This window comes from Mesorhizobium sp. WSM4841, from assembly GCF_055811515.1.
The window spans coordinates 229,877-286,505 of record NZ_JBVVQC010000006.1; the positions used below are offsets into that span (position 1 = coordinate 229,877).

54 protein-coding genes (2 of these 54 cut by a window edge) are annotated in these 56,629 nt (G+C 62.7%); 31 read left to right on the plus strand and 23 right to left on the minus strand.

The genetic code is table 11. From position 1 onward, the window contains the following. On the plus strand, positions 1-300 hold the end of the coding sequence (locus AC0L14_RS10025) for a phosphomannomutase/phosphoglucomutase (RefSeq protein WP_473488782.1). Its footprint begins 1,221 nt before the window's first position; only the last 300 of its 1,521 coding nucleotides appear in the window; the start codon falls outside the window, past its left edge; it ends in the stop codon at positions 298-300. A gap of 111 nt (positions 301-411) precedes the next feature. Here AC0L14_RS10025 and AC0L14_RS10030 read toward each other — a convergent pair whose 3' ends face one another. Further along, a complete protein-coding gene (locus AC0L14_RS10030) occupies positions 412-1,302 on the minus strand; it encodes an NmrA/HSCARG family protein (RefSeq protein WP_473749345.1) in 891 nt (296 codons plus the stop codon). A gap of 100 nt (positions 1,303-1,402) precedes the next feature. Here AC0L14_RS10030 and AC0L14_RS10035 point away from each other — a divergent pair, with 100 nt between their 5' ends. After that, positions 1,403-2,314 (plus strand): LysR family transcriptional regulator, encoded by a 912-nt coding sequence (locus tag AC0L14_RS10035; protein WP_473488815.1) that lies wholly within the window; start codon positions 1,403-1,405, stop codon positions 2,312-2,314. Positions 2,315-2,323: 9 nt separating this feature from the next. Here the strand turns inward: AC0L14_RS10035 and betB are convergent, their stop codons facing one another. The 5 genes from betB to betI form a co-directional block, all read right to left on the minus strand. Next, the gene (betB, locus tag AC0L14_RS10040; RefSeq protein WP_473749346.1) at positions 2,324-3,787 is read right to left on the minus strand and encodes a betaine-aldehyde dehydrogenase; all 1,464 of its coding nucleotides are present in this window, start codon (positions 3,785-3,787) and stop codon (positions 2,324-2,326) included. Positions 3,788-3,850: 63 nt separating this feature from the next. Continuing rightward, the gene (gene betA, locus AC0L14_RS10045) at positions 3,851-5,503 is read right to left on the minus strand and encodes a choline dehydrogenase (protein ID WP_473749347.1); all 1,653 of its coding nucleotides are present in this window, start codon (positions 5,501-5,503) and stop codon (positions 3,851-3,853) included. Beyond that, positions 5,496-6,497: a threonine/serine dehydratase gene (locus AC0L14_RS10050; protein WP_473749348.1), complete on the minus strand. Its 1,002-nt coding sequence runs from the start codon at positions 6,495-6,497 to the stop codon at positions 5,496-5,498. The genes betA and AC0L14_RS10050 overlap by 8 nt, the downstream gene beginning before the upstream one ends. After that, positions 6,494-8,023, minus strand: coding sequence for a choline-sulfatase (gene betC, locus AC0L14_RS10055; RefSeq protein ID WP_473749349.1), 1,530 nt, complete (start codon positions 8,021-8,023; stop codon positions 6,494-6,496). Before betC ends, AC0L14_RS10050 begins: the two co-directional genes overlap by 4 nt. Further along, the gene (gene betI / locus AC0L14_RS10060) at positions 8,020-8,610 is read right to left on the minus strand and encodes a choline-binding transcriptional repressor BetI (RefSeq protein WP_473529381.1); all 591 of its coding nucleotides are present in this window, start codon (positions 8,608-8,610) and stop codon (positions 8,020-8,022) included. The genes betC and betI overlap by 4 nt, the downstream gene beginning before the upstream one ends. 223 nt (positions 8,611-8,833) lie before the next feature. Between betI and AC0L14_RS10065 the strand changes: the two genes are divergently transcribed. Both AC0L14_RS10065 and AC0L14_RS10070 read left to right on the plus strand, forming a co-directional pair. Continuing rightward, the gene (locus AC0L14_RS10065) at positions 8,834-10,000 is read left to right on the plus strand and encodes an acetyl-CoA acetyltransferase (protein WP_473529380.1); all 1,167 of its coding nucleotides are present in this window, start codon (positions 8,834-8,836) and stop codon (positions 9,998-10,000) included. A gap of 106 nt (positions 10,001-10,106) precedes the next feature. Next, positions 10,107-11,129, plus strand: a complete 1,023-nt coding sequence (locus AC0L14_RS10070; RefSeq protein WP_473749351.1) for an asparaginase — start codon at positions 10,107-10,109, stop codon at positions 11,127-11,129. Here AC0L14_RS10070 and AC0L14_RS10075 read toward each other — a convergent pair. Further along, a complete protein-coding gene (locus tag AC0L14_RS10075) occupies positions 11,117-12,493 on the minus strand; it encodes a TIGR03808 family TAT-translocated repetitive protein (protein ID WP_473749352.1) in 1,377 nt (458 codons plus the stop codon). The genes AC0L14_RS10070 and AC0L14_RS10075 overlap by 13 nt on opposite strands. Positions 12,494-12,611: 118 nt before the next feature. Here AC0L14_RS10075 and greA point away from each other — a divergent pair, with 118 nt between their 5' ends. After that, the gene (greA, locus tag AC0L14_RS10080; protein WP_258118353.1) at positions 12,612-13,085 is read left to right on the plus strand and encodes a transcription elongation factor GreA; all 474 of its coding nucleotides are present in this window, start codon (positions 12,612-12,614) and stop codon (positions 13,083-13,085) included. Here greA and AC0L14_RS10085 read toward each other — a convergent pair. From AC0L14_RS10085 to AC0L14_RS10100, 4 genes are all read right to left on the minus strand, one after another. Next, positions 13,082-13,471 (minus strand): type II toxin-antitoxin system death-on-curing family toxin, encoded by a 390-nt coding sequence (locus tag AC0L14_RS10085; protein ID WP_473529377.1) that lies wholly within the window; start codon positions 13,469-13,471, stop codon positions 13,082-13,084. The genes greA and AC0L14_RS10085 overlap by 4 nt on opposite strands. Beyond that, positions 13,468-13,689, minus strand: coding sequence for an AbrB/MazE/SpoVT family DNA-binding domain-containing protein (locus tag AC0L14_RS10090; protein ID WP_095496758.1), 222 nt, complete (start codon positions 13,687-13,689; stop codon positions 13,468-13,470). The genes AC0L14_RS10085 and AC0L14_RS10090 overlap by 4 nt, the downstream gene beginning before the upstream one ends. A 70-nt stretch (positions 13,690-13,759) precedes the next feature. After that, the gene (scpA, locus tag AC0L14_RS10095) at positions 13,760-15,883 is read right to left on the minus strand and encodes a methylmalonyl-CoA mutase (RefSeq protein ID WP_473749353.1); all 2,124 of its coding nucleotides are present in this window, start codon (positions 15,881-15,883) and stop codon (positions 13,760-13,762) included. Next, positions 15,880-17,322: a methylmalonyl-CoA mutase subunit beta gene (locus AC0L14_RS10100; protein ID WP_473749354.1), complete on the minus strand. Its 1,443-nt coding sequence runs from the start codon at positions 17,320-17,322 to the stop codon at positions 15,880-15,882. The genes scpA and AC0L14_RS10100 overlap by 4 nt, the downstream gene beginning before the upstream one ends. Positions 17,323-17,581: 259 nt before the next feature. Between AC0L14_RS10100 and AC0L14_RS10105 the strand changes: the two genes are divergently transcribed. After that, a complete protein-coding gene (locus tag AC0L14_RS10105; protein ID WP_473749355.1) occupies positions 17,582-19,129 on the plus strand; it encodes a helicase HerA-like C-terminal domain-containing protein in 1,548 nt (515 codons plus the stop codon). Positions 19,130-19,249: 120 nt separating this feature from the next. On the opposite strand, the gene AC0L14_RS10110 is transcribed toward AC0L14_RS10105, so the two are convergent. Next, on the minus strand, positions 19,250-20,074 hold the full coding sequence (locus AC0L14_RS10110) for a L,D-transpeptidase (protein WP_473529372.1): 825 nt from the start codon (positions 20,072-20,074) through the stop codon (positions 19,250-19,252). 266 nt (positions 20,075-20,340) lie between these two features. Continuing rightward, entirely contained in the window at positions 20,341-21,003 is a 663-nt protein-coding gene (locus tag AC0L14_RS10115; RefSeq protein ID WP_473529394.1) for a haloacid dehalogenase type II, read from the minus strand. 154 nt (positions 21,004-21,157) lie between these two features. Here AC0L14_RS10115 and AC0L14_RS10120 point away from each other — a divergent pair, with 154 nt between their 5' ends. The 4 genes from AC0L14_RS10120 to AC0L14_RS10135 all read left to right on the plus strand — a co-directional run bounded on the left by AC0L14_RS10120 (position 21,158) and on the right by AC0L14_RS10135 (position 24,344). Next, complete coding sequence (locus AC0L14_RS10120) at positions 21,158-22,036, plus strand: branched-chain amino acid aminotransferase (RefSeq protein WP_473529371.1); 879 nt, start codon at positions 21,158-21,160, stop codon at positions 22,034-22,036. 105 nt (positions 22,037-22,141) lie between these two features. Continuing rightward, positions 22,142-22,738: a superoxide dismutase gene (locus tag AC0L14_RS10125; RefSeq protein WP_029354634.1), complete on the plus strand. Its 597-nt coding sequence runs from the start codon at positions 22,142-22,144 to the stop codon at positions 22,736-22,738. Between the two features lie 205 nt (positions 22,739-22,943). Beyond that, positions 22,944-23,384 (plus strand): c-type cytochrome, encoded by a 441-nt coding sequence (locus AC0L14_RS10130; protein ID WP_473529370.1) that lies wholly within the window; start codon positions 22,944-22,946, stop codon positions 23,382-23,384. 9 nt (positions 23,385-23,393) lie between these two features. Further along, positions 23,394-24,344: a cytochrome c gene (locus AC0L14_RS10135; protein WP_473529369.1), complete on the plus strand. Its 951-nt coding sequence runs from the start codon at positions 23,394-23,396 to the stop codon at positions 24,342-24,344. Positions 24,345-24,372: 28 nt separating this feature from the next. On the opposite strand, the gene AC0L14_RS10140 is transcribed toward AC0L14_RS10135, so the two are convergent. Continuing rightward, positions 24,373-24,756, minus strand: coding sequence for an SET domain-containing protein (locus AC0L14_RS10140; protein ID WP_473529368.1), 384 nt, complete (start codon positions 24,754-24,756; stop codon positions 24,373-24,375). Between the two features lie 180 nt (positions 24,757-24,936). Continuing rightward, the gene (locus AC0L14_RS10145) at positions 24,937-27,069 is read right to left on the minus strand and encodes a S9 family peptidase (protein ID WP_473749356.1); all 2,133 of its coding nucleotides are present in this window, start codon (positions 27,067-27,069) and stop codon (positions 24,937-24,939) included. A gap of 118 nt (positions 27,070-27,187) precedes the next feature. On the opposite strand from AC0L14_RS10145, the gene AC0L14_RS10150 reads away from it, so the two are divergent. Both AC0L14_RS10150 and AC0L14_RS10155 read left to right on the plus strand, forming a co-directional pair. After that, positions 27,188-27,484, plus strand: a complete 297-nt coding sequence (locus tag AC0L14_RS10150) for a hypothetical protein (protein WP_473749357.1) — start codon at positions 27,188-27,190, stop codon at positions 27,482-27,484. A 601-nt stretch (positions 27,485-28,085) separates the two neighbouring features. After that, on the plus strand, positions 28,086-28,511 hold the full coding sequence (locus AC0L14_RS10155; RefSeq protein WP_023800837.1) for a Ros/MucR family transcriptional regulator: 426 nt from the start codon (positions 28,086-28,088) through the stop codon (positions 28,509-28,511). 139 nt (positions 28,512-28,650) lie between these two features. Here the strand turns inward: AC0L14_RS10155 and AC0L14_RS10160 are convergent, their stop codons facing one another. Continuing rightward, positions 28,651-29,079, minus strand: a complete 429-nt coding sequence (locus AC0L14_RS10160; RefSeq protein ID WP_473749382.1) for a SufE family protein — start codon at positions 29,077-29,079, stop codon at positions 28,651-28,653. Positions 29,080-29,192: 113 nt separating this feature from the next. Beyond that, the gene (locus AC0L14_RS10165) at positions 29,193-29,561 is read right to left on the minus strand and encodes a DUF5330 domain-containing protein (RefSeq protein ID WP_473637357.1); all 369 of its coding nucleotides are present in this window, start codon (positions 29,559-29,561) and stop codon (positions 29,193-29,195) included. Positions 29,562-30,094: 533 nt separating this feature from the next. On the opposite strand from AC0L14_RS10165, the gene AC0L14_RS10170 reads away from it, so the two are divergent. The 3 genes from AC0L14_RS10170 to AC0L14_RS10180 all read left to right on the plus strand — a co-directional run bounded on the left by AC0L14_RS10170 (position 30,095) and on the right by AC0L14_RS10180 (position 33,000). Next, a complete protein-coding gene (locus AC0L14_RS10170; protein WP_473749358.1) occupies positions 30,095-31,831 on the plus strand; it encodes a PAS domain-containing sensor histidine kinase in 1,737 nt (578 codons plus the stop codon). Then, entirely contained in the window at positions 31,806-32,573 is a 768-nt protein-coding gene (locus tag AC0L14_RS10175; RefSeq protein WP_473749359.1) for a peptidoglycan-binding domain-containing protein, read from the plus strand. The genes AC0L14_RS10170 and AC0L14_RS10175 overlap by 26 nt, the downstream gene beginning before the upstream one ends. A 79-nt stretch (positions 32,574-32,652) precedes the next feature. Beyond that, positions 32,653-33,000 (plus strand): DUF1491 family protein, encoded by a 348-nt coding sequence (locus AC0L14_RS10180; protein ID WP_123149214.1) that lies wholly within the window; start codon positions 32,653-32,655, stop codon positions 32,998-33,000. Positions 33,001-33,149: 149 nt separating this feature from the next. Here AC0L14_RS10180 and AC0L14_RS10185 read toward each other — a convergent pair whose 3' ends face one another. From AC0L14_RS10185 to AC0L14_RS10205, 5 genes are all read right to left on the minus strand, one after another. Then, positions 33,150-34,169, minus strand: coding sequence for a hypothetical protein (locus tag AC0L14_RS10185; protein WP_473529362.1), 1,020 nt, complete (start codon positions 34,167-34,169; stop codon positions 33,150-33,152). A gap of 549 nt (positions 34,170-34,718) precedes the next feature. Beyond that, complete coding sequence (locus AC0L14_RS10190) at positions 34,719-35,267, minus strand: DUF1254 domain-containing protein (RefSeq protein ID WP_473529361.1); 549 nt, start codon at positions 35,265-35,267, stop codon at positions 34,719-34,721. Next, on the minus strand, positions 35,260-35,844 hold the full coding sequence (locus AC0L14_RS10195; protein ID WP_473529360.1) for a DUF1214 domain-containing protein: 585 nt from the start codon (positions 35,842-35,844) through the stop codon (positions 35,260-35,262). The genes AC0L14_RS10190 and AC0L14_RS10195 overlap by 8 nt, the downstream gene beginning before the upstream one ends. Positions 35,845-35,962: 118 nt before the next feature. Then, on the minus strand, positions 35,963-38,122 hold the full coding sequence (locus AC0L14_RS10200; RefSeq protein ID WP_473749360.1) for a transglycosylase domain-containing protein: 2,160 nt from the start codon (positions 38,120-38,122) through the stop codon (positions 35,963-35,965). 198 nt (positions 38,123-38,320) lie between these two features. Continuing rightward, positions 38,321-38,959: a TetR/AcrR family transcriptional regulator gene (locus tag AC0L14_RS10205; protein WP_473749362.1), complete on the minus strand. Its 639-nt coding sequence runs from the start codon at positions 38,957-38,959 to the stop codon at positions 38,321-38,323. A 185-nt stretch (positions 38,960-39,144) separates the two neighbouring features. Between AC0L14_RS10205 and AC0L14_RS10210 the strand changes: the two genes are divergently transcribed. Beyond that, positions 39,145-40,701 (plus strand): trimethylamine methyltransferase family protein, encoded by a 1,557-nt coding sequence (locus tag AC0L14_RS10210; RefSeq protein ID WP_473749363.1) that lies wholly within the window; start codon positions 39,145-39,147, stop codon positions 40,699-40,701. Between the two features lie 143 nt (positions 40,702-40,844). Here the strand turns inward: AC0L14_RS10210 and AC0L14_RS10215 are convergent, their stop codons facing one another. Beyond that, a complete protein-coding gene (locus tag AC0L14_RS10215; protein ID WP_473546109.1) occupies positions 40,845-41,171 on the minus strand; it encodes a cupin domain-containing protein in 327 nt (108 codons plus the stop codon). A gap of 361 nt (positions 41,172-41,532) precedes the next feature. Between AC0L14_RS10215 and AC0L14_RS10220 the strand changes: the two genes are divergently transcribed. From AC0L14_RS10220 to AC0L14_RS10290, 15 genes are all read left to right on the plus strand, one after another. Continuing rightward, the gene (locus tag AC0L14_RS10220; RefSeq protein ID WP_473529354.1) at positions 41,533-41,781 is read left to right on the plus strand and encodes a hypothetical protein; all 249 of its coding nucleotides are present in this window, start codon (positions 41,533-41,535) and stop codon (positions 41,779-41,781) included. Positions 41,782-41,794: 13 nt separating this feature from the next. Next, complete coding sequence (locus AC0L14_RS10225) at positions 41,795-42,061, plus strand: DUF1488 family protein (protein ID WP_473529353.1); 267 nt, start codon at positions 41,795-41,797, stop codon at positions 42,059-42,061. Positions 42,062-42,196: 135 nt separating this feature from the next. Next, positions 42,197-42,607, plus strand: a complete 411-nt coding sequence (locus tag AC0L14_RS10230) for a DUF3168 domain-containing protein (RefSeq protein ID WP_192364211.1) — start codon at positions 42,197-42,199, stop codon at positions 42,605-42,607. 176 nt (positions 42,608-42,783) lie between these two features. Next, positions 42,784-43,083, plus strand: coding sequence for a hypothetical protein (locus AC0L14_RS10235; protein ID WP_473637349.1), 300 nt, complete (start codon positions 42,784-42,786; stop codon positions 43,081-43,083). A 120-nt stretch (positions 43,084-43,203) separates the two neighbouring features. Continuing rightward, positions 43,204-43,869 (plus strand): response regulator transcription factor, encoded by a 666-nt coding sequence (locus AC0L14_RS10240; protein WP_473637348.1) that lies wholly within the window; start codon positions 43,204-43,206, stop codon positions 43,867-43,869. Beyond that, on the plus strand, positions 43,853-45,304 hold the full coding sequence (locus AC0L14_RS10245) for an ATP-binding protein (RefSeq protein WP_473637347.1): 1,452 nt from the start codon (positions 43,853-43,855) through the stop codon (positions 45,302-45,304). Before AC0L14_RS10240 ends, AC0L14_RS10245 begins: the two co-directional genes overlap by 17 nt. Positions 45,305-45,461: 157 nt before the next feature. Continuing rightward, positions 45,462-45,902 carry a hypothetical protein gene (locus AC0L14_RS10250; RefSeq protein WP_473489716.1) on the plus strand — a complete coding sequence of 147 codons (441 nt, stop codon included), beginning with the start codon at positions 45,462-45,464 and terminating at the stop codon, positions 45,900-45,902. Positions 45,903-46,122: 220 nt separating this feature from the next. Next, complete coding sequence (ccmI, locus tag AC0L14_RS10255) at positions 46,123-47,256, plus strand: c-type cytochrome biogenesis protein CcmI (protein WP_473489717.1); 1,134 nt, start codon at positions 46,123-46,125, stop codon at positions 47,254-47,256. Between the two features lie 3 nt (positions 47,257-47,259). Then, complete coding sequence (gene ccmE / locus AC0L14_RS10260; RefSeq protein WP_473489718.1) at positions 47,260-47,703, plus strand: cytochrome c maturation protein CcmE; 444 nt, start codon at positions 47,260-47,262, stop codon at positions 47,701-47,703. 5 nt (positions 47,704-47,708) lie between these two features. Further along, positions 47,709-49,700, plus strand: coding sequence for a heme lyase CcmF/NrfE family subunit (locus tag AC0L14_RS10265; protein WP_473489719.1), 1,992 nt, complete (start codon positions 47,709-47,711; stop codon positions 49,698-49,700). Beyond that, a complete protein-coding gene (locus tag AC0L14_RS10270) occupies positions 49,697-50,164 on the plus strand; it encodes a cytochrome c-type biogenesis protein (protein WP_473489720.1) in 468 nt (155 codons plus the stop codon). Before AC0L14_RS10265 ends, AC0L14_RS10270 begins: the two co-directional genes overlap by 4 nt. A gap of 130 nt (positions 50,165-50,294) precedes the next feature. Further along, positions 50,295-51,824: a Do family serine endopeptidase gene (locus tag AC0L14_RS10275; RefSeq protein WP_473749366.1), complete on the plus strand. Its 1,530-nt coding sequence runs from the start codon at positions 50,295-50,297 to the stop codon at positions 51,822-51,824. A gap of 372 nt (positions 51,825-52,196) precedes the next feature. Next, complete coding sequence (locus AC0L14_RS10280) at positions 52,197-52,871, plus strand: response regulator transcription factor (protein ID WP_123149880.1); 675 nt, start codon at positions 52,197-52,199, stop codon at positions 52,869-52,871. Between the two features lies 1 nt (position 52,872). Continuing rightward, entirely contained in the window at positions 52,873-54,342 is a 1,470-nt protein-coding gene (locus AC0L14_RS10285) for a sensor histidine kinase (protein ID WP_473489722.1), read from the plus strand. Then, positions 54,342-56,629, plus strand: partial view of a bifunctional [glutamine synthetase] adenylyltransferase/[glutamine synthetase]-adenylyl-L-tyrosine phosphorylase gene (locus AC0L14_RS10290; protein ID WP_473637345.1) — the 5' portion only. The gene runs 673 nt beyond the window's last position; only the first 2,288 of its 2,961 coding nucleotides appear in the window; its start codon is at positions 54,342-54,344; its stop codon lies off the right edge, out of view. The genes AC0L14_RS10285 and AC0L14_RS10290 overlap by 1 nt, the downstream gene beginning before the upstream one ends.

A 56,629-nucleotide genomic window follows, 5' to 3' on the forward strand; every position in this document is an offset into this window, starting at 1 on the left:
TGCGCCGACGAGCTGAAATACGGCGTGGTCGAGCGGGTCGTTTCCGATTTTCAGGCAATGAAGCAGGACGGCACGGTCTTCGCCGGCCAGAAGATCGCCGATCTGATAACCGTCAATGGCGTGCGCGTCGTGGCCGAGGACGGCACCTGGGGCCTGGTGCGGGCGTCGTCGAACAAGCCGGAACTTGTCGTCGTGGTGGAGAGCCCGGTGTCATCCGAGCGGCGCCGGCAGATGTTCGAAGCCGTCGATGCGGTGCTGCGCCGCAGCCCTGAAGTCGGCGCCTATAACCAGACTTTTTAGGTTTTCTCATTTCATCGCGGCGTGAGAAGGCCACGGTGGGGGAGCGGACCAAATTTTCCCAACAGCTGGTCCGCTCCCCAGTTTTCATCGGCCGATCATGTCTACAGGAACTCAGGCAGCGGAATAAGCCCGCTCAGGGGCACGCCAGTCGAACTCCCGCGCCCAGTCGGCAAAACTGTGCCAGCGGACCTCCGGGAAATCTCGGTGTAAAGCCGCGATATCGACGTCATAGCCGACGCGGTCGAACCACTCGAACATCAGCGCCGTATCTTCGCTTTGTTGGCGGGCCACCGCGATTGGAATTGCCTGATAGTTGATCGGGCGGCCGATGGACTGCGAAAGGATCTTGGCCTGGTCTTCGCCGGACAACTCGTCTCCCGCAATATCGAAGCGCTTGCCGAACACGCGCTCGCGTCGCTCGACCAGGGCGGCAACGAAGGCGCCGATGTCGGCAAGTGCGACCAGCTGGAGGACACGTTTGGCGGGCATTGCAAAGGCATGCGTGCCCTGGCTGAGCGCGCCGATCGACCACGGCGCGACGAAATTCTCCATGAAGGCAACCGGGGCGCTGATCGTATAGGGAATGCCGAGCCGTTCGACATGCTGCTCGACGAGATATTTGCTTTCGAAATGCGGGATGCCGGTTTTCTTGTTGGCATCGGCAACGGACGAATAGATCAGATGCCCGACGCCTGCAGCCTTGGCTGCATCGGCGGCTAGAATCCCCTGGCGGGTCTCCTCTTCCATCCCGGCTTCGTAGCTGTTGCCCATCAAGAACATGGTGTCGACGTCTTTGACTGCCTTCACAACGGAGGCCGTGTCGCCGAGATCGCCGGCCACGATCTCGGCGCCTACCGACGCCAGCTGCCGTGCGCCATCGCTGTCCGGCTTGCGGGTCAGTGCCTTGACGCGATGTCCACCACTCGACAGCAAAGCACGCGCAACTGCGCCGCCTTGCTGGCCTGTGGCGCCGGTCACCAGAACGTTTCGTTTGGTGGTCATCTTGTTCGCTCCTTTTCCGTTCGCTGGAGCAAAATTAGGACCTATCGCATTGATGCATAACCACCTATAATTGGAAAACTTTGTCCCAACAATGGATACAATGCTCGACCTCAACGACATCGTGGTGTTCGCTCGCGTCGTCGAAGCTGGCAGCTTCACCGCCGCCGCGCGCCTGCTCGCCATGCCCAAGACGACGGTCAGCCGCCGCATTGCCGCGCTCGAGCGCGAGGTCGGGGTCCGCCTGTTGCAGCGCACGACACGCAGCCTCAATATGACGGACGCTGGACGCCTCTATTACGAGCAGAGCAGCCAGGCGCTGCGGACGATTGAGGAAGCAAATTTGCGCCTCGCGGAAGCAAGAGCGGAGCCATCGGGCACGATCCGCGTTTCGGCTCCTGTCGGCTTCGGCGGCTATTTCCTCACCCAGGCGGTGGTCGACTTTCTTGCGATGTATCCAAAAACCAAGGTCGAGCTCCGCCTGACCGACGACAAGCTCAACCTGGTTGAGGATGGTATAGATCTCGCCTTCCGAACCGGCATCCTTCAGGATTCGACGCTGATTGCCCGCAAACTCGGTTCCACGCACAGGCTGCTCTGCGCCAGCCCGGACTATCTCGCAAGGCACGGGATGCCGGAACGCCTGGCGGATCTCGCGCACCACCAGTGCGTCATCGCAGGCCCTTCGACCTCGGGCACCCATTGGGTGCTGGACGGGCCACACGGTCAGGAAACGGTCACGGTGGCCGGGCGCTTCGCCGCGAATGAAATGCAGGCGGTCGTTGCGGCCACGCTCGCAGGCTTCGGCATCGCCCAATTGCCGCACAGCATCGCCGAGCCCCTCATCAATGGGGGGCGGCTGAGCCGCGTTCTCCGGGACTACACGACTCCGGTCGGCGGGCTGCATGTCCTATATCCGAGCAGCCGGCATCTTTCGCCCCTCGTCAAGGAATTCATCGAGCTCGCATCCGACCGGATTTCCAGTCGGGCAAATACAGCGGCTGACCAGCAGTAGCCGCGAGCCTCAATAGGGGCTCGCCACATCCCCGGTCTCGACATAGACCGACTTCAGCTGCGAATAGAGCGCCAGCGCCGCCAGCGAATTTTCGCGGCCGATACCGGACTGCTTGAAGCCGCCGAACGGAATTTCGACCGGCGTCAGATTATAGGCGTTGATCCAGCAGGTGCCGGCCTGCAGCTCGGCGATGACGCGGTGGGCGCGCGGCAGGTCGCGCGTGAACACGCCGGCCGCAAGGCCGAATTCGGTGTCGTTGGCGCGGTCGATCACCTCGTCCTCATCGTCGAATTTCAGCACGCTCATCACCGGTCCGAAAATCTCCTCGCGCGCGATGCGCATCGTGTCGGTGACGCCGGTGAAGACCGTCGGCTCGACGAAGAAGCCGCCTTGGAAACCCTGCAGCGAGGGCACGTTGCCGCCGCAGGCGAGCACGGCGCCATCCTGCTTGCCGGCTTCGATATAGCCGATAACTTTCTCGTGCTGGGCCTTGGAGACAAGCGGCCCCATCTGCGTTTCCTGGTCGAGCGGATCGCCGATACGGATCTTCTTGGTCCGCTCGGTCAGACGTTCGACGAAACGGTCGTGGATGCCCTTCTGCACGAACACCCGTGTGCCGTTGGAGCAGATCTGGCCGGTCGAATAGAAATTGCCGAGCATGGCGCCGCCGATGGCGTTTTCGAGATCGGCATCGTCGAAGACGATCAGCGGCGACTTGCCGCCGAGCTCCATGGTGGCATGCTTCATCTTCGAGCCGGCGAGCGACAGCACCTTGCGCCCGGTCGGCACCGACCCGGTCACCGAGACCTTGGCGACGACATCGTGCCCGACAAGGCCGGCGCCGACATCGCCATAGCCTTGCACGACGTTGAACAGCCCGTCGGGAAGGCCGGCTTCTGTATAGATTTCGGCGAGCGCCAGCGCCGACAGCGGCGTGTCCTCCGACGGCTTGAACACCATGGCGTTGCCCATGGCGAGCGCTGGTGCCGATTTCCAGCCGGCGATCTGGATGGGATAGTTCCAGGCGCCGATGCCGACGCAGACGCCCAGCGCCTCGCGTCTTGTATAAGCAAAGGGGCCGCCGAGATCGATGGACTCGCCATTAAAGGCAGCGACCACGCCGCCGAAATATTCGAGGCAGTCGGCTGCCGATGGCGCGTCCGCCACCAGCGTCTCCTGGATCGCCTTGCCTGTATCCAGCGTCTCGATGCGCGCCAGATCGGCGTTGCGCGCGCGCAAGATGTCGGCGGCTCGGCGCAGGATGCGTCCGCGCTCGACCGGCTTCAGCCGCGCCCAGGCCGGTTGTGCTGCACGCGCTGCTTCGATCGCCAGTTCCAGAACGTTCGGCGTCGCCGAACGCAGCATCGCGATGGTCTCGCCGGTTGCCGGATAGATGACCGTCAGCGGCGCACCCTGCTCGTCGTCGATGTAGCGTCCGTTGACATAATGCGATGCCTTTGGCTGGGCGCGCATGGGAACTTCTCCAAAATTGTCTTTCGCCGGGACCGGCGGGCGGACAGTCCGTCAGATCATGGCTTATCTGTCCGATGCCTGCCAGCGCGGATTGATCCATGGTTCCTGGTTGGACGGCGCCAGCGGCGTGCGGCCGAGAATGTGGTCGGCGGCCTTTTCGCCGGTCATGATCGACGGCGCGTTGAGATTGCCATTGGTGACGCGCGGGAAGATCGAAGAATCGGCGACCCGCAGCCCTTCGACACCGATGACACGGCATTCCGGATCGACGACGCTCATCGGATCATCGGTGCGGCCCATCTTGCAGGTGCCGCAAGGGTGGTAGGCGCTTTCGGCGTGATCGCGAATGAAGGCATCGAGATCGTCGTCCGATTGCACGTTCGAGCCCGGCGAGATCTCCCTGCCGCGATAAGGGTCGAATGCCGACTGGCCGAAGATCTCTCGTGTCAGCCGGATGCAGTGGCGGAACTCGGTCCAGTCGTCCGGATGCGACATGTAGTTGAAGCGGATCACCGGCTTCGATCTCGGATCGGGCGAGCGCAGCATGACAGAACCGCGCGACTTCGATCGCATCGGCCCGACATGCGCCTGGAAACCATGTGCTTTCGCCGCCGCCCTGCCGTCATAGCGGACCGCCGCCGGGATGAAATGATACTGGATGTCGGGATAGTCGACGCCGGCGCGCGAGCGCACGAAGGCGGCCGCCTCGAAATGGTTGGTTGCGCCAAGACCCGACTTGAAGAACAGCCATTGCGCGCCGATCAGTGCCTTCGACAACGGGTTCAGCACCGAATTCAGCGTGATCGGCTGCGTCGATTCCTGCTGGATATAGAGCTCCATATGGTCCTGCAGGTTGCGGCCGACGCCGGGCCGGTCGGCGAGCACCTGAATGCCGTATTCCCTGAGATGTTCGGCCGGGCCGATGCCGGACAGCATCAGGATTTTGGGCGAATTGATCGAGGACGCGGCAACGATCACTTCACGTCGCGCCTTGACCACCTGAATCCGTTTGCGCGTTTCGATCTCGACACCGGTGGCGCGTTGATTCTCGATGATCACCCGCCGGGCGAAGCCGTTGATCAGGCTAACATTTTTCCGCCTGAGCGCCGGCCTGAGATAGGCGCTCGCCGCCGACCAGCGGCGGCCGCCGCGAATGGTCTGTTCCATCGGCCCAAAGCCTTCCTGCTTAGCGCCGTTGTAGTCGTCGGTCAGCTCGAAGCCGGCCTGACGGCCTGCCTCGACAAAGGCGCCGTAGAGTGGGTTCGTCCTCGAGCCGCGCTGCACGGTCAGCGGGCCGCCGTGGCCGCGCCAGCCATTCTCGCCGCCGTTGGCGTCCTCCATGCGCTTGAAATAGGGGAGCACGTCGGCAAACCCCCAGCCGGCCGCGCCCTGTTCGGCCCAATGGTCGAAATCGCGGGCGTGGCCGCGTACATAGACCATGCCGTTGATCGAGGACGAGCCGCCGATGACCTTGCCGCGCGGCGTCGCCAGCACGCGGCCGCCGAGATGCGGCTCCGGCTCGCTGGCAAAGCCCCAGTCATAGAGGCTCATGTTGAGCGGGATCGACAGCGCCGACGGCATCTGGATCAGCGGCCCGACGTCGCTGCCGCCAAATTCGATGACGATCACCGAATGCTTGCCGTCCTCCGAAAGCCGGTAGGCCATGGCCGAGCCGGCCGAGCCGGAGCCGATGATAACGAAATCCGCCTCAAGCATGGTTCATGTGCACCATGAAATCGGCGAGCGAGACATTGCCGCCGGTCGCCACCACGAGCACGGTCTTGCCGCGCGCATCCACCTTGCCGCCGAGCAACGCCGCCAGCGATGCAGCGCCCGAGGGTTCCAGCACCAGCTTCATCCGCTCGAAGGCGATGCGCATCGCGCGGCGCACCGATTGATCGTCGACGGTGATGCCGCGAACGCCCGCGGTTCTGACCGCCGCGAATGGCGCGTCGCCGGGCTTGCGCGCCATCAGCCCGTCGCATATCGATTTCGGCCCGATCGGCATGGTTTCGATGACGCCATGCGCGAGCGACGAGCCCATGCCGTTGAAACCTTCCGGCTCGACGCCGATGATCTCGGTCGCCGGCGACAGATAGTGGAAAGCCAGCGAAACGCCGCCGATCAGCCCGCCGCCGCCGACCGAACAGAACAGAAGATCGGCGCTGGCATCCCTGGCATCGAGTTGCTCGAGTGCTTCCAGCCCCACACCAGCCTGGCCAGCGACGATCTCTGGATCGTCGAACGGATGCAGCAGCGCCAGCCCCTCGGTCTCGGCGATCTCGCGCGCCGTGGCGGCGGCAACCTCCTCACGCGCGCGCTCGCCATGGTCGGTCAGCACCACGCGCGCGCCGTAGCCGGTCGTTGCGTCGCGCTTGGCGGCCGGCGCGTCGATCGGCATGACGATGGTCACCGGAATGCCCAGCGCCTGGCCGGCGGCGGCCAACCCTTGCGCGAAATTGCCGGAGGAATAGGCGACGACGCCCTTCCTGGCTTCATCGGACGAAAGCCGCTTCAGCCGCCAGTAGGCGCCGCGCACCTTGAAGGAACCCGCCCATTGCAGCGACTCCGGCTTGACGAAGACACGAGCTGCACCGGTCTCTCTGGCCAAGGCCGCTGACTCCAGCAGCGGCGTGATCTGCGTAGCCTTGGCGGTGACGGCATACGCCTGTTTGAGGTGATCGAGGGAGGGGACAAGGGTTGTCATCATTCGCCTCGCGGATACCTTTTGCTCTCTTCGAGATTGTCGAGGTTCATGTGATTGCGCATGTAGCGCTCCGATGCCTTTTGCAGCGGCTGGAAATCCCAGGGGTAGTAGGCGCCATTGCGCAGCGCCGGATAGACGACCCAGCGGCGCGCCTGGCTTTCGCGCACGGCGGCGTCGAAGCCGGCCATGTCCCAGCGCGCCCGAACCTTGTCCATGAACGTCGCCACCAGGTCCGCATTGACCGGGTCGTCGGCCAAATTGTCTCGCTCGAGCGGATCGGCTTCGAGATCGAACAGCTGCGGCGGGTCAAGCTCGCAATGGACGAACTTGTATCTGCCGTCGCGGATCGCCACCAAGGGCGCGCAGGAGCCTTCCGCTGCATACTCCATCAACACAGGCGCGGTGCGCTGCCTGCCCTCTGTGAGCGGCAGCAGCGACTGGCCGTCGGTCCATGGCGCGATCGCCCCGATATCGATGCCGGCGAGGTCGCAAAGCGTCGGCGTGACGTCGAGATTGGAGACCGGCGCATCGATCAGCCCGGCTGGTATGCCCTTGCCGGCGATCATCAGCGGCACCCGCACCGAGCCTTCGAAGAAGCTCATCTTGAACCACAGGCCGCGTTCGCCGAGCATGTCGCCGTGGTCCGAGCAGAACAGGATGACGGTATCGTCGAGCATGCGTGTTCGGCTGAGAACGTCCAGAAGCTCGCCGAGCTTGTCGTCGACATAGGAGATGTTGGCGAAATAGCCGCGCCGCGAACGTCGCACCTGCTCAGGGGTGATCTCGAACGAGGGATAGTCGCTTGCGCGGTACAGCCGCTGCGAATGCACATCCTGCTCGTCATGCGCGATGAACCCTGTTTCTGGGTCGAGCGCCTGGCAGTTTTCGTAGAGATCCCAATACTGCTTGCGCGCGACATAGGGATCGTGCGGGTGCGACAGCGAAACGGTGAGGCACCAGGGCCGATGGTTCGCATCATCCTGTTCGCGCGAAAGCTGATAGAGTTTCTGCGTGGCCAGGAACACCACCTCGTCGTCATACTCCATCTGGTTGGTGATCTCGGCGACGCCGGCGCCGGCAACCGAGCCGAGATTATGATACCACCAGTCGATCCGCTCGCCGGGCTTACGGTAATCCGGCGTCCAGCCGAAATCGGCGGGATAGATGTCAGTGGTCAGCCGCTCCTCGAAACCGTGCAACTGGTCCGGCCCGACGAAATGCATCTTCCCGGACAGGCAGGTGTAGTAGCCGGCGGCGCGCAGATGATGAGCGAAGGTCGGGATCGACGAGACGAATTCGGCGGCGTTATCGTAGACCCCGGTGCGCGACGGCAACTGGCCGCTCATGAACGAGGCGCGCCCCGGCGCGCAGAGCGGCGAGGCGGTGTAATTGTTTTTGAAGCGCGCCGAACGAGCGGCCAGCGCCTTCAGATGCGGCGCATGCAGGAAGTCCGCCGGTCCGTCCGGGAACAATGTGCCGTTGAGCTGATCGACCATGACGATCAGGAAATTGGGTCGCTTGGACGTCACTGCGCGCTCCGGCGGCTGAGTTTCGTTTCGAGGTAATCCTCGATCAGTGCGATCGCGGTCGCGGCATTGGGCACGCCGTCCTTCAGCGCGCGCCTGATGTAGAGCCCGTCGATCAGCGCCGCTGTCGCCTCGGCGACCCGGTCGGCTTCGCTTCTCGGCAGGATGCCGGTCAGCCCGCTCAACAGATTGGAATGCAGCCGTCGCGCATAGACCTTGAGCAGCCGGCGCAGTGCCGACGATTTCTGCGCCTCGACATAGAAGGCCAGCCAGGCGGCGATCGTTTCCGGCTGGAACTGGACTTCGGAGAAATTGACGGCGACCACGGCTGAAACGCGCTGGCGTGCCGTGCTGGCCGATCGAAGCGCGCGCCGCATGTCGGCGGTCAGCTCGGCCAGGATGTGCCGCATCGTCGCCAGCAAAAGTTCGTCCTTGGCGCCGAAATAGTGATGGGCAAGCGCCGAGGACACGCCGGCGCGCCCGGCGATTTCCGACATCGTCACATCAAGCGAACCGCGCTCGCCGATCGCCGAGATCGTCGCGTCGATCAGCGCCCTGCGGCGCAACGGCTCCATTCCGACTTTCGGCATTCTTGCTCCGGCCTGTTGCGACGAGATTATTTTTTATTGACGGATCAATCAACAAAAATCCAGCCTGATTTGGTGGCAAAAGTCAGGTGCCGTGACCAGATACTCAAGATCAAGCGATTGTGTGGTTCTGGCCCCTTCACGAAGTCGCTGGAACGGTTCATGCTTGAACAATGCTGAGGCGCTGCGACATCGCGTAGCCCGGCCCGCAGGATGGAGATAAACCATGACAGCATGCATCGTCGGCTGGGCGCATTCGCGTTTCGGCAAGCTCGAAGGCGAGACGCTGGAGGGCCTGATCACCAAGGTGGCTAGCGAGGCGCTCGATCATGCCGGCATCGGTCCGGACGAGGTCGACGAGATCGTGCTTGGTCACTTCAATGCCGGCTTTTCCGCACAGGATTTCACCGCAAGCCTGGTCCTGCAGGCCGACGACCGGCTGCGCTTCAAGCCGGCGACCCGCGTCGAGAACGCTTGCGCCACCGGTTCGGCGGCGGTCAGGCAAGGCATCCGCGCCATCGACGCCAATGCCGCCCGCATCGTGCTGGTGGTCGGCGCCGAGCAGATGACGACGACATCAGGTCCAGAAATCGGCAAGAACCTTCTCAAGGCCTCTTATCTGCCCGAGGAGGGCGACACGCCGGCAGGCTTCGCCGGCGTTTTCGGCAAGATCGCCCAAGCCTATTTCCAGCGCTATGGCGACCAGTCGGACGCGCTGGCGATGATCGCCGCCAAGAACCACAAGAACGGCGTCGACAATCCCTATGCGCAGATGCGCAAGGATTTCGGCTATGAGTTCTGCCGGCATGAGAGCGAGAAGAACCCCTTCGTCGCTGGCCCTCTGAAACGCACCGACTGCTCGCTGGTTTCGGACGGCGCCGCCGCCCTGGTCCTTGCCGACACGGCGACTGCGTTAAAGATGCGCCGCGCCGTCGCCTTCCGCGCCAACGAGCATGTGCAGGATTTCCTGCCGATGTCGAAGCGCGATATCCTGGCGTTCGAAGGCTGCGAACAGGCCTGGAACCAGGCGCTGAAGAGGGCTGGTGTGACGCTCGATGATCTGTCCTTCGTCGAGACGCATGACTGCTTCACCATCGCCGAGCTGATCGAATATGAGGCGATGGGACTGGCGAAACCGGGCGAGGGCGCAAAACTGGCGCTGGACGGCGAGACGGCGAAGGATGGCCGGCTGCCGGTCAATCCGTCCGGCGGGCTGAAGGCCAAGGGGCACCCGATCGGCGCCACCGGCGTCTCGATGCACGTGCTGAGCGCCATGCAACTCGTCGGCGAGGCCGGCGGCATCCAGGTACCGGGAGCAAGGCTCGGCGGCATCTTCAACATGGGCGGCGCTGCGGTCGCCAACTACGTTTCCATTCTCGATCGGATCAGATAAAAGCGGCCCGCATTACAGCGCCGCGCGCCCTTCCGGGCGCGCAAAGGACGCTGTAACACTTTGATTTTACGCATGACTTTCGAGGTCATGCGTTAGCGGGGAAATCATGACGAATCCGGTTCTGGTCGAAGTTTTGCGCGGCGCCGTGGTCGAGAGCGCCCATCGTGGCGCCATTGCGGTCTTCGATGCCGATGGCAAGCCGGTCTGGGAAATCGGCGATACGGTCCGCCCTGTGTTCCCACGCTCGGCGGTCAAGGCGATTCAGGCGCTGCCGCTGGTCGAAAGCGGCGCGGCCGATGCGTATGGTTTCGGCGACCGCGAACTAGCGCTAGCCTGCGCTTCGCATTCCGGCGAGCCGGCGCATGTCGAACTGGCGCGGGCGATGCTGGCGAAGGCCGGGCTGGACGAGGCGGCGCTGGAATGCGGCGCACATTGGCCATCCGGCCACGACGCGACGCTTGCGCTTGCCAGCGCCGGCAACTTGCCAAATGCGCTGCACAACAATTGTTCTGGCAAGCATGCGGGCTTTCTCTGCACCTGCGTCCACGCCGGCATCGCCCATCGCGGCTATGTCAAATCAGGCCATGCCTCGCAGGAGATGGTGCGCGATGCGATGCAGGCGGTGACCGGTGCCGCCCATGATTTCGATCATTGCGGTACTGACGGCTGCTCGATCCCGACCTATGCCGTGCCGCTACGCAGCTTCGCGCTCGGCTTTGCCCGCATGGCGACCGGGGTCGGCTTTGAACCCGTGCGCGCCAAAGCCGCAAAGCGGCTGCTTTCCGCCTGCATGGCCGAGCCCTTTCTGGTCGCCGGCACAGGCAGGGCCGATGTTGCGCTGATGGAGGCCGCACCCGGCCGGATTTTTGTCAAGGGAGGGGCCGAAGGCGTCTATTGCGCAGCCCTTCCGGAGCTTGGCCTTGGCATTGCGCTCAAATGCGATGATGGCGCTGGCCGCGCCGCTGAAGTCATGGTCGCGGCAGGCATGGCCAGGCTTTTGCACGCCAACAAGGCACTGGCGGAGAAGCTGATCGAACAGGCAAATCCACCCATCCAAAGCCGGATCGGCGCCAAGGTCGGCGCACTCCGCCCCACTGTTGCACTGAGGACGGGCATTCAACTCACATGATTGCGCTCGATGGTCAGATGCGCATAGCCGGCATTGCTTGATGAGGCGAGATCGCCGGTCACCGGCTCGGCCCAGCGATGGCCGACGATAGCGCCGTTTTGGGCGCCATCGATGACATTGTCGGAGATGACCGCCGTGCCGGCGCCCTCGACCACGGTGACGGCGATGCCGGTTCCGGCCTTGCGAATGATATTTCCCGTGGCGACTACATTGCGCATGAACGGCCCCCAGCCGATGTGCATGCCGTAGAGCGGCGCATTCTCGACGACGTTGCCGAAGGCGGTTGTATCCGCCTCAACGTTGATACCGACACCGAAACCGGGCGGATCGGCAGGGTAGGGGCCGCTGGTCGAGAGGTTGCGGACGATGTTTCCCGAACACACGCCCATGCGGCCGCCTTCGTTGAAATTGACGATAGAGATGCCGTTGGCGGCGCCATCGACGATGTTGTTGCTGACGATCGCCCCCTCGAAGGAGAATTCGGAATAGAGCGCCGTCTCGCCCGACCGCGAGCAGGTGTTGCCGGCGATATGCAGGTTGCTGGCGCTGTTGGCGCGGATCGCCGAAAACGCACAATCCGAGACGATATTGCCCGAGATGACGACGTTGCCGGCGCGGAACGCATTGATGCCGTTGCCGTTCTGGCCGGTTCCGCCGCTACGCGCCTGAATGCGCTCGACGCGGTTGCCGCTGACGATGGTGCCGTCCTCGGCCGCTTGCCGGCGGTGCACGAGGATACCGCCATTGGCGCAGTCGGAAACGGTGTTGCCTGATATCTCCAGGCCGGCGGCTTCGACCGAATAGATGCCGGCGTCGGCCGCGCCCGATATTTCCGAGCGCTCGATGCGACCCGAAGCGTGCTCGAGCGCCAGGCCGTTCTTGCCGCTGCCTGATATCTGGCAATTGTCGATGACGAGGTGAGCGACGCGGCGAAGGTCGAGCAGGCCTTGCGCGTAATCGCCCATCCAGCGGTTGGTGCCGTCGAATACCAATCCGGTGAATTCGATATGCTCAGCCTGTTCGGCCATGAGCAGGTGGCCGTTGCCGCCATAGACGATCCGCGATGCGCCCGGCACGCCGGAAAGTCTGATACGGCTGGGCAGCGAAAGGTTGGATACAACATAGGTTCCCGGCGGCAGGAACACCGGCATGTCGCGGTCGTTTGCCTCGCGCAGCAGCGTGGCGAAGGCCTCGCTCTGGTCGTCAAGCGCGCCGGGCTGCACGCCGAGGTCGGCAGCGTTGATCGAGCCGCGCATCGGGGCATTGTCGATGCCGGGCAGGCTGGCCGCCGCTGCCTTGCCGAGCGAGAGGCCCAGGACGGCAAAGCCGGCGGTTTGTGCGAGAAATTTTCGTCTGTTCAACATCGGCACAGAGTCCCAGCGTTCGGCCGTCACGCCGCAGGAATCGTGCCAGACCGGATCGGCCGATCCGGTTTGCCGGCAATAGCTTGTGAAGTCGCCGCGCGAGGCATAAGCTCGACTAATGAGCAGAGCCTTCACGCGCGAAGAGGATAGCGAAAACGCCATCGCCGGCATCGGCGAGCGGCCGATCAGTCAGCATCGCAATCTGGTGACGCAACGCGGCCTGGCGCTGATCGACGCCGAACTGGCTGTCCTGCGCGATGATCTGGCCAGAGCGGAGAAGAGGGCCGACCGCGAGCGCATCGCGCTCATCTCGCGCGACCTGCGCTACTGGACCGCGCGGCGTGAAAGCGCCGAGCTTTCCGTGCCGGAACCGGGCAGCGACCTGGTTCGCTTCGGCATGGGTGTCACGCTGGAAGGCGATGACGGCAGGAAGGTGCACTGGAAGATCGTCGGCGAGGATGAGGCCGATCCGGCCAAGGGCACGATTTCCCATGTTTCACCGATGGCCCTGGCTTTGTTCGGCAAGAAGGTCGGCGAAATTGCCGTGGTGAACGGCAAGGAGTGGGAAATCGTCAAGCTCTCCGACAATTAGACCTCGATCTTGACGACATGGTCGCGGAAGAATGCCGCCGCCCCAGCCTCGTCGATCTCGCCGGCGGCGACGCCCATGACGAATTCATAGATCGTGCCGTTGTCGGCCGTCAGCGTATAGCCGTTGACAATTTGGAACGCGCCGGCGGCGACGATGGCCGTGCGCTTGTTGCCGTCGACAAAGGCGTGATTTCTGGCGATGCCGAAGATATAGGCCGCAGCCAGATCCTCGATCGATGGATCACCATAGTTTGCCTTGTTCTCGGCTCGGGCGAGCGCCGGTTCAAGAGCATTCTCGTCTCGCAAGCCCTGCGCGCCGCCATGCCGGCGCAGCTGCTCCGCGTGCATCGCTTCCACGGCGCGCCGGCTCAGGAATTGCCAGCTCATTCGGCGAGCTTTTGAAGCGCCACTTTGTATTTGTCCATCACCTCGCGGGCAGCTTTCATTTGCCGCTCGAAGCTATCGTCCACCGGCTTCAGCGCAAGGCCATCACCGGTTTCAACGATCTGAAGCTGGTCGCCAGCCTTCAGGTTCAGACGATCGAGAAGCTCCCTCGGCAGGATGACGCCTTCGGAATTGCCGATCTTGCGGATGGTCGTGTTCATGGCGCTGCACTCTTGTTGCGACACCAATTATAACGAAACCCGCCCCCGTTACAACATATATTATAACGGCTCATCCAGCCTGCAACAGCCGGTCCATCAGCCGGTCGGCGGCCTCGGGGATGACCGTGCCCGGCGGGAAGATCTCCGCGGCCCCCGCCTGCAGCACAGCACCGTAATCCTGCGGCGGGATAACGCCGCCGGCGACGATCAATATGCCATCGCGGCCGAGCTTCTTCAGCGCGTCCTTGAGTTCGGGAATGAGCGTCAAATGGCCCGCCGCCAGCGACGAGGCGCCGATGATATGCACGTCGTGCTCGACCGCGAGCCTGGCGATCTCGTCCGGCGTCTGGAACATCGGCCCAACGGTCACGTCGAAGCCGAGATCGGCAAAGGCCGTGGCGATGACCTTCTGGCCGCGATCGTGGCCGTCCTGCCCCATCTTAGCGACGAGAATGCGCGGCTTGCCGCCGGACTTCTCCTCGAACACCACGATCTTGTCCTGCAGCCGGTCGACCACCGGATTGTCGCCGAGCGCCTTGCGATAGACGCCGGAGATCGTCTGGACCGAAGCGACATGGCGGCCGAAGACCTTTTCCAGAGCCAGCGAAATCTCGCCGACCGTGGCGTTGGCGCGCGCGGCGCGAATGGCGAACTCCAGCAGATTTTCGCCGCTCTCCGCAGCGCGGCTCAGCGCACTCAGTGCGCTCTCGACGGCACCGACGTCGCGCGTGCCTTTCAGCCGTTGCAGTTTCGACAATTGACGGGCTCTGACTTCGGCGTTGTCGATCTTCAGCACGTCGACTTTGATGTCCGTCTCCGGACGATGGGCGTTGACGCCGACCAGTATCTGCTCGCCGGAATCGATCCGCGCCTGCGTGCGCGCGGCGGCCTCTTCGATGCGCAGCTTCGGTATGTTTTTTTCGATTGCGGCGGCCATCCCGCCCAGCCTTTCGACCTCTTCGATATGGGCAAGCGCGCGCGCCGCCAGGTCATGCGTCAGCCGTTCGAGATAGGCAGAGCCTCCCCATGGATCGATGATGCGGGTGGTACCGGATTCCTTTTGCAGGATGAGCTGCGTGTTGCGGGCGATACGAGCCGAATGGTCGGTCGGCAGCGCCATCGCCTCGTCGAAGGCGTTGGTGTGCAGCGATTGCGTATGACCCTGCGTCGCCGCCATCGCCTCGATCATGGTGCGGATGATGTTGTTGTAGGGGTCCTGCGCCGTCAGCGACCAGCCCGAAGTCTGACAATGGGTACGCAGCGACAGCGAGCGCTCGTCCTTCGGCAAGAAGTTCTTCAGCATCAGGTTCGACCACAAAAGGCGGGCTGCCCTTAGCTTGGCGACCTCCATGAAGAAGTTCATGCCGATCGCCCAGAAGAAGGAAAGGCGCGGCGCGAAACGGTCGATATCGAGACCCGCCGCGACACCGGCGCGGGCATATTCGATGCCGTCGGCGATCGTGTAGGCGAGCTCGAGGTCGGCGGTCGCACCTGCCTCTTGCATGTGATAGCCGGAGATCGAAATCGAATTGAACTTCGGCATGTGCTGCGACGTGTAGGAGAAGATGTCCGCCACAATCCGCATCGAAGGTTTTGGCGGATAGATGTAGGTGTTGCGCACCATGAACTCTTTCAGAATGTCGTTCTGAATGGTCCCGGCGAGGTCCTTCTGCGCAACGCCCTGTTCTTCCGCCGCCACGATGTAGAGCGCCATGATCGGCAGCACCGCGCCGTTCATGGTCATCGACACCGTCATCTCGTCAAGCGGGATGCCGTCGAAGAGCTGGCGCATGTCGAGGATGGAATCGATGGCGACGCCGGCCATGCCGACATCGCCGGCAACACGCGGATGATCGCTGTCGTAGCCGCGATGCGTGGCGAGGTCGAAAGCGACCGACAGTCCCTTCTGGCCGGCTGCAAGGTTGCGCCGATAAAAGGCATTCGACTCTTCCGCCGTCGAGAAGCCGGCATATTGCCGGATCGTCCACGGCTGCTGGACATACATGGTCGGGTAGGGGCCGCGCACGAATGGCGACAGGCCCGGATAGGTGTCGAGATGCGGTAACCCCTGGAGGTCGCCCTGGTTGTACAGATGCTTGATGGCCAGCCCTTCCGGGGTCATCCGCTGGCCCTTGACCTCGATCGGCGCCCGGCGCGGCGCCGACCAGCCGATCTGGCTGAAATCCGGGATCATGGCGCTGCTCCGATCGATTGATCGAGGCGGATCGGAAACAGCGGCTCGCACACCGCCACGCCCTCGGTGACGGCAGCCCGCCGCTCCGCCGCCAGCGTTTCGACCGGACGTTCGGTCTTCGACGGGTGAAGCGTCGTGCCGATGATGGCCCGATCGCCCGCCTGATAGGCAGCATTGCGGCGGGCGGCGGCCGCCTGAACCCGTTTCTGGATGTGTCCTTGCTGCAGGCTGGACAGCACGCCGCCTTCCGCCTCGATCCGCTGGAATTCTTCCCACGCCGCTTCGCAGAGTTCGGCGGTCAGCGCTTCAACTGCGCCCGAACCGCAAGCAGGGTCGGCCACATGATCGATATGGCTTTCGCTGGCCATGATCAGTTGCGTATTGCGGGCGACACGGCGGGCAAAGCCCGCCGGCAGGCCATGCGCGATCGTATGCGGCAGGATGGAGATCGAATCCGCCCCGCCGGCTGCCGCGGCAAAACCGGCGATCGCGGTACGCAGGATGTTCGTTTCCGGGTCCGCCGAAGTCATCATGCGGAAGGACGTCTCGGCATGGATGTTGGCGGTGGAGGCGGCGATCGAGCATGCCTCCTGAACGCGCGCCCACAGCCTGCGCAAAGCCCTGACCTTGGCCATCGACACGAATTGATCCTGGTCGACGCTCAGCGCAAAGCCGATATGGGGCGCCGCATAGACGAGCGGCTGGCGCGCCTCCTCGAACATCCGGAGATAAGAGACCGCCGAAGCCATCATGGCGCCCAGCTCCTGCGCTTCGGTGGCGCCGGCATTGTGGAAGACGCGTCCGTCTGCCTCCAGCAGAACCCCGGGCACGCCCATCGAGAAAAAATGTGCCAGGGACTGCGGCATCGATGCCTGCAGGGCCTCGATCGACATCCGCAACCGGCCGGTTCCGGCAAAAATCGCCGCTGGATCGATACCAAAGGAAAGGTTGAGCTTTGCCGGGTCCGACCGCCGCTTACTCAAGAACGCAACCAGCCAGTCGGCCACCGCGCGGCTCCAGGGATGCGCGTCGATGCGGACCTGGATATGGTTGAGCGGCACGCCGTCGAGCACGGTCTCCAGCGCCTCGGCAGTCCTCGGCAGGCCGTAGCCGAACGCATTCGGCGCGCCTTCGAAGACAAGCGACAATCCGGTGGCGCCCTGTGCGACGTCTTCCAGGGCCTGGGCTTTGGCGCGGCCGACATCGGGGTCGTCGATACGCTGGCTGACGATCCACGGCGATCTGGGATTTGCCCGCGCGAGAGGCTCTGCGGTGACCGAACGATCATAGAGCGGCTCGATGCGGACGCCATCGTCCGTATGGGATACGAGCTTTTCCTCGAAGGATCCGCCGGCCAAGGCTTTTTCCGCAAGGGCCAGCCACCGCTGCCGGTCAGGGTTCGGAAGTTCGGCATCGTGGTTCAAGGCACCGGCGCCCATCCGCTCTCCTCGTCTTCTCGGCCGATAGGCCTGGAACGTCAGTCTACGGTTCCCCGTCCCATATCACAATGCAACACGCGTCCTGCGACGGTGAACCGTCAACCGATTGCCAAACATGCGCAAAATCCGCAAGCTCCAAAAGCCCTATTTCGACCATGGCCATTGTCGCTGCGCAATGGCGTCATTATACCTGCGGCGAGCCCCGTTACTTTCAATAGACCAGGGCGTTCAACACTTCAGGTTTGCGGAGACCGGACACATGGCTGACGACACTAGTATTTTCATAGGAGCCAGCCGAAAGCTTGATGACAGCTACCAGCGCGCCGAAAATCTGCTGCTTCAGTATGGCAATCGTCACGGCCTGGTCACCGGTGCGACCGGTACTGGCAAGACCGTGACCTTGCAGATTCTGGCGGAAGGTTTCTCCAATGCCGGCGTGCCGGTCTTCTGCGCCGACATCAAGGGCGATCTGTCCGGTATCGCCATGATGGGCACGGCACAGGATTTTCTGGTCAAGCGCGCCGAGCAGGTCAAGCTCGATCCTTATGATTTCCAGGAATTTCCGGTCATCTTCTGGGATTTGTTCGGCGAGCAGGGCCATCCGATCCGCGCCACCGTCTCGGAAATGGGGCCACTGCTTCTGTCGCGCCTGATGAACCTGTCCGAGGCGCAGGAAGGCATCATGAACATCGCCTTCCGCATCGCCGACGAAGAGGGCCTGTTGCTGCTGGACCTGAAGGACCTGCAAGCGCTTCTTGCCAACATCGCCGAACGCGCCGAAGAAATCGGCGCTCGCTACGGCAATGTCACAAAACCCTCGGTCGGCGCGATCCAGCGCACGCTGCTGGTCCTGGAGCAGCAGGGAGCGACGAATTTCTTCGGCGAGCCGGCGTTGCGCATCGCCGACATCATGCGTACCACCCGCGACGGGCGCGGCGCCATCAGCGTGCTGGCTGCCGACAAGCTGATGATGAATCCCAGGCTCTATGCGACATTCCTGTTGTGGCTGATGTCGGAGTTGTTCGAGGAGCTTCCCGAAGTCGGCGACCCCGACAAGCCAAAGCTGGTCTTCTTCTTCGACGAGGCGCACCTTCTGTTCGATGACGCGCCGAAGGTGCTGATCGACCGGGTCGAACAGGTGGTCCGCCTGATCCGTTCGAAGGGCGTCGGCGTTTACTTCGTCACCCAGAATCCGCTGGATATCCCCGAAACGGTTCTAGCCCAGCTCGGCAACCGCGTGCAGCACGCCCTGCGCGCCTACACGCCACGGGAGCAGAAGGCCGTGAGGACCGCCGCCGAGACGTTCAGGCCCAATCCCGATTTCGACTGTGCAACCGTGATCACGCAGCTCGGCACCGGCGAGGCGCTGGTCTCGACGCTGGAAGCCAAAGGTGTTCCGTCCATGGTCCAGCGGACCCTGGTTCGCCCGCCGTCGTCGCGACTTGGGCCGATCACGCCTGACGAGCGCCGTATGCTGATCACCGAGAGCCCGGTCGCGGGACAGTACGATCAGACCGTCGATCGCGACTCGGCTTTCGAGATGCTGCAGAAAAAAGCCAAGGATGCGCTGGACGCGGAGGCGCAGCAGCAGGAGAGCGGCCGCTCACGCTGGACCATTCCAGGCTTCGGCAATGACGATCCCGCCCACCAGCCCACCGGCAGCAGGCGAGCACCGGCGCCGCGAGCGTCAAATCGCCAGACGGTGGCGGAGGCGGCGATCAAATCGGTCGTTCGTTCGGTCGGGTCATCCGTCGGACGGGCAATCGTGCGCGGCATCCTCGGAAGCCTGGCAAGGGGGCGGCGCTGAAAGCACCGCATCGGACCCAAAGTGGGCACCGGTTTTGCGAGAATCCGACTGCTCAGGGAAAAGCATCGGACCGGAAAGTTGCGGCGCCGAAAGTCCACCGCTCCAACGCTTTCGACCAGCTCAGAAAATCGAGTCAGAGATCGTTCTTGCCGGGCCGAGCAGGATCGATCCTTCCGGGACGCCCGCATCGATCGGAATGGCTTTGCGGTCTGCCGTGGCAACCAGCTCCTGACCGACACCGGCGGTAACGACCACCGGCGTCTTGTTGGGCACGCGGTTGTAGAGATCGATAATGTCCTGATTTATCAAGCGAACGCAGCCGGATGATACCGATTTGCCTATGGAGAACCACTCCGGCGAACCGTGCAGGCGGTAAAGCGTGTCCTCGTTGCCCTCGAACAGATACAGCGCCCGCGCGCCGAGCGGATTCGTCAGCCCGCCGGGCATGCCGCCATTCTCGGCGCTGTATTTTGCGAGCTCGGGCTGGCGGGCGATCATTTCGGCCGGCGGGGTCCATTTCGGCCACTTCTGCTTCCACTGGACGACGGCATCGCCAGACCATTCGAAACCGGCGCGACCCAGCCCGACGCCGTAACGAATGGCTTGTCCGCCCGGTCGCACGAGATAGAGGTGGTGGCCAGCCGTATCGACGACAATGGTGCCGGGCCGTTGGCCGGTCGGATCGGGAACGATCTGACGCAGAAATTGCTCGTCGATTTTCTCGAACGGTATGCCCGGGAGCTCGAACCCACCGTCGCTGACCGGAGCGTACATTGTTGCATAGTCCAGGAGCGGCGGCTCGACGTTGGCTGGCGGCGGCGGCTCGACCGGCTGCCCTCCCACCGTGGTGCAGGCGGAAACCGCAATCGAGGCGGCGCCGAGCGCAGCGGCGTTGAGAAAGCCGCGACGGCTCAGGCGATAGGACTCGATTTCGGTTGTGAACATGGTTGCCTTTAGGTCTCAAATCGAAACAAAACATCAATACGCCGATCAGTACGGCGCCAGCCCTACCAATGCCCGGCGCGATAGGCGGTTCCGATTCTGGCCTGAGGGTGGACAAACAAAGGCAAAGCTGTGACGGTTCCGCCGCTGTTGCGCCGGGGCAACAGGGCTACAGCGCGCGACGTCCATTTGGACGCGTAAGGACGCTGTAGCACTTTTACTTTGCGCATGGTCCCTTCCAGAAATCGATTCCGATTTTGGGTCATGCGTCAGCCTCCAGTCAGCAAGCCTTCGAGCGAGGGCAGGATTAGGGCCGGCGGAAAGTCATGGTATTCTTCGGGTTGGTTGGAGCGGTTGATCCAGACTGTCCGGAAACCAAATTTGGTGGCGCCGGCGACGTCCCAGCGGTTCGATGACTGAAACGACACCGCACCCGGATAGAGGCGCCAGCCTGTCGTGACCATGTCGTAGACCGACGGATCGGCCTTGAAGCGCTTGACGGCGTCGACGGAATAGATGTCGTCCAGAAACTGGTCGAGCGCGGCCGAGTTGACCGCCGCCTCCAGCATTTCAGGCGAGCCGTTCGAGAGTATCGCCAGCTTGGCGCCAGATGCTTTGAGCGCCTTGAGCACGACGGGCACCTCCGGATAGCAGTCCAGCCGCCAATAGGCGTCGAGCAGCTTGGCCCTGAGCCCCTTGTCCGCCGAGGGAACCTTGCGCAGCGCGAAATCGAGCGCCTGCTCGGTGAGTTGCCAGAAATCGGCGTAGGCGCCCATCAGCGTCCTGACCCAGGAATATTCCAGCTGCTTGGCGCGCCATATCTCCGACAGGAGCTGGCCATCCGGCCCGATCTGGTCGGCATGACGGCGCACGGCGGCATGGACATCGAACAGCGTGCCGTAAGCGTCGAAAACGTAAGCCGCGTGGTGCATGGTGACAGTTTTGCGGCGAGGCAAGGCAAGGCGCAAGCACAGATTGCAGTTCACATAGCGCTGGCCTCAACAAATCTCAGCGATGCCCGTTGACGGCAGACGCCAAAGCATCTTCCAATGGCGACACAGGACAGTCTGGAACGGAAACCAAGCGATGACACTGGCGACTGCGGCGCAATCCGCGACATGGACCTTCGTGGATGGCGACTGGTACGAAGGCAACGTCGCCATCCTGGGGCCGCGCAGCCATGCCATGTGGCTCGGCACCAGCGTGTTCGACGGTGCCCGCTGGTTCGAGGGCGTCGCCCCCGACCTCGACCGCCACGCCGCGAGGGTAAACGCTTCGGCGATCGCGCTTGGTCTCAAACCATCCATGAGCGCCGAAAAGATCGTCGGGCTGACCTGGGACGGGCTGAAGAAGTTCGACGGCAAGACGGCGGTCTACATAAGGCCGATGTACTGGGCCGAGCATGGTGGCTATATGGGCGTGCCGGCCGATCCGGCCTCGACCCGTTTCTGCCTTTGCCTCTATGAATCGCCGATGATCCCGCCGTCGGGCTTTTCGGTCAGCGTCTCGCCGTTCCGGCGTCCGACCATCGAAACCATGCCGACCAACGCCAAGGCCGGCTGCCTTTATCCCAACAACGGTCGTGCCATCCTCGAAGCCAAGATGCGCGGCTTCGACAATGCCCTGGTGCTCGACATGCTTGGCAATGTCGCCGAGACCGGAACCTCGAACATTTTCCTGGTCAAGGACGGCCATGTCCTGACGCCGGCGCCGAACGGCACATTCCTGTCCGGCATAACCCGCTCGCGGACGATGATGCTGCTTGACGAGTATGGGTTCAAGACCACCGAAAAGACGCTGTCGGTGCGCGATTTCCTCGAAGCGGACGAGATATTCTCGACCGGAAACCATTCAAAGGTCGTGCCGGTCACCCGCATCGAGGATCGCAATCTTCAGCCCGGGCCTGTAGCCAAGAAGGCGCGCGAACTCTACTGGGATTGGGCGCATTCGACTTCGGCCGGCTGACTGGCGAAAAAGCGAACCGGCGCTTCATTCCGGAGTTGCTCCATATTAATCCAGACCTATGTTAGTCCGGTATTGCACCGGATTTTTCCACGAGGAGTACGACCGATGGCTTTTGAACTGCCCGCCTTGCCCTATGACTACGAGGCTTTGCAGCCTTACATGTCGAAGGAGACGCTGGAGTATCACCACGACAAGCACCACAAGGCCTATGTCGACAACGGCAACAAGCTTGCTGCCGAAGCCGGGCTCGGCGATTTGTCGGTCGAAGAGGTTGTGAAACAGTCCTTCGGCAAGAACCCCGGGCTCTTCAACAATGCCGGCCAGCATTACAACCACATCCATTTCTGGAAGTGGATGAAGAAGGGCGGCGGCGGCAACAAGTTGCCGGGCGCGCTGCAAAAGGCGTTCGACAGTGACCTCGGCGGCTACGACAAGTTCAAGGCCGACTTCATCGCCGCCGGAACCACTCAGTTCGGTTCGGGCTGGGCCTGGGTTTCGGTCAAGGACGGTAAGCTGGCGATCTCGAAGACGCCGAACGGCGAGAACCCGCTGGTCCATGGCGCGACGCCGATCCTGGGCGTCGATGTCTGGGAGCACTCCTATTACATCGACTATCGCAACGCCCGGCCGAAATATCTCGAAGCCTTCGTCGACAGTCTTATCAACTGGGACCATGTCCTCGAGCTCTACGAAAAGGCATAGGCCTAACTGAGTTGCAGGAAAGCCCCGGCAAAACCGGGGCTTTCTTTTTGGCTCAAGGGATCGGCCGCCCCTTTTCCAGCACAGAACGATCGTCGCGAAAAATTTACACAAGCGTGAGGCGAATTTCCGGAATTTTTAAGCCAATTTTGCCGTTATCGATCAGTCGGACCTTCACCCGAAACATCTTCACCATGGAGCCAATTGAATGAGAAAGCTTATCCTCGCCATCTCGATGCTCGCCTTCGCCGGTTCGGCGGCATTCGCCGATCCGATCCAGGAGCGCCAGGCCCTGATGAAGGAACGTGGAAAGATCGCCGGCCAATTGTCGAAAGTGGTCAAGGGCGAGACCCCCTATGACGCCGCGGCCGTGCTGGTGGCGTTGAAGGCGCTGCAGGCGAACGCCGAGAAATTCCATGCAAACGTCGAGACCCTTTTCCCGGCTGGCAGCGAAACCGGCGACACCACCGCAGCCCCCAAGATCTGGGAGGATATGACCGGCTTCAAGGCGGTTGAGGAAAAATATCTCGCCGACGTCAAGGCGGCGGCGGCCGCCCCTGCCGACGTCGATGCCTTGAAGGCGGGGTTCAACACCATAGGCGGCGATTGTGGCACCTGCCACCAGACATACAGGATTAAGAAGGGCTGATAGCGGGCGATGCGCCGGCTGAAAAAACTCGTCGGCGCCGCCCTCGTACTGGGCGCCGCCGGCGCTGTCGCCGGCTGGTTCCAGTCGGCGCCGGTCAGGCTCGACACTGAGACCCTGGCGCAACTCGGCCCCGGCGATGCCGCCAGGGGCAAGCGCGTTTTTTATGCCGGAGGCTGCACATCATGTCATGCGAAGCCAGGCTCACAAGGCGATGCTCGCCTTCAACTGGCAGGCGGTCTCGAACTCAAGACGCCGTTCGGCACCTTCGTGCCACCGAACATCTCGCAGGATGCCAAGGACGGTATCGGCGCCTGGTCGGTCGAAGACCTCGCCAACGCCATGCTGAAGGGGGTGTCGCCGAGCGGCGAGCACTTCTATCCGGCGTTTCCCTATGCATCCTACGCGCGCATGACGCCGGCCGACATTGCCGACCTCCATGCCTTCCTGAAAACGCTTCCAGCGGTCGCCGGCAAGGCGCCGCCCAATTCGCTGGGATTCCCGTTCAACATCCGCCGCGGCATCGGGCTGTGGAAACGTCTCTATTTGAGTGACCAGCCGGTGGTTTCCTTCCCCGATGGCACGCCGGATCCGGTGATGGCCGGCCGCTACCTGGTCGAAGGGCCGGGCCATTGCGGCGAATGCCACACGCCGCGTGATTTTGCCGGCGGCACCAGGAAGAGCGAGTGGTTGGCCGGAGCCACTGCTGCCGAAGGCAGCGGCATCGTGCCGAACATTACTTCGGGTGAAGGCGGGCTCAGTGACTGGTCGGAGGCCGACATAGCCTACTTTCTCGAAACCGGCTTCACGCCGGATTTCGATTCCGTCGGTGGCGCCATGGTCGACGTGCAGAGAAACATGGCCGAACTGACGCCCGAGGACCGGGCGGCAATATCAGCCTATCTGAAGGCCATACCGCCGCATCCCAATGGCTATCCGGCGCGCAAGCAGCCTTCGAGCTGACGCGAAAACCGGACGGGATGGCGGCGCGTCAGCGGTCGCCGAGGAAATCGAAGCCGGCTTCGAAGAAATGATTGTAGTCGCAGGTCATCTCCTCGCCGGGCGCTATGTCACGCAACGCATATGTCTCCTCGGGTGTGGCGACGTCGCAATTCGGGTCATCGGCATGGTTCATGTAGCGCGCGTCGTCGGCTTCGAAAACGATGTAGTTCGGGTCGCGCCGGTCGGGGTAGGAATAGCGATCGAGATAGGCTTTAACCGACCCGGTTTCGCGCTCATAGACCTCGACGAGGATACGCCGGTCGTAATTGGGATCGAGCTTCCAGACCAGTGTGCCGCGTGGGATGTGGTTCTTGGCAAAGACACCGATGCCCTGGATGGGCGATTTGTCGAGATAGACGTCGACGAGCAACATGGCAGACCCTTGACTTGACTGGATGATTTTGGCGGCGCGGCTGCGAAAAGCCGCGCATTGGGTAGCGCGCGGCCATCGCAATTGCGAGCGGAAAATCAGCCAGGCCATGACCCGAAATCCGAATCGATTCCCCGTTGGGGATCGTGCGCAAGATCAAGCTCCTACAGCGCCCTTTGCGCGTCAAAAAGGGTGGGCCGGCGCGGTGGTGGAAAGGTCGGCCTTGCCCGCCACCTTCAGTGCAAACGCATATGTGAAGGCGATTTCCTCGAGCCTGGAAAACCGGCCGGATGCGCCGGCATGGCCGGAGTCCATGTTGATCTTGAACAGCACCGGATTGTCGCCGGTCTTGCGGTCGCGCAGCCGCGCTACCCATTTGGCCGGCTCCCAATAGGTGACACGCGGGTCGGTGAGACCGGCAAGCGCCAGGATCGGCGGGTAGTCGAGCGCCCCGACATTGTCATAGGGCGAGTAGGCGGCGACCGTCCGGTAGTCTTCCGCCGAAGCGATCGGGTTGCCCCATTCAGGCCATTCCGGCGGCGTCAGCGGCAAGGTCGCGTCGAGCATGGTGGTCAGCACGTCGACGAACGGAACCTCGGCGACGATGCCGCCGAAGCATTCCGGCGCTATGTTGGCGATCGCGCCCATCAGCATGCCGCCGGCCGAGCCGCCCTGTGCGACAATGCGGTCATGAGCCGTGTAGCGCTCGGCGACGAGGTGGTGTGCGACCGCGATGAAATCGGTGAACGTGTTCATCTTGTGCGCCCGCTTGCCGTCATCGTACCAGCCATAGCCCTTGTCCTTGCCGCCGCGGACATGGGCAATCGCGTAGACGAATCCGCGGTCGACCAGCGAAAACAAATTGGTGTTGAAGGCGGCCGGGACCGTGATGCCGTAGGAGCCGTAGCCGTAAAGCAGGCAAGGCGCTGATCCGTCGAGCGGCGTGTCGCGATGGTGGATGAGCGAGATAGGCACCAGTTCGCCGTCGGCTGCGGGCGCCATCAGCCGCCGCGTTGCGTAATGCTCCGGGTCGTGACCGGACGGAACTTCCTGGATCTTCAGCAGCACGCGCTCGCGGGTGCGCATGTTGTAATCGAAGACCTGCGCCGGCGTTGTCATGGACGAGTAGGAAAAGCGCATGATTTCGGTGTCGTATTCATAGGATCCCGACAGGCCGAGCGAGAAGGCTTCCTCGTCGAAGGAGATGAGGTGTTCCTCGCCGCTCTTGCGGTCACGCACGACGATGCGCGGCAGGCCTTCCTTGCGTTCAAGCCTGACCATATGGTCCTTGAAGCCGATCACCGAAAGGATCAGCCGGCCGGCTTCGTGCGGCACCAACTCCTGCCAGTTGGCGCGCACTGGGTCGCTCGCCGGCGCCGTCATGATCTTGAAATCCTTGGCGCCGTCGGCGTTGGTGAGAATGAAGAATATATCGCCGCCTTCTTCGAGATCGTATTGCAGGCCGGTCTCGCGCGGCGAAACCAGCTTCGGTTCGGCGAATGGCTCGCTGGCGCTCATGATGCGGTATTCCGAGGTCTCGTGGTCGTTGATGCCGACCATGATCCATTCGTTGGAGCGCGTGCCGCCGACATTCATGAAGAAGCCCGGATCGGTTTCTTCGTAGATCAGCCGGTCGTTCTCAGGACTGTCGCCAAGGGCATGGAACAGCACCTTGGAAGGACGGTGGTTGGGATCGAGGCGGGTGTAGAAAAATCCGTCATTTCCGGCATCCCACACGCCGCCGCCGCCCGTGTCCGGGATCCTGTCCGGCAACTCCTTGCCGCTGGCAACATCGCGCACACGAAGCGTGAAGAACTCGGAGCCCTTGTCGTCGAATGCCCACAGGAGCTTGCCGTGATCGGCCGAATGGTCGACGCCACCGAGGCGGAAATAGGCCTTGCCCTCGGCCTCGATGTCGCCGTCGAGCAGGATCTGCTGGTCGCCGCCATCGCGCGGCGTGCGGAAATAACGCGGCTGCTCGCCGCCAAGCTTGAAGGATGACCCATAGGCGTACGACCCATCCTTCATCGGCACGGAAGAATCGTCTTCCTTGATGCGGCCCTTCATCTCCTTGAAAAGCTGCTTCCGCAACTGGGCGGTGTCGGCCATCAACGCCGCCTGATAGGCGTTCTCGGCTTCGAGATGGGCGCGGATCTGGCCGTCGAGCAGCGACGGATCTCTGAACATCTCTTGCCAGTTGTCGGCTCTCAGCCAGGCATAGTCGTCCGTCCGGGATACTCCATGATGCAGATCGAAGACCGGTCGCTTCTCGGGTTGTGGCGGGCTGACAGTTGGAAATGCTGGGGTTTGGGTCATTGCGTCTCGCTGTGGAAGTTACTTGAATGGAGAATGAACACGCCGATCAGCGCGGGTTCAAGAGCCGGAATGTATGTTTGCGTCGGGCTCCAGAAGATGAGCCGGAGGAGAGGGAAAAATGAAATTCCGTTTTCACGTTGCTGCGGCTTTCGCCGTCGCTTCGACAGTTTTGGCCTTTACCGGCCAATCTCATGCAACCGTGTTCGCAGCTTGGCAAGTCACCAACGTTCCGTTTGGCGACACGCTCAACGTGCGCAAATATCCGGCGGGGTCATCCCAGAAGCAGGCCGCCTATCCCAACGGTGCCGTTTTGCAGATGACCGGGAAATGCACAGGCGGCATAAACCTGCTCGACATCGCCAAGCAGCCGCACTACAGCGCCGCGCGTCCTCTGGACGCGCAAAGGACGCTGTAGCACCTTTGAATCTGCGCATGATCCCGAAAATCGATTCCGATTTTCGGGGTCATGCGCTTGGAAGCAGGAACAGAAGATCCGCTATCGCTGGTGCGAAGTCTGGCATGATCCGGCACAGAACGGCAATTTTGTAACCGGCTGGGTCTACGGAAAATACATCACCCCACATTGATAGATCGCTGCCGGTGCGCGGTGCTGATTTCCGGCTAGCTTGCAAAAAGCAAATCGCAACCTATGGTTTTGTGGACTCTGAAAACAACCGGCTAGCCTGCGCCACAACCAAGCATAGCCAAGCATTGAGATTTTTTTTACTGGCTCTCATGGATGTAACGGCAGCTCGACCGGGCGTCCGCCGCTGCTGGTCTGCCCAGAAAATATCGCAAAGTTACAGAGTGCACGAAAGGTTGAAGCTGATCGTCGAATATTTTATTGCCATCGATGAATACAGCGCAAGAAGCGAATTGACTTACTTGGTTTAGTGGCTCATTAGGATGCTGCGACGCGAATCGCGGAGGCTCTTTCCTGCAAAAATTTCGCGCGATGCCCGACCTGTCAAAAATAGGGCGCAGATAGAAACAACTCACGTTGGGGCCAGGAAGCCATGGATATTATCGAAACACCTTCCAGAAATAGTGATGCGCTGATCGAATTGACGGCCGACGTCGTAGCCGCCTATGTCAGCAACAATCCGGTGCCGGTCGGCGAGCTGCCGAGCCTCATCGCCGATGTCCATGCCGCCCTCGGGCGCGTGGGCGGGGCCAGTGAACAGCCTCCTGCCGACAAGCAGAAGCCGGCAGTAAACCCGAAACGCTCCGTCCATGACGACTACATCGTCTGTCTTGAAGACGGCAAGAAGTTCAAGTCGCTGAAGCGTCACTTGATGACCCACTACGGTCTGACGCCGGACGAGTATCGTGAAAAATGGGGCCTGGACGCAAGCTACCCGATGGTTGCTCCCAACTATGCTGCCGCCCGCTCCCAGCTCGCCAAGAAGATGGGTCTCGGCCGCAAGCGCAAGGGACGCTGATATCGGCGCTTCCCAACGTGGGTTGAACGATCAACGGCGCCTCCGGGCGCCGTTTTGGTTTCGGAGCATTGCTGGAGCAGCCGATATGCGTTGCGTCATGTGCGGGCTCTCCGTCATGCGGGGCAATCGCGCGGCCTAATCAGGCGGTCTGCCTCAACGCCGCCTCGGCGTCGCGTTTGATGCGCTTGACCATGGAACGAAGACCATTGGCGCGTTGCGGCGACAGGTGCTCGTCGAGGCCAAGTGCCTTCAGCGTGGCTTCCGCGTCGGTTTTCTGGATCTCGCTGGCGGGTCGTCTGGAAAACAGCGCCAGCATGATAGCGACAAGGCCGCGCACGATATGGGCGTCCGAATCGCCGGCGAAGGTGACGACTGGGTCGGGACCCGATCCATATTCGGTCGTCAGCCAAACCTGGCTGACGCAGCCGGGCACCTTGTTGGCAGGGCTGCGTTCCTCATCGGGAAACGGCGGCAGGGCCTCGCCCAGTTCGATCACATAGCGATAGCGGTCTTCCCACTCGTCAAGCAGGGAGAAGTCGTCGCGGATCGTTTGGATCGTCGTGGTCATCACCCCGGATATAGTCATCCGGCGACGCCGCGTCACGGAAAAAGAGGAAAAACACCATAGGCGTCGACGGGCGGACGGCCTGTGGTGCGGTGATAGATGCACTGAAAAATATCTCAGTTTTTCGCCGGCAGATCGATTTTCGCCGGCAAGTCGATTTTCGCGGGCAAGACGATGCCTTTGGGCAAGCTGCCGGTCATTGTCGCCGTGTCTGGTTCGCCCGTCTTGTCGTCCAACATGGCGGCCGCAAACTTGGCGGTCTCCTTGGCCCGGGCGGTGATCGTGTGCATTGCGGACTTGCCGGTCTCGCAGACATCGGGCTTGCGCTCGCATATGCCAGCAATGTCGCCGACGGCTTCGCGTGCCGCAAACAACGCCTGGATCGGCCCGACGCTTTGGTGGCCTGTCTCGTCGGAGCCGACATTCAGCGGCAGTGCCAGAAGCACCAGCGAAAACCAGAAAGCCATTCTGATCAGAAAGCCCATCTGTATGCCCTCATCTGTGACCGGATCATGCATTCGTGCGGCATGACCTCTTTATGGGTACGATAGTGGCATAGCCGCGCAAAGGACGGCTTGCCCGGTCAGCGAAAATTTTCCTCAAATTTTAGGCAAATTCGAAAAGAAGCATTTTGCGATGGATTTGTCTCAAATCCAGCCGATTTTCTTCACTTGAGGTTAACCATCCATCTAATTGTTTTCCGTAGTTATTTCCCCGAAACGCGGCGTGCCAGTGGCGCCTGTCGGAGGCGAAAGGGCGGTTCGCCCGGATAACGCTCCATTTACTATGGCTGCAAATGCCAAGGTTTTGCCGCGCCGGCCTTCCAATATTTGTCTCAGGCCGGGCATTGATCGGTCCTGCCTTATCCATTCCTTAAACGCTGGATGCGAGTTTCAGATCAACAAAAGCAATCTGCGAAGCAGGGCTGTTCACGACCAGGTGCGAGTGCGTTGAGTTGACTTCGATAAGGGCCAGATACGTTGAGTTGCCCGGCGCGATGGCAGCCGGTTGCGAACGTATGGTTCATCCGTCGATCCTCGGACAGAACGACCGTCGGTGCCAGCGCCGGTTTATCGGTGTCATGCTGGCCGCTCCGTTCTTTGCGGCAGGCGCAGCAGTCACGCTGGTCACCTCGGGCATGGGCGCGGCCGTGACCATGGCTGCGATCTTTGCGACTTTCGGCCTCTGCTGGTTTGCCGCCTTGCTGGTGGCGGCATCGGGCAAGATGGCGTTTGCCGGCCAGGTCGCTCTGGTGATGGGCAGTCTTGCTCTTGCCGGTGTCATTGCCGCGGCGGACGGTCTGGCCTCGCCGGTCGCCATGCTTGTCGTGGCGCTGCCGTTCGAAGCCTGGTGGATCGGGGCGTCTCGTCGCGCCGCACTCTGGGGCGCCATAGCTGCATTTGTCGCTATCCTGCTGCAGGCTTTTGCCGGTTCAGTTTTCCCGTTCAGCCCGGCGGAAATCACCGCTTGGCATTGGCTGCTGCCGCTGGGTTGGACGCTCACCGTCGTTCCGCGCGTCGCGAGACTTGGCAATCCGGCCGGCGCGCGGCTTGATCCGGCGACCGACGATCGGCTCGAAAACATCATTGACGCCGTTGTCCTGCGGGCCGGCAGGCATGGCGAGGTTCTGGATGCGTCGGCAAAGGCGCGCACGATCCTGAAGCTGCAGCCGGAACTGCTGTCCGGTAGCGGCCTGTTCGACCGCATCCATCTGTCCGATCGCGTCGCATACCTCAGCGCGCTGGCCGATATGCGCGATGGCGCGTCGGCGCGTCGGCTCGATCTTCGCGTCCGACTGCCGCAAAACGGCAACGGCCCAATGGCGGACAATTACCGGCCGTTTTCCCTTGAGCTGATGCGGGCGGAGCAGGAGGATGTCTTCGCGCTCGTCCTGCGCGAGAACGACGAACTCGCCGGCTTGCGCGAAGAGCTTGTCGCTGCGAAAGAGGCGGCCGCGTCTGCCGAAGTGGCGAAGGGACGGTTTCTGGCGGTCGTCAGCCACGAGCTTCGCACGCCGTTGAACGCCATCATCGGTTTTTCCGACATGCTGCTGCATGAGATGTTCGGCACCTTCAAGGATCCGCGCCAGAAGGAATATGTCGGCCTGGTCAAGGAGTCCGGCCAGCATTTGCTTGCCGTCGTCACCTCGATACTCGACGTGTCGAGGATCGAAGCCGGCGCCTATGCAACCGAGCCGGAACCGTTCCGTTTCGTGGAAGCGGTCGAAATGTGCCAGTCGATGATGCGCTTGCAGGCCGAGGCAAAGAACATCGATCTGCAGGCTCAGATCGCACCGGATGCCGGCGAGATAAACGCCGATCGTCGTGCCGTGCAGCAGATACTCATCAACCTAGTCTCCAATGCCATCAAGTTCACGCCCGATGGCGGCGATGTCGTCGTCGGCGCCAAGCGGATCGGCTCGCGACTGCATTTCTGGGTCAGGGACACCGGCATCGGCATCGCCGAGGAAGACTTTGCCAATCTCGGCAAGCCGTTCATGCAGATCCAGAACGACTATACGCGCCGCTTCGAGGGAACCGGGCTCGGCCTGTCACTGGTGAAGGGCCTGGTGGCGCTGCACGAGGGCACGATGTCGATCGAAAGCATGCCGGGCGAGGGCACCACGGTCACGATCAGCTTGCCGGTGAACGGACCGAAGGGACGTTCGACGGACAAGCCCGGCGTGCTGCCAATGCCTGCGGCGAAGGCGGAGACGAAAGGGGACAGGCATGGCTCGCTCCTCAAAACAGCCTAAGACGGTCAAGCGCCGCGGCGATGCCTTCCAGGGTGGCGCGGTCGCGGTCGGCAGCCTGATCTCGCGCAATCCGGTTCTGGTCGGCGGTTCGACCGCCTTCCTGGTGACGCTGTTCTACGTCTCGGCGAACGCCCTGTGGTATCAGCCTTTTCCTCATGCCGGCGCGTTTTTCGCGACCAGGAGCATAGAGAGCTTTCCTCAAGCAGGCGCCGACGAGCCCGAAACCACCATCAATATCGTGCGGCCGGGCCTGGCCCCGATCAAGAGCGATCCGGTCGTCGAGCAGATCCAGGGCATATTGAAGGACCTGGATTTCTATTCCGGCACGGTCGACGGCATTTCTGGCCCCAACACGCGTAAGGCCATACAAGCCTATCAGCAGAAGGTCGGGCTCAACGCTTCCGGTGAGATCGACAGCGTTCTGCTCGATCAACTGGGCGCCACGCCAACCGCCTCGACGGTCGTGCCGCATCCGGCACCTCGTCCGGACGACCTGGCCGCGATTCCCGTCTCCGCTTCGGCGCCGGCAGATGTGCCGGCGCAGGCACCCGACGCCCGTATCATCAAGATCCAGGCTGGGTTGAAGGCATTCGGCAATGACGATATGCAACTCGACGGCGTGGTCGGGGCCCGCACCAAGGCAGCGATCAGGGAGTTCCAGTCGCTGTTCGGGCTGCCTGAGACCGGCGAGCCCGACGAGGTCGTCTACGTCAAGATGCGCGAGATCGGCCTGACCAACTGATGGGCGGAGGCGCGCGGTTTTGGTTTCACCCAAACGCAAAGCGCTCTAAGTACCGTCCGATGTCGTCCAGAATGCTGCTATGCGCATAACCACCGATCTGTGGGTATCGGCCCTGTTGCGCCGGGTTTTCGGCGCCGGCGGCTTTGCCGCCGTGGTCAAGCGCGGCGCAACCGAGGCCGGCGCCGTCTTCGTGCTGGCGCGAGGCCGCATGGGCGAGATTGCCTTGTTTGGACCGGCGCCGCAGACGAGCTACGATTCAGCCAAACCCGACGACCGATTCTTCAGTTTGCTCGGCGCCGGCGAGGATGCCGCCGTTTTTGACGCACAACTGGAAAGGGAGAAGAAATTCGATCCCGACATCTGGGTCGTCGAGATCGAGGCCGGCGCTGTTCCCGTCGAGGAACTTATTTCCGTCAAGTCGCTCTAACGATATGCATGAAAACAAAGGCTTAAAGCGTTCGCTTGAATCTCTTTCAGACCCGACGCGCCTTAATGCATGTCGCGCAAAAGTGTGCAGCGGTTTTGCGATAACGACGTGCATAAAACAACAACCTGAAGCGCGTCGCATGAGGCCGGTCAAACGCGACGCGCTTTAGGGCTGGCGGCAGCATTGTCGCTGTCCGCTTTGCGGATGTCGGCGCTTGCCGCAACCGGTCCGGCATTGCGAACGGCCTTCGACAGTGTCTCGGCCTTCCAGCCGCGTAGCCTGTCCTGCGCTGCGTCGCGATGCAGCAGTCGGTAGCGGTCGAGGAAGATGCGAATAGCCTGCGGGTGCGGAAACTCTGTGGGATAGACGGCGACGGTGATCAGGAACGCCCTCTCTTCGCCGAGATCAAGCGCGCGCAGGGCGGCTAGAAGGGACGTGTAGTTCTGGTTTGCGGTGAGCGACCGCGCCGTTGAAAAATCGATTTCGAGCGCGTCGGCCAGTGCTGTCTGGAAGAATGCGACATTGCCGGTCAGCGCCGTCTCGCGCAGTTTGACATAGGTTTCAGCGCCGGCGAACGGATTGACGGTCGCGCCGCCGCTCTCATCATCGGCACGCATCATTGACCGCAGCCGGCGCCGTGCATTCTCGGCGGCGGCGCCGGGCACATGCTGGCTGTCGGGGCTGGGCGCGATGACTTCGGCGCTTTTAGGCGCCGTCTTGGCGACCGCCTCCTGCTGCCGCACGCTCACCAGCGTCGGCTTTTCAAGTGCCCTGATCAACTGGGCGATGGTCGGGTTCAGATCCTTGCGGCGCGCGATGGCGCGCGCATGCGGCAGGCCGTGCCGTCCGATCAGCGCGACGAGGTCGATATCACTCAGCGCGCGCGAGCGGATGAGCAACGGCGCGGCAACGTCGACCGGCTCCCCGCAAAGCCGCCGGACCAGCGCAGTGGGTGCGTATTCGCATTCGGAAAGGGCGGCGGCGACATAGCGGCGCGATTCGACCGACACATTGGCGAAAAGCGGAAGCGTCAGATCCTCAAGTTGTGCGATCTCCCGGCGCGAAGGGCGGGTGAGCGAACAGAACGCCGACACCGCCGCGCGGAACAGCCTTTCGGCCTTTCCCGATTCAGCCCGTATAGCGATTTGCCTGAAATCCGAAGCTGACACGAAGGATACGCCTGACACTCGACACGATCTGGACCATGCTCGACCGGGACTGTGTCGGTTTCGCATTTGCCTCGGGTCAGGACTTCCTGACCTCAGAACAAAGATCAAATTAGCGGCGATCCGTTAGCGTTCCGTTAACCTACTGCCGTCCTTAATCAGATTGGAGGCGTTGCGTTGTGCTCCGGGGCAACCGAGAGGAATGCACGAACCATGGGCATGGTACTGTCTTTCGTGCCGCGAACGGCGGCAACCAATCGAGCAGAACGAAACACCGGAACGCCGGCGGCGGTGATCATTTTCCCAGGCGTCCGCTACGAGCCACGGCAGCTGACGGGCGAGACGCGGCCAGGCGCGGGTCCAGATAAGCCGGGCTCGTCAAGGACGATGCCGGGCTCGTCAACGACGATGCCGGGATCGTCGGGGACGCTGCCTGTTCCGCATCATTAGAGCGCCGCGCGCCCTGTTGGGCGCGCAAAGGACGCTCTAACACTGTAAATGAGCGCCGCGCACCCTGTTGGGCCGGAAACCGGCGGCATATTTCGGTTGACGTCAGTAAGCCTGCAGTTCGCAGGAACTCTGCTCGAGAAACCGCGACACGACCGGCTTCCAGCTGTCGTCGGGCACAAACGAGCGGATGACGAACATGCCTTCGTCGACGGGCACCTCGACGAAGATTGCCCCTTGCAATTCCTCCGGGAGCTCCTTGCGGATCTCGATCATCTGCGCCGGCGTCAGTACGATACTGTCCAGCACCCTTCCGGTCGCACTATGGTCGTTGAAGGAGTAGATGTTATGGCCGCTGCGGTCATAGACCGATACGGACCAGAACGGGACGTTTCCTGGTGCCTTCACCCGAACCATCCCTTCTGACAGATCGAACCGGCAAGCAGCCGCATTAAACAGCGGATCGACGGATTTTACCACCGGCATACCGCCGGCCTCGGCGTCCAGCCTGGTCATCCTATAGAGGTCCGAGGCCATGGCCAGCCGCGACCACGCATCACGTTCGGAAAATTCCGGGACGAGCAGCAGCACGACGATGTGCACGATGCCGGCGCCCAGCAGGCCGAGCAGGATCGCGTGCAGCAGCCTACGCATTGCAGCCGACCTTCAGGATCTGCGGCAGCGTGATGTCCGAAAGACCCGTGCTGCTGGCGATCGGCGTGTCGTAGAATGTCAGCACGAAATACATCCGGCCGAAACCGTCGGAAAGCAGCCAGTTGCCGGGTGCGGGGCGGTTGCTGACGGAAATCACTACCGAATTGTCGGGCTGGCGCAGCACCTGGTATGATTGAAGTGCCGCAAGCCTTGGCTTGCCGGTCTCGACCACCCCGAGCGATTGATCGGCGGCATAGAGGGTCCAGAACCGGGCCGCGGGAAATCCGCCTTCGATTTCATAGGCGCATTGGCGTTTCAATTGTTCGCCACCGGAATCGCGTTCGGCGATAAAGGACAGGCCTTCTGCCTGCCCGAGTGCAAGGATACCCTCGCGCGCCACGCGGGCTTTCGAATAAGGATCCGCCGCCCTCGTGCCGATATCGGGAAACGCTGTCCATGGGTCGATCCTGATCGCGCCGATGCCATCCTGCGTCTTGAGAGCGTACCAGACGCTGCCGCCGCCGCCGCCGATGGCTATGGCAAGCGCGAGGAGCGTCAGGAATGCGTTCTTGAGCATGAAGAGCCACGGGAAAAAAGAGGAGTGCCGCCCGGGGATATCGCGGGGCAGGGGGCGATGGCAAGCGGACCTCTGTGGAATTGCCGGCGCGAGCATGGCCTGGCCCGTCGTGCCGGCGTCAAAGCGCCGACAGGGTCTCCGGCGTCGCAGGCGCCCGTAGGACGGGCGCTGACTGGAACAGTCTTGTGATGTCCCTGAGCGCCCGCGTTGTTTGGCTGGACAGCACCGGCGGGCGCTCGGCGGTAGCGTCGGCCGCTGCCTGCTCGGCATTCTTCGTTTCCGCTTCCTCGGCCTTGGCGGCGATTTCTTCGTCTACGAAGGGATGATCGAGACCGGGGATCGGCCTGAGGTCGATATTCTGGTGCGCATAGACCATCAGCCTCTGCCAAACCATCGCCGGCAGCGAGCCGCCGGTCATGTTGTTGGTCGGGGTGAAGTCGTCATTGCCGAGCCACACGGCAGCCGTGTAGTTGCCGGTGAAGCCGACATACCAGGCGTCGCGATAAGACTGCGTGGTGCCGGTCTTGCCGGCCGAAACGATATTGGGAAGAGCAGCGCGCCGCGCCGTACCCATCACCGGCACCGCCGCCAGCATGGTGTTCATAGACTTCAGCGCCTGTTCCGAGAGCACACGGTGCGGCGGCGGCGCATCTTTGGCGAAATCGTAAACCACCTCGCCGGTACGGGTGACGAGTTGGGTGATGCCATGCCGGGAGCCGACGAAGCCGTTCTGGGCAAACACGCTATAGCCTGTCGCCTGGTCCATCACGGTCATGCCCGATGTGCCGAGCACCATCGTCTTGTGCGATTCGAGCGGCGATTCGACGCCCATGGCTTCCGCCATCGCCTTGATCGGCTTGATGCCGAGATGATTCTTGGCCAGCCGCACCGGCACGGTGTTGACCGATTTGGCCATCGCCGTGATCAGCGTGACCTTGCCGGCGCGTCCGTCATTGTAATTGTGCGGCGACCAGGCACCCCAGGAGATCGGCCCGCCGGAAACGACGGAGTCCGGCGTGAAGCCGTGCTCCATCGCCGTTGCGTATACGTAGGGTTTAAACGATGAGCCGCTCTGGCGCAGCGCCTTCGTGGCGCGGTTGAACTGGCTGGCACCGTAGTCGCGGCCGCCGACGATCGCCCTGACTGCACCATTGGTTTCGATGACCACCATGGCGCCTTCGGTGACGTTGTATTCCTTGCCGAACTGGCGGAGATGGAATTCCATCGATTCTTCCGCCGCCTTCTGGATGTTGGCGTCGAAAGTGGTGTGGGCGACCAGCGAATGCTGCCCGGACTTCGCGGCGATCTTCTTGACCTCTTCGAATGCCCAGTCGAGGTAGTAATCCGGGCTCTTCTGCTCGCCGCGGTCGACGATTTCAGCCGGATGCAGCCGCGCCTGCAGCACCTGACCCTCGCTCATGAAGCCGGCCTCGACGAGATTGGACAGCACCACGTTGGCCCGCGCCCTGGCAGCAGGCAGGTTGATGTGCGGCGCGTATTTGGTCGGCGCCTTGAACAGGCCGGCCAGCATCGCCGCTTCGGCGAGGTTCACATCCTTGACGCTTTTGCCGAAATAGAAATCGGCGGCCGCTTCGATGCCGAAGGTGCCGCCGCCCATATAGACGCGGTCGAGATAGAGCTGCAGGATCTCCTTCTTCGACAGATTGGCCTCGAGCCACAAAGACAGGAAGGCTTCCTTGACCTTGCGCTCCAAAGTCCGTTCATTGGTCAGGAACAGGTTCTTGGCCAGTTGCTGAGTGATGCTCGATCCGCCCTGAACCACGGAATTCGCCCGCACATTCGCGAAGATCGCGCGTGAAAGGCCGAGCGCATCGATGCCGTAGTGATCGAAGAAACGCCGATCCTCGGTGGCCAGGACCGCCTTGATGACCTGGTCGGGCATCTCGTCGACCGGCACCGAATCCCGCTGGATGATGCCGCGCTGGCCGATCTCGTTGCCATAGCGGTCGAGGAAAGTGACGGCGAAATCGCCCTGGGCACGCCAGTCGCCAGCGGTTTCCTGGAAGGCCGGCAAGGCAAGCCCCAGCATGACGACGATGCCGCCGGCGCCGAGCGTGAAGCCCTCGCTCAACAGTTCGATGATGCCGCGGCGCCAGCCGGAGACGCGGAAGCGCCGGAAAAAAATCGTGGCCGCTTCCCAGAACCGGCGCGCCTTGAAGCCGATCTCGTAGAGCGAGGAATCGAACCACGCATCCGCTGCCAGCAGTCTTGCGGCAATCGGACCTCTTCTCTTGCGTGGTTTCGAAGGACTGGCCATTCCAGGATCCGGCTGCGGCTACGCCTCTCACTGAGAAACTGCATGCGGGCAATTTCAGGGCGGCGCGCCAGCCAAGACTATTCGTCCATTTTGGCCCCGCTCACAAGGGCGAGGGGGACTTTTGCGGCACAGATTGTCGATGCGAGGGGTAGGGGCCTGCAACCTCCACCGCCTTGGCACCTCGCATCCGCTTTCAAATTATCGCGCCGCGATAAAGCGCATGAAATGTGCCACGTCGGCGTCGCTTGGCTCCTGGCCGGTGAAACTGCGCAGATAGGCGGCGAGATGACTGACTCTCGCCTCGACCGGTTCCTTGAGGTCGAGCACATAATAACCGATCTGCATGTAATAAAGGACACGGGCGCGGATGAAGGCATCCTCTTCGTCGTAGCCATGCCGGCGATACATGTCGCGGATCGCGCCTAGCCGGTCATTGTCGGCTTGGTCGATGGCCCCGCGCACGTCGTCGGAGCGACGCGCCCATGCCCGGATGGCGAAGTCGAGCCTGGGATTGAACAGGCGCTCGTCCGCCCAGCATTCGAACACGTTCATGACGCCCATGATGATGCTTTCGGCTGGCCGCTGCGCGCGTTCGACGATCGCCCTGGTGTTGGTGTTCCGCCAATGGGCAAGCAACTGGTCGAGCAGATCCTGACGGCTCTCGAAGTACCAGTAAAAGCTTGAGCGCGAAACGCCGAGCTTCTGGCCGAGCGGCAGCACGCGCACGCTTTCGATGCCGTCTGAAATCAATGTCTGGAGTGCAAGATTGATCCAGTCCCAGCGCGTCACCTTGATGTTGCCGGGCGCCGGCTCGTCCTGCGGAGCAATCATGATCATGGCCGCACAATAGGCATGAGAGGGGAACTGCATACAACCGTACTAGACACATATGTACAGTGCAAGTATCCTGCCCGCCTCAACGAACTGGGCCGAGCGGCCGGCGCGCGTCATAGCGGCTTCTCCCTACGGTCCCCAGGGCAAGGCAATACGGCAGGGCAATACGGCAATGAGGAGTATCCGCCATGATCGATGACGCCGCACGTGATCTCAGGCGCGAACGCAGGCGGCGCGGACGAACCGGCGAGGCCGGCAGCGAGACCAGCCGCCGGCCGGACTATCGTTCGCTGAAGAACCCGTTCCTGCCGCAGCCGATCTTTTCGGCCGACCAGGTCGCCGCGATACATGACACGGCGCTGCGCGTGCTCGAGGAACTCGGCGTCAAGGTGCTGCTGCCGGAGGCGCGCACCATTCTTGCTCGTGCCGGTGCGCTGGTCGACGAAGACAGTCAAATGGTGCGCATCGGCCGCGACATTGTCGCGGCGGCGTTGGTCTCTGCGCCGAAATCGATCCGGGCGCACGCTGGTGACCGTGCCCGCGACCTGACGCTCGAGCTTGGCTCGATGACGTTCCTTGCGGGGTCCGGGGCGCCGAACGTCACCGATCTAGAGCGCGGCCGGCGGCCGGGAACGCTTGCCGCTTTCGAGGATCTCATCCGCCTGGTGCAGCATTTCGACGTGCTGCACATGCTGGGACCTTGCATCGAGCCGCAGGATATCGACAACCGTTTCCGCCATTATGCCGTCAACCGGGCTCAACTGACGCTCTCCGACAAGTTACCGTTCGTCTTCGCGCGCGGCACGCCGCAGGTCGAGGACGGCTTCGAGATGCTGCGGCTGGCGCGCGGCCTGTCCGAGGCCGAATTCCGTTCGAGCGCTCATTGCTACACCGTCATCAACACCAATTCGCCGCGTCAGCTCGACATTCCGATGGCGCAAGGCATCGTCGACTTTGCCAAGGCGGGGCAGGTGTTGATCATCACGCCCTTTTGCCTGGCCGGCGCCATGGCGCCGATCACGGTGGCCGGCGCACTGACGCTGCAGCACGCCGAAGCGCTGGCCGGGCTGACGCTGGCCCAGAATGTGCGACCGGGCGCGCCGGTCGTCTATGGTTCGTTCTCCTCCAATGTCGACATGAAGTCGGGGGCGCCGGCGTTCGGCACGCCGGAGCACGTCAAGGCCACGATCGGCGCCGGTCAGCTTGCGCGCCTCACCGGCCTTCCCTGGCGGTCCGGCGGCGGCAGCGCCGCCAACATATCGGATGCGCAGGCGGCCCATGAAACGCAGTTCGCTCTGTGGGGCTCGGTGCTTGCGGGTGCAACGGTCTGCATCCATGCCGCGGGCTGGCTCGAAGGCGGCTTGAGCGTTTCGTTCGAGAAGCTGATCACCGATATCGAGGCACTGCAGACGGTCGCCGAACTCTGCGCGGCGACGCCCGGAGACGAGGCCGCGATCGGCTTCGAGGCTATCGCCGAAGTGCAGCCGGGCGGGCATTTCTTTTCGGCCGGGCACACAATGGCGCGCTACCGCACCGCTTTCTACGAGCCGCTGGTCGCCGATTGGTCGAATTTCGGCAACTGGACGCAGGCTGGGTCAAGAACCGCCACGGAGCGCGCCACCGGCATCTGGAAACGGCTGCTGGCCGATTTTCGGCCGCCGGCTTCCGCCGCTGCCACATCAGGTGTTCTTGACGAATTCATAGCGCGGCGCACGGAAGAGGGTGGCGCAGCATCGGTGTCGTGAGGATCAGTGCAGTCCCTGCACGAATAGGTGGCGACCGTGAGCCCTAACCGTATCCGAGCCGTGGATGCTGCGCCTTGCCCTTTCGGCGGTCATCCCGTTTCGTTCGTCTATCGCTGCGAAATCGGGGCGGAGGCGCTGCGCCGTCATCCGCTATCCTCGGCGCGGATCGTTGCGGCGGGGCGGACGGACGTCAGTCCAAAACGAGCGCAGAGGTCTGGAACACTCTCGAAGTCCATATCCAGTTGGTACTTTCGTAAAAGTTCGCCGGACTTTGTCCTGTCGGGCCAGATCGCTGCCAACTCGCGGAAATAGTTCTCAAACCCCGCCGGCGAAATTACTTCGATAATTTCGCACGGTGTGTCGCCAGCGTTCCAGAACGTATGCCACTGGCCCCGCGGCTTGAACACCCATGTGCCCGGCCCGGCAGTAATGACGTCGTCGCCAAGCAATGCGCCCAGATTGCCGCTCACCACATACGATCGCTCGTTGAGAACCAGGGCCTGTCGGACGAGGAGGCGGTGGAGGCCATGATCGTCCTCGTCCGCAGCGTGAGCTCGAGTTGCTGGACCGCAAAAGCAAGAAACCGTCAGCCTGAAGCCAGCGGGGCCGGCGCGGGCCGTTTCCCGATCTAGCGCTGATTGGAGCGGGGTATATGAGCAGTCGGTACGGCATTTGGGGTCGGTGCGAATGCAATTTCTAGTATTATTTCATGATGTCTTTCAGACATTTGATCAATCAAAAACATTTTTGAAAATTGGTTTTTCCGTTCCGAGTTCCTATTTTAGGTGAGGAACTAATTTTCATCACCTCAGCGAAAAGGAGATTTTATCGATGGCGGAACTCAATCAGAATATCATGGAAAAAGCTGAGGCACGCTTCATGGAGAAGCAGAAGAAAACCGCGGAGCGAAACCAGGCTACGGCCGAATATGTTTCCGAGGCCAAAGCCAGGACTATCAAGACCGAAAGGTTGCGGGCGCTGCGGCTGGCCAAGGAAGAGGCCGACCGTGCGGCGGAAGCCCTCAATCCCGTCGCTCCCAAGAAAAAGCGGGCGGCAGTCAAGAAGGCGGGAACCGCTTAACGGCGGTCAAGTCATGAGCCTGACATTTCCAAATCTAAGCCGAAGCTACGACGAGGCGAGCCGACGGATCCGCTTCGTCGGTTATGACGGCATGTCCCAGATTTCTTTCTTTGTCCATGCAGACGCCATCTCGACGGCACCGCCGGAGACGGCGACAGCCGAAGCCACGTATCTCGCCGCCTTCGATTCGGCCGTCGGTCCCATACATGACGTCGCAAGGAATGCTTATGCCCGTACCGGCAAGAGCATGTATGTGCTGACAGCGGCCGATTTTCGATAGATCCCGACCGTCCGCGCGATCGGGACCTTGGAAATCCAGTGATCTGGCGCCAGACCGTCAACGCGGCTACGCTGCAAGCGGAAATCGCTGTCGGGGTGAAGGCCTGTTCAGCCGTGACGGGCGAGGGAGAAGACGATGACCGCGCCGGCCGCCGCGCTGCAGAAGGCCTTGTTCGAAGCGTTGAACGGTGATGGTTCCCTGTCAGTGGCATTGGGCGGCGCAAAACTGTTCGATCATGCCCCGGAAAATGTCCCATTTCCCTATGTCACCTACGGCCGGACCAGCGTCTACGACTGGACAACCGGCATGGAGAACGATGCAGAGCAGCTTTTCACGCTGCATTTCTGGTCGAAGTCCGAGGCCAGGAAAGAAATGCTCGATGTTATGGACCTTGTCAGCACCCGCCTCCAGGATGCGGCGCTCGCGCTCGACAAGCATCACCGCATCAATCTCAGGCTCGAATTCACCGAGGCCCGTTACGACGAGGACCTTTCAGCCTATCACGGGCTGCTGCGCTTTCGCGCCGTGACGGAAGAAAACGCCTGACGCGCTTTCAATCTGGCTGCAACACAGTCTAGACTGGCGCTTGGATGAATTTGCCGGGTTGGGGCGGCCAAAATCATAAGGTTGGTTGTCTCGCGTTTCAGGGGGTGAGATAGGCATGTGTTGCAGGCGTTCACTGTTCATTTCACGTTCAGCACCGATGCGTTAGGACGCTGATCATGAAAACGCTTCACTCCCATTTCCGAACCGCGACATTGGCGCTCTGCGCTGCCGGTCTGTTTGCGTCGCAGGCGACGGCGCTGCCGGTCGTCGTGCCCGAGCAGAACCGGCCGATCATCCTGGCTTCCTCCGACTGCTACGCGATCGGTCAGCAGGTTGCCGAGCAGAATGGCGGCACGCTGGCCAAGGCGTCGCAGTCGACGCGCGGTGGCCAGCCGGTCTGCGTCATCGTCGTGCTGGTCCCGGGCAAGGACGGGCAGCGTCCGCGCCGCACCGAGATCGTCGTTCCGCTGAACTGATCCCTCCCGTTTCCCAGGCGCTGGAATCGGCCTATATCTCACGCCCAGCTTCTCAACAGGGCAACTCTTCAACAGGGCAGTTCTTCAACAGGCCAGATCTTCAACAGGTATGATCCCCGCATGCGCGTACTCGTTGTCGAAGATGACAAGGATCTCAACCGGCAGATATCAGACGCGCTGGTCGATGCCGGCTATGTCGTCGACCGGGCTTTCGACGGTGAGGACGGGCATTTCCTCGGCGATACCGAACCCTATGATGCCGTGGTGCTCGACATTGGCTTGCCGCAGATGGACGGCATCAGCGTGGTCGAGCGCTGGCGGCGCGGCGGCCGCAAGATGCCGGTCCTAATTCTGACGGCGCGCGATCGCTGGAGCGACAAGGTATCCGGCATCGACGCCGGCGCCGACGATTATGTCACCAAGCCGTTCCACATCGAAGAGGTGCTGGCCAGGGTTCGGGCGCTCATCCGGCGCGCGGCCGGCCATGCGTCGTCCGAGCTGACATGCGGGCCGCTGCGGCTCGACACCAAGGCCTCCAAGGCCGATGTCGACGGCGTGCCGCTCAAGTTGACGTCGCACGAATTTCGCCTGCTTGCCTATTTGATGCACCATATGGGCGAGGTCGTGTCCCGGACCGAGTTGGTCGAGCATCTCTACGATCAGGATTTCGACCGCGATTCCAACACAATCGAGGTCTTTGTCGGGCGGCTTCGCAAGAAGATGGGCATCGACATGATAGAAACCGTTCGCGGCATGGGCTATCGAATGCGTGAGCCGGAGGCGTAAGGCGGAACCGCTCAAACAGACTGCAAGAACGCCGCTTTCACTGCGGTTCTGGCCGCGTTCGCTGGCGTTCCGGGTGATCGCCTTTTCCACGGTCTGGGCGATACTCACTCTGATTGTCATCTTCACGCTGATCACGACCCTCTATCGCCAGGCGAGCGAGCGCGGTTTCGACAGCTTGTTGTCGGCGCATCTGTTCAATCTGATCGGCTCGGTCGGCGTGTCCGAAGGCGGTTCGCTGACCGGCGCTCCCGACCTTGGCGATCTTCGGTTCTCGGAGCCGAATTCCGGCTGGTACTGGTCGGTGGAGCCTGCGTCGGAAGGCGTGCGCGGTGAGCTGCACTCCTCCTCGATGACCAAGGCGATCCTGTCGCCAAGCGTCGCCGAGGTTCCTTTCAATGCCAGCTTCCAGCGCAGCTATGCGACAGAAGGCATCGATGGCGAGGAACTGGAAGTGTTCGAGAGCGAATTCGTTCTCGACGCGAAAAATCGCGCAGCGCGCTTCCGTGTCATGGGCAACAAGACCGAGCTCGAGCAGGAGATAGGCGCCTTCCAGCGTCGCCTGCTGACCTATCTTTCCCTGTTCGGCGTCGGCATGATCGCCATCAACGCCATCGCGATCCTGTTGGGCCTGCAGCCATTGCGCCGGGTCAGGAACGCTCTCGCCATGGTGCGCGAAGGAACCGCGCAAAGGCTCGACGGTCGCTTCCCGGCCGAGATCGAGCCGCTCGCCAACGAGACCAACGCGCTGATCGAAAACAACAAGCGTATTGTCGAGCGCTCGCGGACGCAGGTCGGCAACCTCGCCCATTCGCTGAAGACGCCGCTGGCGGTGCTGATCAATGAGGGGCGGGCGCTCGGCGGCGCCAAGGGCCAGCTCATAGCCGAGCAGGCCGCCTCTATGCAGAAGCAGGTTGACCATTATCTGCAGCGCGCCCGCGTTGCGGCACAACGCGACAGCGTCGTCTACCGCACGCCGGTGGCGCCGCTGGTCCAGCGCATGGTGCGCGTGCTGCAAAAACTCAACCCGCAGACCGCTCTCTCGCTTTCGCTGCCGGCAGTCGATATCGTCTTTGCCGGCGAACGCGAGGATTTGGAAGAATTGCTTGGCAATCTGCTCGACAACGCCATGAAATGGGCAAAGAGCGCTGTCGCCGTGTCGGTGGCGCCAATCTCCGGCAAGAAGAGTGGCGTCGGCAAGGAGGGTGCTGTCGATCTATTCGAGATCAGCATCGAAGATGACGGCCCGGGCATTCCCGAAGAGAAGGCGCGCGAGGCGCTGAAGCGCGGACGGCGGCTCGACGAGACAAAGCCGGGGACCGGGCTTGGACTTGCCATTGTCGCCGACCTGGTCAACGAGTATGGAGGCGTTCTGGCTCTGGAACGGTCGAGCATGGGCGGGTTGAAGGCGGTGGTTCGATTGCGGAGCCTTCACTAGACTTATGCTTTTGCTGGGCCAGTCGACATTGATCGACGGTGCGTGATATTGCGGCATGTCGACTGGTCCCGGAGCCGTCGGCCACATCGACACTATGGCCACGCCGACTCCCCCGATGGCGCGGCCCAGCTCTAACTCAAGAAAACCGGTTGTTGGCATGAAGATTCGCGTCGCGCTCGTTTCCGCACTGCTGGCCGTTTCCGGCTGCACGACGCTGGGCAAGAGCTCTGGCCCCACGGTGGCGCCGCAGCCGGCCGCCACGCCGCCAAGTGACGGCAAGATCGCGACGACGATCATTTCCGCCATGGGGGGCGGCCTCGTCAGCGGATCCATCGGTACCGGCTTGAGCGATCCGGAAAAGCGAAAGGCGCTGGAAGCGGAATACAGGGCGCTCGAGTACACGGCGAGCGGCCACAAGGTGACATGGAAGAGCGATCGGTCGGCGCATTACGGCGAAGTCGTGCCCGCCCAGCCCTATCGTGTCGGCTCGCAGGACTGCCGGCAATACACGCATACGGTCTTTACCGGCGCTGCCGGCGCCACCGCGCGCGGAACCGCTTGCCGCAACGCCGATGGCAGCTGGACGCCACTGACGTAACGACCGGCCGGATAATGCATGTCGCGTAAAAGTGTGTAGCGGTTTTGCGATAACGACATGCATGAAAACAACAGCCTGAAGCGCGTCGCATGAGGCCGGTCGAACGCGACGCGCTTTAGGTCCGGTTGACATTAATCAAGGACAAGCGACGCATCTGCCGTCAAAGCGTCGCAGGACGCCTGTGTTGGCAGGGCAGGGCTCTGCCGTTATTGGAAGAAGCATGCTGTTCTGGGTCATAGCTGCCATTCTCACGCTGGGTGCAAGCCTGACGGTTCTGCTGCCGCTGGCCGGCGGCCCGAAGGGTGGCTCGGCTAGCAGCGATCATGACCTTGAAGTCTATCGCGACCAGTTGTCCGAGCTTGACCGGGACGTGGCGCGTGGCCTGATCCAGCCGGCGGAGGCCGAAGAGGCGCGTGCGGAGATCGCCCGCCGCATCCTTCGCCTGGACAATGCCGCCGACAAGGCAGCGGCGCGGCAGCCGTCGATGGCGACCAGATTGGTTGCGACGGCCGCGGTCCTGGCGGTTCCGCTGGTCAGTTGGGGTTTGTACAGCCAGCTCGGCTCGCCCGAGCTGCCGTCGCAGCCGCTCAGCGAGCGACTGGCCAAGAATCCCGCCGACAGTTCGGTGGACGAACTGGTGGCACGCGCCGAGGCCCACCTTGCCGCCAATCCGTCCGACGGCAGGGGTTGGGACGTTCTGGCGCCGGTCTATCTGCGCATGCAGCGGTTTTCCGACGCGGTGACGGCGTACCGCAACGCCATTCGCCTCGACGGCGACAGCGCTGCCCGCCAGGCCGGCCTCGGCGAGGCGATCGCCAGCGCAGCGGGCGGTATTGTCTCGGCCGACGCTCAGGCCGCCTTCGAGGCGGCGCTGAAGCTCGATCCGGCAAATCCGAAGGCCAGCTTTTATCTGGCGATGGGCATGGCGCAGGAAGGCCGCATTGAGGAGGCGACAGCTGGCTGGCAGAAAATGCTCGCGGCCTTGCCGCAGGACTCAGCCTGGCGCGCCGCCGTCGAGCAAGCACTGGCCGAATCCGCCAGACAGAGCGTCGCTTCGGGAGTGCCTGCAAAAGGCCCGGACGCCGGGGATGTCGATGCATCCTCGTCGATGTCGCCGCAGGACAGGGAAGCGATGATCGACACCATGGTCGCGGGACTTGATGAAAGACTTCGGCAAAACCCGCGCGATGCGGAAGGATGGATGCAGCTTATTCGTTCCTATGTCGTGCTGGGCAAGGCCGATCAGGCACGCGATGCGCTCAATCGCGGTATCGCCGTTTTTGGCTCCGATAGTGAGGAAGCGAAGAAATTCACCGCCTTTGCCGTCTCGCTTGGCCTGACGGCGACGGAGTAAAACATGACGCGCAAGCAGAAAAGACTGTCGGTGATCGCCGGAGGGTTGGCATTTCTCGGTGCCGCCACCGGTCTGACCTTCTACGCGCTCGGCCAGAAGGCCTCCTACTTCTACATGCCCGCCGATCTGACCAACGCCAGCCTGCAGCCCGGGCAGCGTATCAGACTCGGCGGCCTCGTCGAAAAAGGTACGATCGAGCGCGGTGAGGGGGCCACCGTCGCCTTTTCGGTGACCGACAACCAGAAGCAGGTCAAGGTCACCTACACCGGCATTCTTCCCGACCTTTTCCGCGAGGAGCAGGGCGTCATCACTGAAGGCACGTTTCGCCCGGACGGCGTCTTCGTCGCCGACAGCGTGCTGGCCAAGCACGACGAGAACTACATGCCCAAGGAGGTGGCCGAGAGCCTCAAGTCCAAGGGCGTGTGGCAGGAGAGCAAGAGTGAGTAACGGCCTTGGTTGAAACCGGACATTTCGCGCTGGTCCTGGCGTTCGCGCTGTCTTTGGTGCAGGCGCTGGTGCCGCTGTTCGGCGCGCGTATCAACAACCAGAAGTTGATGGCCGTCGGCGGTCCGGTCGCAGTGACCGGCTTTGCCTTGACCGCTCTCTCCTTCGCGGCGCTGGCGATAGCCTATGCAACGTCCGACTTTTCGGTGGCCAACGTCTGGGACAACTCGCATTCGCTGCAGCCGCTGATCTACAAGATCACCGGCACTTGGGGCAATCACGAGGGCTCGATGCTGCTCTGGGTGTTGATCCTGACCTTCTTCGGCGCGCTCGTCGCTGCTTTCGGCAGCAATCTTCCCGCGACCCTTCGAGCCAATGTGCTGGCCGTGCAAGGCGCGATCGGCGCCACCTTTTTCCTGTTCATCCTGGCGACGTCCAACCCGTTCGCCAGGCTCAATCCGGCGCCGATCGAGGGCCGCGATCTCAACCCGATCCTGCAGGATCTCGGCCTCGCCATCCATCCGCCGCTGCTCTATCTCGGCTATGTCGGCTTCTCGATCTGCTTTTCCTTCTCGGTCGCCGCCCTCATCGAAGGCCGCATCGACGCGTCCTGGGCGCGCTGGGTGCGGCCATGGACGCTGGTCGCCTGGATGTTCCTGACCGGCGGCATCGCCATGGGTTCCTACTGGGCCTATTACGAGCTTGGCTGGGGCGGTTTCTGGTTCTGGGATCCGGTCGAGAACGCCTCCTTCATGCCTTGGCTGGCCGGCACCGCGCTGCTCCATTCGGCGATCGTCATGGAAAAGCGCTCGGCCTTGAAGATCTGGACGCTGTTGCTGGCGATCCTGACCTTCTCGCTGTCGCTGCTCGGCACCTTCCTGGTGCGCTCCGGCGTGCTCACTTCCGTCCACGCCTTCGCCACAGATCCGACGCGCGGCGTGTTCATTCTCTGTATCTTGACACTGTTCATCGGCGGATCACTGGCGTTGTTCGCCTTTCGCGCCTCGAGGTTGACGGCCGGCGGCCTGTTTCATCCGATCTCGCGCGAGGGGGCGCTGGTCCTCAACAATCTGTTCCTGACCACGGCCACCGCCACCGTGCTGATCGGCACGCTATATCCGCTGGCCGTCGAGGCCGTTTCAGCCGACAAAATTTCGGTCGGCGCGCCGTTCTTTAACATGACGTTCGGCCCGCTGATGGTGCCGCTTCTCGTCGTGGTCCCGTTCGGGCCGCTGCTGGCCTGGAAGCGCGGCGACATTTTCGCTGTCGCCCAGCGGCTGATGGCGGCCTTCGCCGCAGCGCTTCTGGCCGTGCTGGTGACGGCCTTGTTCATCGATGGCGCGTCGGTGTTCGCAGCACTTGGCGTCGGCCTGGCCGTCTGGCTGATCTGCGGCGCGCTCACCGATATTGCCGTCAAGTCCGGCTTTGGCGCTGTGGCGCCCAGCACCATGCTCAGGCGCTTCGCCGGCCTGCCGCGTTCGGTCTTCGGCACCGCGCTCGCCCATCTCGGCCTCGGGCTGACGACGCTGGGCATCGTCGGCACGCTTTGCTTCGGCACCGAGAAGATCTTGTCGATGCGTGCAGGCGAGACCGTGCAACTGTCCGGCCACACGCTGCGTTTCGAAGGGCTCTATCCGGCCCACGGGCCCAACTATAGCGAGGATCGCGGCCGCTTCGCCCTGTTCGGCGCCGATGGACGCACTGCCGCTGCAATCACCTCGTCCAAGCGCTCCTATCCCGTCCGGCAGATGACGACGACCGAGTCCGGTATCAAGACGATCGGGTTCAGCCAGCTCTACCTCTCGCTTGGCGACGTGGCGACCGACGGCTCCGTCGTGGTGCGGCTGTGGTGGAAGCCTCTGGTGACGCTGATCTGGGGCGGCGCCCTTGTCATGATGGCAGGTGCTGCGATGTCGCTCATGGACCGGCGGCTGCGCGTCGGGGCACCGTCGCGCCGCCGCAAGTCGGCAGGCGCCGTGCCTTCCGCGAGCCTGCCATGAGCGCAAGATTTTCGCTGGCCTCGCTGATTCTGCTGCTGACGTTGTTGTTTGCCGGCGCCGCACTTGCGGTGAAGCCCGACGAGGTTCTGGCCGACCCGGCGCTCGAGGCGCGGGCCCGGACGCTTTCGGAGCAGCTGCGCTGCATGGTTTGCCAGAACCAGTCGATCGACGAATCCGATGCCGATCTTGCCCGCGACCTGCGCGTGCTGGTTCGCCAGCGCCTCGTCGCCGGCGACACCGACCGGCAGGTGATCGACTATATCGTTTCCCGCTACGGCGAGTTCGTGCTGTTGAAGCCGCGCTTCAGCCTGCGCAATGCGCTGTTGTGGGGTACGCCGGTGTTTCTGCTGCTTGTCGGTGGGATTTTCATCGTGCTGACTGCCCGGTCGCGCCGTTCGACGGCAACCAATACTTTGACCGCCGAGGAACAGGCAGAGCTGGACACTATTTTGCACCGGGACTGATGGCGGCCGCCGCCCGCAAACATTACAAAAGTTTCATGCACCGGAAATGGCGCCGTAATGTGCGCGCCCCTATTTCTCTTGCCCGAGGATGCCGACCGAAGCGCATCCCTTGAAAGAGGATACGAGACCCATGAATATTGCCCCCAATTCATATCCCCGCACCCGCAAACGCCTGATGGCTGCCGCCGCTTCAGTGGCCATTGCCGGCGCAATCGGCTTCGGCGCGGTTGCCACCGGGACAGCCCCGGTCCTGGCCGAGGCCGTGCGTGTCGAGGCGCCGCAGGTCCCCAGCTTCGCCGATGTGGTCGAGCGCGTTTCGCCGGCGGTCGTCAGTGTCCGTGTCAAAGCCAAGATAGAATCGACCGCCGACGACGGCTCCGACCTGCCGGACGCTTTCGGCAATCTTCCCGATGATCCGCAATTGCGCCGCTTCTTCAGGGAGTTCCGTGGTTTTGGCGATCAGGATGGCCGGGATGGAATGCGGCGTTTCGGACGCCGTGACCGCCAGCCGCGGCCGGTCGCCCAAGGGTCCGGTTTCTTCATCTCCGAGGATGGCTACCTCGTCACCAACAACCATGTCGTCGGAGACGGCTCGTCCTTCACTGTGGTGATGTATGACGGCAAGGAACTCGACGCCAAGCTGGTCGGCACGGATCCGCGCACCGACCTCGCGGTGCTCAAGGTCGAAGGCGACGGCAAGTTCACCTATGTCGACTTCGCCGATGATTCAAAGGTTCGCGTCGGCGACTGGGTCGTGGCCGTCGGCAATCCGTTCGGCCTCGGCGGCACGGTCACCGCCGGTATCGTCTCGGCCCGTGGCCGCGATATCGGCGCCGGTCCCTATGATGACTTCATCCAGATCGATGCCTCGGTGAACCGCGGCAATTCGGGCGGCCCGACCTTCAACCTCAACGGCCAGGTCGTCGGCATCAACACCGCGATCTTCTCGCCGTCCGGCGGCAGCGTCGGCATTGCCTTCGACATTCCCGCCTCGACCGCCAAACAGGTCGTGCAGGATCTGATGAAGGACGGCACCGTCCAGCGCGGCTGGCTTGGCGTCGAGATCCAGCCGGTCACCTCCGAAATCGCCGAATCGCTCGGGCTGAAGTCCGATAAGGGCGCGCTCGTTTCCAGCGCCCAAGACGATGGTCCCGGCAAGAAGGCCGGCATATCAGCTGGTGACGTCATCACTCAGGTGGACGGCAAGGACGTCGCTTCGCCGAAGGAACTCGCTCGTCTGATCGGCGCCTACCAGCCCGGCAAGCCGGTCGACGTCACGCTGTGGCGTGACGGCAAGAGTGAGACCGTCAAGGTTGACCTCGGCACGCTGCCTTTGAGCGACAAGCAGGCTTCGGCCGACCAGCAGCCTTCCGCTCCGCCAAAGGCCGATACGCTGGCCGATCTCGGCCTCACCGTCACCAGGTCCGATGAGGGCAAAGGGCTTGTGGTGACCGATGTCGATCCCGATAGCGATGCCGCCGATCGCGGCATCCAGCCCGGCGACGTCATCACCTCGGTCAATTCGACGGAGGTCAATGGCACCGACGACGTCGCCGAGGCCATGGCCGATGCGGTGAAATCGGGCCGCAAGGCGGTGCTGATGCAGATCACCCGCGACGACAGCAACCGCTTCGTCGCGCTGCCTGTCGCCAAGGGCTGACGTTCCAGACTTTTCCGGTGCGGCGGTTTCAAACACCCCGAGCCGTCGCATGGGGAAAGCACGGGGCTTGAATGCGTTAGTCAGTCATCGTGTTCCGCCCCAGCGGCAGCGGGCTCCCATCGCCCGCTGCCGCTCGAACAGTGCATGACGATATGCTCGAACAACAGAGCATCTCGCCCAGAAGTGTGAAGCGGTTTTGGGATGAGCCTCGGGCTTGATCCGAGGGTGCCGATGGCTCTGGGGCAACGACATTTCAAAACAAAGACTTACTGCGTATCCTTGAATCAAATTTGTTCGCGATACGCCCTGGTGAAGGCCACGATGCATATGCCGGCCACTCAATCTTCCAGCGAAATCGCGTATAACGGTCCCATGAAGATTCTCGTCATAGAAGACGATCGCGAGGCGGCCGATTACCTCCAGAAAGCCTTTACCGAGGCCGGCCACACCGCCCATGTCGCCGGCGACGGCGAAACCGGCTTCGCGCTCGCTGACTCCGGCGACTATGACGTGATGGTCGTCGACCGCATGTTGCCGCGCCGCGACGGCCTGTCGGTCATCGCCGGTCTGAGATCCAGAGGCAATACAACGCCGGTGCTGATCCTGTCGGCGCTCGGCGAAGTCGACGACCGGGTCACCGGCTTGCGCGCCGGCGGCGACGACTATCTGACCAAGCCCTATGCCTTTTCCGAGCTTCTGGCCCGGGTCGAGGTGCTGAACCGTCGCGCCAGCGCCAAGGAAGCCGAAACCGTCTACCGGGTCGGCGATCTCGAACTCGACAGGCTCTCTCATTCGGTGCGGCGCGCGGCGCGCGAGATCACGCTGCAGCCGCGCGAGTTCCGCCTGCTTGAATATCTGATGCGCCATGCAGGCCAGGTGGTGACGCGCACCATGCTGCTGGAAAATGTCTGGGACTACCATTTCGATCCGCAGACCAACGTCATCGACGTTCACGTCTCGCGGCTGCGCGGCAAGATCGAGAAGGGCTTCGACAAGCCGATCCTGCACACGGTTCGTGGCGCCGGCTATATGCTCAAGAGCGGGTAGCATGGCTCTCTCCATGCCGGCCATCATGAAGACGACGGCAGCGCGGCTTTCGGCGCTCTATCTCCTGCTGTTCGCCATCTGTGCGGTGCTGCTCGTCTTCTACATGACCTCGCTGTCGGCACGCATGCTGACCGGCCAGACGCAGGAGACTATCAACGACGAAGTGCTCGGCCTCGCCCGGGCCTACCAGCGCGGCGGCTTGCCGCTGCTGGTCCGCGTGGTCGAGCAGCGCTCCCGCCAGCCCGGCGCCAATCTCTATTTGATCGCCGACACCAACGGCCAGATCCTAACCGGAAACGTGCAGAGCCTGGAGCCCGGCGTTCTCGAGGCCGAGGGCTGGACGACGGCGCCGTTTTCCTACCGACGCTTCGGCGAGGGCGAGCTCGAGCGGCAGCGCAACCCGGTCGCCGACCCGAACGAACCCAGCCAGAGCGAAGTCCAGGTCGAAGGCGAGAAGGGCCACAACGCCATTGCCTTGGTGCTGCGCCTGCCGAACCAGATGATCATGCTCGTCGGCCGCGACCTTGGCGAGCCGGAGCGGTTCCGCGCCGTCATCCGCCGCGCTTTGATGCTGGCGCTCGGCATGATGGCGCTCGGCGGGTTCCTGATCTGGTTCTTCGTCGGCCGCGCGGCGCTGAAGCGCATCGACTCGGTGTCGGAGGCCAGTCGCCGCATCATGGGCGGCGACCTTTCCGGCCGGCTACCGGTCACCGGCGCCGGCGACGAGTTCGATCGGCTTTCCGAAAATCTCAATTCCATGCTGGCCAGGATCGCCACGCTGAATGAAGGGCTAAAGCAGGTCTCCGACAACATCGCCCATGATCTGAAGACACCGCTGACCAGGCTGCGCAACCGTGCCGAAGCGACGCTTTCCGGCAAGCACAGCGCTACCGACTACCGCCAGGCGCTGGAAGCGACGATCGCCGAGTCCGACCAGCTGATAAAGACCTTCAACGCCATCCTGATGATCTCCAGGCTGGAGGCGGGCTATTCCTCAGAAAGCACCAGCCGGGTCGATCTGGCTGCGTCCGTGCGCGATGTCGTCGAGCTCTACGAGCCGGTGGCGGAGGAGGTGGGAGTGACACTCGAGACCTCGGTGCAGGATGCCTTCGCCGTTGAAGGCAATCGCGAGCTGATCGGCCAGGCGCTATCGAACATCGTCGACAACGCGATCAAATATTCGACCGATTCGACATCCAAGCCGATCGTCCGCGTGACGCTCGATCGCGTCGGTAGCGAAATTAGGCTTTCCGTCACAGACAACGGCCAGGGCATTCCCGACGATGCCGATCGCGCCAGGGCGACCGAGCGTTTCGTGCGCCTGGAGAAGAGCCGCTCGCAGCCGGGCTCCGGTCTGGGCCTCAGCCTTGCCAACGCAATCATGACATTCCACAACGGACGGCTTGATCTTCTGCCCGCCGATCCCGGATTGTCCGTCGTCATGAGTTTTCCCGAACGGGAGGATCGCTGATGGCGGTGAGGGCGGCTGCGGAACAGACCAACTGGCTTCTGAATCCGGCGACAAAGCTCGTCCCCCTGGATCGGAACCGCGCCAGGCGGGAATTGTCGGAAATCGCTTCCGCTGCGCAGGAAGACGGGCTTGCCCGGCTCGCGAAATTTCTCACCGGCAAGGGCGCCGTCCAGGATTTCCTCGCCGCAGTGTTCGACCTGTCGCCATTTCTCCGCGACACAGTACGCCGCCGCCCGCAGATCGTGGATGCGCTTTTCGATGAGACCGTCGTGGCCCGGCTGGCGTCGATCGGCGCCTCCATCGACAAGGCTGCGCGGGCGGAAGCCATCTCCGAAAACAGCCTGATGATGGAGCTGCGGCAATGGAAAGCGGAAGCGCATGTCCTGATCGCGCTGGCCGACCTTGCAGGCGAGGCTGAAACAGCAGTCACAGTACAGCGGCTGAGCGATCTTGCCGACGCCTGCACCCGCGCTGCCGTCGACTTCCTGCTTCGCGACGCGCACGGACAAGGCAAGCTCAAACTGCCGGACCTCGAGGATCCGGCGCGCCGGTCGGGCTGGATCCTGCTCGGCATGGGCAAGCTGGGCGCCCATGAGCTGAACTTCTCCTCCGACATCGACCTCGTCGTTTTCTTCGACCCGCAGGCGTCTGCCGTCGTCGACCCGCTCGATGCGACGGAGCTGTTTTCGCGCCTGACGCGCCGGCTGGTCCGCATTCTCCAGGATCGCACCGAACACGGCTATGTTTTCCGCACCGACCTCAGGCTTCGTCCCGATCCCGGTTCTACGCCGCTGGCGATCCCGGTCGAGGCGGCACTGCGCTACTACGAGGCGCGCGGCCAGAACTGGGAGCGCGCCGCCATGATCAAGGCGCGTCCGGTGGCCGGCGATCTCGCCGCCGGTGCTGCGTTCCTGAAGGATCTCCAGCCCTACATCTGGCGCAAATACATGGACTATGCGGCGATCGCCGACGTCCATTCGATCAAGCGCCAGATCCACGCCCACAAGGGTCTTGGTGAGATCGCGGTGAAGGGCCACAACGTCAAGCTCGGCCGCGGCGGCATTCGCGAGATCGAATTTTTCGTCCAGACCCAGCAGCTCATCGCCGGCGGCCGCTTCCCCGAGCTGCGCGGCCGCGTGACCGTGCCGATGCTTGGCCAGCTTGCGGCACGCGGCTGGATCACGGCCGATGCGCGCGACGCGCTCGCCCGGCAATACTGGTTCCTGCGCCGCGTCGAGCATGCTCTCCAGATGGTCGCCGATGAGCAGATCCATGTACTGCCGGAGGATGACGAAGAGCTCGAACGCATTGCCCGCATTCTGGGCTTTGCCGATGCGGCGGCCTTTGCCGAGGCGTTCCGCGCCGCACTCCACCAGGTCGAACGCCACTACGCAGCACTCTTCGAAACTGCGCCCGAGCTTTCGGCGGGCATCGGCAATCTGGTCTTTACCGGCGATGTCGATGACCCCGATACGTTGCAGACCCTGCAGAGATTGGGGTTCCAGCGGGCGAGCGACATCTGCCGCGTCATCCGCGGCTGGCACTTCGGCCGCTATCGCGTCACCCAGTCGGCCGAGGCGCGCGAGCGGTTGACCGAACTGACGCCGGCGCTGCTGCAATCCTTCGGTCAGACGCGCCGGGCGGACGAGGCGTTGATACGCTTCGACGAATTCCTTGCCGGCCTGCCCGCCGGCATCCAGCTCTTCTCGCTGCTCCAGTCCAATCCGGCTCTGCTGAAGCTGCTGGCGACGATCATGGGCGCGGCCCCACGGCTGGCCGCTATCATCACGCGCCGGCCGCACGTGTTCGATGGCCTGTTGGATCCGGCCCTTTTGACCGAGCTGCCGGATCGCGCCTATCTGTCCGGCCGTCTCGCCGCCTTCCTCGAGGGGGACAGGGCCTATGAGGACGTGCTCGACCGCTTGCGCATCTTTGCGTCCGAGCAGAAATTCCTGATCGGTGTCAGGCTGCTTGCCGGCTCGATTGACCCGGCCCGCGCCGGCCGTGCCTTTTCCGATCTGGCCGATCTCACCATCGACGCGGCGCTGCGGGCGGTCATCGCCGAGTTCGCGCTGCGTCACGGTCGCATCGCCGGCGGCACCGTTGCGCTGCTCGGCATGGGCAAGCTCGGCAGCCGCGAACTGACGGCCGGCTCAGACGTCGACCTCATCCTGCTTTATGATCACGATGCGGATGCCGAAGAATCCGACGGCGACAAGCCGCTCCCCCCATCCCACTATTACTCCAGGATGACGCAGCGGCTGATATCAGCCGTGTCCGCGCCGAC

Bases quoted from the DNA above. Each gene is read 5' to 3' on its own strand.
- scpA (WP_473749353.1), bottom strand. From the start codon at position 15,883: ATGATCCCGGATTTCAGCCAGATCGGCTGGTCGGCGCCGCGCCGGGCG.
- AC0L14_RS10285 (WP_473489722.1), top strand. From the start codon at position 52,873: ATGGCTCTCTCCATGCCGGCCATCATGAAGACGACGGCAGCGCGGCTT.
- AC0L14_RS10100 (WP_473749354.1), bottom strand. From the start codon at position 17,322: ATGGGCGCCGGTGCCTTGAACCACGATGCCGAACTTCCGAACCCTGAC.
- AC0L14_RS10280 (WP_123149880.1), top strand. From the start codon at position 52,197: ATGAAGATTCTCGTCATAGAAGACGATCGCGAGGCGGCCGATTACCTC.
- AC0L14_RS10210 (WP_473749363.1), top strand. From the start codon at position 39,145: ATGATCGATGACGCCGCACGTGATCTCAGGCGCGAACGCAGGCGGCGC.
- AC0L14_RS10270 (WP_473489720.1), top strand. From the start codon at position 49,697: ATGAGCGCAAGATTTTCGCTGGCCTCGCTGATTCTGCTGCTGACGTTG.
- betB (WP_473749346.1), bottom strand. From the start codon at position 3,787: ATGCGCGCCCAGCCAAAGGCATCGCATTATGTCAACGGACGCTACATC.
- AC0L14_RS10110 (WP_473529372.1), bottom strand. From the start codon at position 20,074: ATGTTCACAACCGAAATCGAGTCCTATCGCCTGAGCCGTCGCGGCTTT.
- ccmI (WP_473489717.1), top strand. From the start codon at position 46,123: ATGCTGTTCTGGGTCATAGCTGCCATTCTCACGCTGGGTGCAAGCCTG.
- betA (WP_473749347.1), bottom strand. From the start codon at position 5,503: ATGCTTGAGGCGGATTTCGTTATCATCGGCTCCGGCTCGGCCGGCTCG.
- AC0L14_RS10170 (WP_473749358.1), top strand. From the start codon at position 30,095: ATGGTTCATCCGTCGATCCTCGGACAGAACGACCGTCGGTGCCAGCGC.
- AC0L14_RS10135 (WP_473529369.1), top strand. From the start codon at position 23,394: ATGCGCCGGCTGAAAAAACTCGTCGGCGCCGCCCTCGTACTGGGCGCC.
- AC0L14_RS10205 (WP_473749362.1), bottom strand. From the start codon at position 38,959: ATGATCATGATTGCTCCGCAGGACGAGCCGGCGCCCGGCAACATCAAG.
- AC0L14_RS10175 (WP_473749359.1), top strand. From the start codon at position 31,806: ATGGCTCGCTCCTCAAAACAGCCTAAGACGGTCAAGCGCCGCGGCGAT.
- AC0L14_RS10075 (WP_473749352.1), bottom strand. From the start codon at position 12,493: ATGTTGAACAGACGAAAATTTCTCGCACAAACCGCCGGCTTTGCCGTC.
- AC0L14_RS10165 (WP_473637357.1), bottom strand. From the start codon at position 29,561: ATGGGCTTTCTGATCAGAATGGCTTTCTGGTTTTCGCTGGTGCTTCTG.
- AC0L14_RS10155 (WP_023800837.1), top strand. From the start codon at position 28,086: ATGGATATTATCGAAACACCTTCCAGAAATAGTGATGCGCTGATCGAA.
- AC0L14_RS10085 (WP_473529377.1), bottom strand. From the start codon at position 13,471: ATGAGCTGGCAATTCCTGAGCCGGCGCGCCGTGGAAGCGATGCACGCG.
- AC0L14_RS10130 (WP_473529370.1), top strand. From the start codon at position 22,944: ATGAGAAAGCTTATCCTCGCCATCTCGATGCTCGCCTTCGCCGGTTCG.
- AC0L14_RS10230 (WP_192364211.1), top strand. From the start codon at position 42,197: ATGACCGCGCCGGCCGCCGCGCTGCAGAAGGCCTTGTTCGAAGCGTTG.
- AC0L14_RS10160 (WP_473749382.1), bottom strand. From the start codon at position 29,079: ATGACCACGACGATCCAAACGATCCGCGACGACTTCTCCCTGCTTGAC.
- AC0L14_RS10180 (WP_123149214.1), top strand. From the start codon at position 32,653: ATGCGCATAACCACCGATCTGTGGGTATCGGCCCTGTTGCGCCGGGTT.
- AC0L14_RS10105 (WP_473749355.1), top strand. From the start codon at position 17,582: ATGGCTGACGACACTAGTATTTTCATAGGAGCCAGCCGAAAGCTTGAT.
- AC0L14_RS10115 (WP_473529394.1), bottom strand. From the start codon at position 21,003: ATGCACCACGCGGCTTACGTTTTCGACGCTTACGGCACGCTGTTCGAT.
- AC0L14_RS10035 (WP_473488815.1), top strand. From the start codon at position 1,403: ATGCTCGACCTCAACGACATCGTGGTGTTCGCTCGCGTCGTCGAAGCT.
- AC0L14_RS10240 (WP_473637348.1), top strand. From the start codon at position 43,204: ATGCGCGTACTCGTTGTCGAAGATGACAAGGATCTCAACCGGCAGATA.
- AC0L14_RS10150 (WP_473749357.1), top strand. From the start codon at position 27,188: ATGAAATTCCGTTTTCACGTTGCTGCGGCTTTCGCCGTCGCTTCGACA.
- AC0L14_RS10050 (WP_473749348.1), bottom strand. From the start codon at position 6,497: ATGATGACAACCCTTGTCCCCTCCCTCGATCACCTCAAACAGGCGTAT.
- greA (WP_258118353.1), top strand. From the start codon at position 12,612: ATGAGCAGAGCCTTCACGCGCGAAGAGGATAGCGAAAACGCCATCGCC.
- AC0L14_RS10195 (WP_473529360.1), bottom strand. From the start codon at position 35,844: ATGCTCAAGAACGCATTCCTGACGCTCCTCGCGCTTGCCATAGCCATC.
- AC0L14_RS10070 (WP_473749351.1), top strand. From the start codon at position 10,107: ATGACGAATCCGGTTCTGGTCGAAGTTTTGCGCGGCGCCGTGGTCGAG.
- AC0L14_RS10200 (WP_473749360.1), bottom strand. From the start codon at position 38,122: ATGGCCAGTCCTTCGAAACCACGCAAGAGAAGAGGTCCGATTGCCGCA.
- AC0L14_RS10125 (WP_029354634.1), top strand. From the start codon at position 22,142: ATGGCTTTTGAACTGCCCGCCTTGCCCTATGACTACGAGGCTTTGCAG.
- AC0L14_RS10140 (WP_473529368.1), bottom strand. From the start codon at position 24,756: ATGTTGCTCGTCGACGTCTATCTCGACAAATCGCCCATCCAGGGCATC.
- AC0L14_RS10145 (WP_473749356.1), bottom strand. From the start codon at position 27,069: ATGACCCAAACCCCAGCATTTCCAACTGTCAGCCCGCCACAACCCGAG.
- AC0L14_RS10190 (WP_473529361.1), bottom strand. From the start codon at position 35,267: ATGCGTAGGCTGCTGCACGCGATCCTGCTCGGCCTGCTGGGCGCCGGC.
- AC0L14_RS10065 (WP_473529380.1), top strand. From the start codon at position 8,834: ATGACAGCATGCATCGTCGGCTGGGCGCATTCGCGTTTCGGCAAGCTC.
- AC0L14_RS10235 (WP_473637349.1), top strand. From the start codon at position 42,784: ATGAAAACGCTTCACTCCCATTTCCGAACCGCGACATTGGCGCTCTGC.
- AC0L14_RS10030 (WP_473749345.1), bottom strand. From the start codon at position 1,302: ATGACCACCAAACGAAACGTTCTGGTGACCGGCGCCACAGGCCAGCAA.
- betI (WP_473529381.1), bottom strand. From the start codon at position 8,610: ATGCCGAAAGTCGGAATGGAGCCGTTGCGCCGCAGGGCGCTGATCGAC.
- AC0L14_RS10275 (WP_473749366.1), top strand. From the start codon at position 50,295: ATGAATATTGCCCCCAATTCATATCCCCGCACCCGCAAACGCCTGATG.
- AC0L14_RS10250 (WP_473489716.1), top strand. From the start codon at position 45,462: ATGAAGATTCGCGTCGCGCTCGTTTCCGCACTGCTGGCCGTTTCCGGC.
- AC0L14_RS10220 (WP_473529354.1), top strand. From the start codon at position 41,533: ATGGCGGAACTCAATCAGAATATCATGGAAAAAGCTGAGGCACGCTTC.
- AC0L14_RS10225 (WP_473529353.1), top strand. From the start codon at position 41,795: ATGAGCCTGACATTTCCAAATCTAAGCCGAAGCTACGACGAGGCGAGC.
- AC0L14_RS10120 (WP_473529371.1), top strand. From the start codon at position 21,158: ATGACACTGGCGACTGCGGCGCAATCCGCGACATGGACCTTCGTGGAT.
- ccmE (WP_473489718.1), top strand. From the start codon at position 47,260: ATGACGCGCAAGCAGAAAAGACTGTCGGTGATCGCCGGAGGGTTGGCA.
- AC0L14_RS10090 (WP_095496758.1), bottom strand. From the start codon at position 13,689: ATGAACACGACCATCCGCAAGATCGGCAATTCCGAAGGCGTCATCCTG.